Origin of the sequence: Dyella sp. (assembly GCF_051954575.1) — a bacterium.
GTDB lineage: Bacteria > Pseudomonadota > Gammaproteobacteria > Xanthomonadales > Rhodanobacteraceae > Dyella_B.
On the sequence record NZ_JBQCHP010000028.1, the window covers coordinates 115,344 to 171,713 of the forward strand.

At 63.4% G+C, this 56,370-nt stretch carries 54 protein-coding genes (1 of these 54 cut by a window edge); 30 read left to right on the forward strand and 24 right to left on the reverse strand.

What is annotated here, in order from left to right; genetic code table 11:
- The first annotated feature begins 65 nt into the window (after positions 1-65).
- From dnaN to ACTHNE_RS03875, 8 genes are all read left to right on the forward strand, one after another.
- On the forward strand, positions 66-1,166 hold the full coding sequence (dnaN, locus tag ACTHNE_RS03840; RefSeq protein ID WP_324940157.1) for a DNA polymerase III subunit beta: 1,101 nt from the start codon (positions 66-68) through the stop codon (positions 1,164-1,166).
- Positions 1,167-1,255: 89 nt separating this feature from the next.
- Positions 1,256-2,335 (forward strand): DNA replication/repair protein RecF, encoded by a 1,080-nt coding sequence (gene recF / locus ACTHNE_RS03845; RefSeq protein ID WP_324940235.1) that lies wholly within the window; start codon positions 1,256-1,258, stop codon positions 2,333-2,335.
- A gap of 76 nt (positions 2,336-2,411) precedes the next feature.
- Positions 2,412-4,826: a DNA topoisomerase (ATP-hydrolyzing) subunit B gene (gene gyrB / locus ACTHNE_RS03850; RefSeq protein WP_324940155.1), complete on the forward strand. Its 2,415-nt coding sequence runs from the start codon at positions 2,412-2,414 to the stop codon at positions 4,824-4,826.
- A gap of 310 nt (positions 4,827-5,136) precedes the next feature.
- Complete coding sequence (locus tag ACTHNE_RS03855) at positions 5,137-6,435, forward strand: tetratricopeptide repeat protein (protein ID WP_440268598.1); 1,299 nt, start codon at positions 5,137-5,139, stop codon at positions 6,433-6,435.
- A 225-nt stretch (positions 6,436-6,660) separates the two neighbouring features.
- The gene (locus ACTHNE_RS03860; RefSeq protein ID WP_414649714.1) at positions 6,661-7,320 is read left to right on the forward strand and encodes an energy transducer TonB; all 660 of its coding nucleotides are present in this window, start codon (positions 6,661-6,663) and stop codon (positions 7,318-7,320) included.
- Positions 7,321-7,370: 50 nt separating this feature from the next.
- Entirely contained in the window at positions 7,371-8,147 is a 777-nt protein-coding gene (locus tag ACTHNE_RS03865) for a MotA/TolQ/ExbB proton channel family protein (protein ID WP_324940147.1), read from the forward strand.
- Between the two features lie 10 nt (positions 8,148-8,157).
- Entirely contained in the window at positions 8,158-8,580 is a 423-nt protein-coding gene (locus ACTHNE_RS03870) for an ExbD/TolR family protein (protein WP_324940144.1), read from the forward strand.
- 6 nt (positions 8,581-8,586) lie between these two features.
- On the forward strand, positions 8,587-9,006 hold the full coding sequence (locus ACTHNE_RS03875; protein ID WP_324940141.1) for an ExbD/TolR family protein: 420 nt from the start codon (positions 8,587-8,589) through the stop codon (positions 9,004-9,006).
- 186 nt (positions 9,007-9,192) lie between these two features.
- Here the strand turns inward: ACTHNE_RS03875 and ACTHNE_RS03880 are convergent, their stop codons facing one another.
- From ACTHNE_RS03880 to ACTHNE_RS03895, 4 genes are all read right to left on the reverse strand, one after another.
- Complete coding sequence (locus ACTHNE_RS03880; RefSeq protein WP_324940138.1) at positions 9,193-9,936, reverse strand: pyridoxine 5'-phosphate synthase; 744 nt, start codon at positions 9,934-9,936, stop codon at positions 9,193-9,195.
- Positions 9,937-9,976: 40 nt separating this feature from the next.
- Positions 9,977-10,621: a 4'-phosphopantetheinyl transferase family protein gene (locus ACTHNE_RS03885; RefSeq protein WP_440268600.1), complete on the reverse strand. Its 645-nt coding sequence runs from the start codon at positions 10,619-10,621 to the stop codon at positions 9,977-9,979.
- Between the two features lie 295 nt (positions 10,622-10,916).
- Positions 10,917-12,857 (reverse strand): acetate--CoA ligase, encoded by a 1,941-nt coding sequence (gene acs / locus ACTHNE_RS03890; RefSeq protein ID WP_324947360.1) that lies wholly within the window; start codon positions 12,855-12,857, stop codon positions 10,917-10,919.
- Positions 12,858-12,987: 130 nt separating this feature from the next.
- The gene (locus ACTHNE_RS03895; RefSeq protein WP_440268602.1) at positions 12,988-13,191 is read right to left on the reverse strand and encodes a hypothetical protein; all 204 of its coding nucleotides are present in this window, start codon (positions 13,189-13,191) and stop codon (positions 12,988-12,990) included.
- A gap of 174 nt (positions 13,192-13,365) precedes the next feature.
- On the opposite strand from ACTHNE_RS03895, the gene ACTHNE_RS03900 reads away from it, so the two are divergent.
- On the forward strand, positions 13,366-15,555 hold the full coding sequence (locus tag ACTHNE_RS03900) for a hypothetical protein (RefSeq protein WP_324947356.1): 2,190 nt from the start codon (positions 13,366-13,368) through the stop codon (positions 15,553-15,555).
- A 41-nt stretch (positions 15,556-15,596) separates the two neighbouring features.
- The gene (locus ACTHNE_RS03905) at positions 15,597-16,679 is read left to right on the forward strand and encodes a PA0069 family radical SAM protein (RefSeq protein ID WP_324947354.1); all 1,083 of its coding nucleotides are present in this window, start codon (positions 15,597-15,599) and stop codon (positions 16,677-16,679) included.
- 63 nt (positions 16,680-16,742) lie between these two features.
- On the opposite strand, the gene ACTHNE_RS03910 is transcribed toward ACTHNE_RS03905, so the two are convergent.
- Positions 16,743-18,794, reverse strand: a complete 2,052-nt coding sequence (locus ACTHNE_RS03910) for a S9 family peptidase (protein ID WP_440268603.1) — start codon at positions 18,792-18,794, stop codon at positions 16,743-16,745.
- Between the two features lie 126 nt (positions 18,795-18,920).
- Here ACTHNE_RS03910 and xth point away from each other — a divergent pair, with 126 nt between their 5' ends.
- From xth to ACTHNE_RS03955, 9 genes are all read left to right on the forward strand, one after another.
- Complete coding sequence (gene xth, locus ACTHNE_RS03915; RefSeq protein ID WP_324947350.1) at positions 18,921-19,703, forward strand: exodeoxyribonuclease III; 783 nt, start codon at positions 18,921-18,923, stop codon at positions 19,701-19,703.
- A 2-nt stretch (positions 19,704-19,705) separates the two neighbouring features.
- Entirely contained in the window at positions 19,706-20,389 is a 684-nt protein-coding gene (locus ACTHNE_RS03920; protein WP_440268604.1) for a YecA/YgfB family protein, read from the forward strand.
- A gap of 142 nt (positions 20,390-20,531) precedes the next feature.
- A complete protein-coding gene (locus ACTHNE_RS03925; RefSeq protein ID WP_324947346.1) occupies positions 20,532-21,365 on the forward strand; it encodes a pirin family protein in 834 nt (277 codons plus the stop codon).
- 302 nt (positions 21,366-21,667) lie between these two features.
- Complete coding sequence (locus ACTHNE_RS03930) at positions 21,668-22,126, forward strand: SPFH domain-containing protein (RefSeq protein WP_324947344.1); 459 nt, start codon at positions 21,668-21,670, stop codon at positions 22,124-22,126.
- Positions 22,127-22,297: 171 nt separating this feature from the next.
- On the forward strand, positions 22,298-22,969 hold the full coding sequence (gene rsmG, locus ACTHNE_RS03935; RefSeq protein ID WP_324947342.1) for a 16S rRNA (guanine(527)-N(7))-methyltransferase RsmG: 672 nt from the start codon (positions 22,298-22,300) through the stop codon (positions 22,967-22,969).
- Between the two features lie 174 nt (positions 22,970-23,143).
- Positions 23,144-23,995, forward strand: a complete 852-nt coding sequence (locus ACTHNE_RS03940) for a ParA family protein (protein ID WP_440268605.1) — start codon at positions 23,144-23,146, stop codon at positions 23,993-23,995.
- Position 23,996: 1 nt separating this feature from the next.
- The gene (locus tag ACTHNE_RS03945; protein ID WP_440268606.1) at positions 23,997-24,866 is read left to right on the forward strand and encodes a ParB/RepB/Spo0J family partition protein; all 870 of its coding nucleotides are present in this window, start codon (positions 23,997-23,999) and stop codon (positions 24,864-24,866) included.
- Between the two features lie 203 nt (positions 24,867-25,069).
- Positions 25,070-25,786 carry a glycosyltransferase family 2 protein gene (locus ACTHNE_RS03950; protein ID WP_324947336.1) on the forward strand — a complete coding sequence of 239 codons (717 nt, stop codon included), beginning with the start codon at positions 25,070-25,072 and terminating at the stop codon, positions 25,784-25,786.
- Between the two features lie 350 nt (positions 25,787-26,136).
- Complete coding sequence (locus tag ACTHNE_RS03955; protein WP_324940740.1) at positions 26,137-26,505, forward strand: DUF488 domain-containing protein; 369 nt, start codon at positions 26,137-26,139, stop codon at positions 26,503-26,505.
- A gap of 125 nt (positions 26,506-26,630) precedes the next feature.
- On the opposite strand, the gene ACTHNE_RS03960 is transcribed toward ACTHNE_RS03955, so the two are convergent.
- Together ACTHNE_RS03960 and ACTHNE_RS03965 are read right to left on the reverse strand one after the other, a co-directional pair.
- Entirely contained in the window at positions 26,631-27,581 is a 951-nt protein-coding gene (locus ACTHNE_RS03960) for a patatin-like phospholipase family protein (protein WP_324940743.1), read from the reverse strand.
- Positions 27,582-27,602: 21 nt separating this feature from the next.
- Complete coding sequence (locus tag ACTHNE_RS03965) at positions 27,603-28,574, reverse strand: helix-turn-helix transcriptional regulator (RefSeq protein WP_324940746.1); 972 nt, start codon at positions 28,572-28,574, stop codon at positions 27,603-27,605.
- Positions 28,575-28,791: 217 nt separating this feature from the next.
- On the opposite strand from ACTHNE_RS03965, the gene ACTHNE_RS03970 reads away from it, so the two are divergent.
- Complete coding sequence (locus tag ACTHNE_RS03970) at positions 28,792-29,604, forward strand: DUF481 domain-containing protein (protein ID WP_324940749.1); 813 nt, start codon at positions 28,792-28,794, stop codon at positions 29,602-29,604.
- 126 nt (positions 29,605-29,730) lie between these two features.
- Here ACTHNE_RS03970 and hemC read toward each other — a convergent pair whose 3' ends face one another.
- The 5 genes from hemC to ACTHNE_RS03995 all read right to left on the reverse strand — a co-directional run bounded on the left by hemC (position 29,731) and on the right by ACTHNE_RS03995 (position 34,066).
- Positions 29,731-30,648 (reverse strand): hydroxymethylbilane synthase, encoded by a 918-nt coding sequence (gene hemC, locus ACTHNE_RS03975; protein WP_324940752.1) that lies wholly within the window; start codon positions 30,646-30,648, stop codon positions 29,731-29,733.
- 191 nt (positions 30,649-30,839) lie between these two features.
- On the reverse strand, positions 30,840-31,541 hold the full coding sequence (locus tag ACTHNE_RS03980) for a LytR/AlgR family response regulator transcription factor (protein ID WP_324940754.1): 702 nt from the start codon (positions 31,539-31,541) through the stop codon (positions 30,840-30,842).
- Complete coding sequence (locus tag ACTHNE_RS03985) at positions 31,529-32,569, reverse strand: sensor histidine kinase (RefSeq protein WP_324940757.1); 1,041 nt, start codon at positions 32,567-32,569, stop codon at positions 31,529-31,531. Before ACTHNE_RS03985 ends, ACTHNE_RS03980 begins: the two co-directional genes overlap by 13 nt.
- Before the next feature lie 31 nt (positions 32,570-32,600).
- Positions 32,601-33,266: an alpha/beta hydrolase gene (locus tag ACTHNE_RS03990; RefSeq protein ID WP_324940760.1), complete on the reverse strand. Its 666-nt coding sequence runs from the start codon at positions 33,264-33,266 to the stop codon at positions 32,601-32,603.
- Positions 33,267-33,418: 152 nt separating this feature from the next.
- Positions 33,419-34,066: a cysteine hydrolase family protein gene (locus tag ACTHNE_RS03995; RefSeq protein ID WP_440268607.1), complete on the reverse strand. Its 648-nt coding sequence runs from the start codon at positions 34,064-34,066 to the stop codon at positions 33,419-33,421.
- Positions 34,067-34,184: 118 nt separating this feature from the next.
- Between ACTHNE_RS03995 and ACTHNE_RS04000 the strand changes: the two genes are divergently transcribed.
- Both ACTHNE_RS04000 and ACTHNE_RS04005 read left to right on the forward strand, forming a co-directional pair.
- Complete coding sequence (locus ACTHNE_RS04000; RefSeq protein WP_324940766.1) at positions 34,185-35,132, forward strand: GlxA family transcriptional regulator; 948 nt, start codon at positions 34,185-34,187, stop codon at positions 35,130-35,132.
- 233 nt (positions 35,133-35,365) lie between these two features.
- Positions 35,366-37,783, forward strand: a complete 2,418-nt coding sequence (locus tag ACTHNE_RS04005; protein ID WP_440268608.1) for a S9 family peptidase — start codon at positions 35,366-35,368, stop codon at positions 37,781-37,783.
- Between the two features lie 79 nt (positions 37,784-37,862).
- Here ACTHNE_RS04005 and ACTHNE_RS04010 read toward each other — a convergent pair whose 3' ends face one another.
- Complete coding sequence (locus tag ACTHNE_RS04010; protein ID WP_324940772.1) at positions 37,863-38,537, reverse strand: PadR family transcriptional regulator; 675 nt, start codon at positions 38,535-38,537, stop codon at positions 37,863-37,865.
- A gap of 156 nt (positions 38,538-38,693) precedes the next feature.
- Between ACTHNE_RS04010 and ACTHNE_RS04015 the strand changes: the two genes are divergently transcribed.
- Positions 38,694-39,404, forward strand: coding sequence for a DUF899 family protein (locus tag ACTHNE_RS04015; RefSeq protein ID WP_324940775.1), 711 nt, complete (start codon positions 38,694-38,696; stop codon positions 39,402-39,404).
- Here the strand turns inward: ACTHNE_RS04015 and ACTHNE_RS04020 are convergent.
- Entirely contained in the window at positions 39,401-40,780 is a 1,380-nt protein-coding gene (locus tag ACTHNE_RS04020; RefSeq protein WP_440268609.1) for an MFS transporter, read from the reverse strand. The two genes, ACTHNE_RS04015 and ACTHNE_RS04020, sit on opposite strands and share 4 nt — an antisense overlap.
- A gap of 377 nt (positions 40,781-41,157) precedes the next feature.
- Positions 41,158-41,841, reverse strand: a complete 684-nt coding sequence (locus tag ACTHNE_RS04025; protein WP_324943293.1) for an aspartyl/asparaginyl beta-hydroxylase domain-containing protein — start codon at positions 41,839-41,841, stop codon at positions 41,158-41,160.
- 229 nt (positions 41,842-42,070) lie between these two features.
- On the opposite strand from ACTHNE_RS04025, the gene ACTHNE_RS04030 reads away from it, so the two are divergent.
- The gene (locus ACTHNE_RS04030; RefSeq protein WP_440268610.1) at positions 42,071-43,465 is read left to right on the forward strand and encodes an FUSC family protein; all 1,395 of its coding nucleotides are present in this window, start codon (positions 42,071-42,073) and stop codon (positions 43,463-43,465) included.
- On the opposite strand, the gene ACTHNE_RS04035 is transcribed toward ACTHNE_RS04030, so the two are convergent.
- Complete coding sequence (locus ACTHNE_RS04035; protein ID WP_324943286.1) at positions 43,462-44,988, reverse strand: MFS transporter; 1,527 nt, start codon at positions 44,986-44,988, stop codon at positions 43,462-43,464. The genes ACTHNE_RS04030 and ACTHNE_RS04035 overlap by 4 nt on opposite strands.
- Before the next feature lie 110 nt (positions 44,989-45,098).
- On the opposite strand from ACTHNE_RS04035, the gene ACTHNE_RS04040 reads away from it, so the two are divergent.
- Positions 45,099-45,998, forward strand: a complete 900-nt coding sequence (locus ACTHNE_RS04040) for a LysR family transcriptional regulator (protein ID WP_324943282.1) — start codon at positions 45,099-45,101, stop codon at positions 45,996-45,998.
- Here the strand turns inward: ACTHNE_RS04040 and ACTHNE_RS04045 are convergent.
- Complete coding sequence (locus ACTHNE_RS04045; RefSeq protein WP_324943279.1) at positions 45,987-47,153, reverse strand: GGDEF domain-containing protein; 1,167 nt, start codon at positions 47,151-47,153, stop codon at positions 45,987-45,989. The two genes, ACTHNE_RS04040 and ACTHNE_RS04045, sit on opposite strands and share 12 nt — an antisense overlap.
- 612 nt (positions 47,154-47,765) lie before the next feature.
- Between ACTHNE_RS04045 and ACTHNE_RS04050 the strand changes: the two genes are divergently transcribed.
- Positions 47,766-48,302, forward strand: a complete 537-nt coding sequence (locus tag ACTHNE_RS04050; RefSeq protein ID WP_324943276.1) for a Dps family protein — start codon at positions 47,766-47,768, stop codon at positions 48,300-48,302.
- Positions 48,303-48,447: 145 nt separating this feature from the next.
- On the opposite strand, the gene ACTHNE_RS04055 is transcribed toward ACTHNE_RS04050, so the two are convergent.
- Positions 48,448-49,272, reverse strand: coding sequence for a hypothetical protein (locus ACTHNE_RS04055; RefSeq protein WP_440268611.1), 825 nt, complete (start codon positions 49,270-49,272; stop codon positions 48,448-48,450).
- A 178-nt stretch (positions 49,273-49,450) separates the two neighbouring features.
- Between ACTHNE_RS04055 and bla the strand changes: the two genes are divergently transcribed.
- Positions 49,451-50,317: a class A beta-lactamase gene (gene bla, locus ACTHNE_RS04060; RefSeq protein WP_324947562.1), complete on the forward strand. Its 867-nt coding sequence runs from the start codon at positions 49,451-49,453 to the stop codon at positions 50,315-50,317.
- Between the two features lie 6 nt (positions 50,318-50,323).
- Here bla and ACTHNE_RS04065 read toward each other — a convergent pair whose 3' ends face one another.
- From ACTHNE_RS04065 to ACTHNE_RS04085, 5 genes are all read right to left on the reverse strand, one after another.
- Positions 50,324-50,686: a hypothetical protein gene (locus ACTHNE_RS04065; protein ID WP_440268612.1), complete on the reverse strand. Its 363-nt coding sequence runs from the start codon at positions 50,684-50,686 to the stop codon at positions 50,324-50,326.
- A gap of 198 nt (positions 50,687-50,884) precedes the next feature.
- Positions 50,885-51,247, reverse strand: a complete 363-nt coding sequence (locus ACTHNE_RS04070) for a hypothetical protein (RefSeq protein ID WP_324947558.1) — start codon at positions 51,245-51,247, stop codon at positions 50,885-50,887.
- A gap of 105 nt (positions 51,248-51,352) precedes the next feature.
- Positions 51,353-51,898 carry a hypothetical protein gene (locus tag ACTHNE_RS04075; protein ID WP_324947556.1) on the reverse strand — a complete coding sequence of 182 codons (546 nt, stop codon included), beginning with the start codon at positions 51,896-51,898 and terminating at the stop codon, positions 51,353-51,355.
- Complete coding sequence (locus ACTHNE_RS04080) at positions 51,888-53,474, reverse strand: FAD-dependent oxidoreductase (protein WP_440268613.1); 1,587 nt, start codon at positions 53,472-53,474, stop codon at positions 51,888-51,890. Before ACTHNE_RS04080 ends, ACTHNE_RS04075 begins: the two co-directional genes overlap by 11 nt.
- A 39-nt stretch (positions 53,475-53,513) precedes the next feature.
- Entirely contained in the window at positions 53,514-53,741 is a 228-nt protein-coding gene (locus ACTHNE_RS04085; protein ID WP_440268614.1) for a winged helix-turn-helix domain-containing protein, read from the reverse strand.
- A 146-nt stretch (positions 53,742-53,887) separates the two neighbouring features.
- On the opposite strand from ACTHNE_RS04085, the gene ACTHNE_RS04090 reads away from it, so the two are divergent.
- The 3 genes from ACTHNE_RS04090 to idi all read left to right on the forward strand — a co-directional run bounded on the left by ACTHNE_RS04090 (position 53,888) and on the right by idi (position 55,661).
- Positions 53,888-54,106 carry a hypothetical protein gene (locus ACTHNE_RS04090; RefSeq protein ID WP_324947553.1) on the forward strand — a complete coding sequence of 73 codons (219 nt, stop codon included), beginning with the start codon at positions 53,888-53,890 and terminating at the stop codon, positions 54,104-54,106.
- 432 nt (positions 54,107-54,538) lie between these two features.
- Positions 54,539-55,102, forward strand: a complete 564-nt coding sequence (locus ACTHNE_RS04095; RefSeq protein WP_440268615.1) for an NUDIX hydrolase — start codon at positions 54,539-54,541, stop codon at positions 55,100-55,102.
- A gap of 34 nt (positions 55,103-55,136) precedes the next feature.
- Positions 55,137-55,661: an isopentenyl-diphosphate Delta-isomerase gene (gene idi / locus ACTHNE_RS04100; RefSeq protein ID WP_324947549.1), complete on the forward strand. Its 525-nt coding sequence runs from the start codon at positions 55,137-55,139 to the stop codon at positions 55,659-55,661.
- 447 nt (positions 55,662-56,108) lie between these two features.
- Here the strand turns inward: idi and ACTHNE_RS04105 are convergent, their stop codons facing one another.
- A protein-coding gene (locus tag ACTHNE_RS04105) for a GH92 family glycosyl hydrolase (protein ID WP_324947547.1) crosses the window boundary here: on the reverse strand, positions 56,109-56,370 show its 3' portion. It continues 2,186 nt past the right edge of the window; 262 of the gene's 2,448 nt are visible here — the last part of the coding sequence; the start codon falls outside the window, past its right edge; the stop codon is at positions 56,109-56,111.

The window sequence follows — 56,370 nt, forward strand, 5'->3', positions numbered from 1 at the left end:
CGCCCCCAGCAGCAACCACCATTCTTCTTTTAAAAACAGAACTGCAGGATAGGGAAAGCACAAACATGCAATTCAGCATCCAACGAGAAGCTCTGCTTAAACCCCTGCAGCAGGTCGTCGGTGTCGTGGAACGTCGTCAGACGCTGCCGGTACTGGCCAACCTCTTGGTGAAAGTGGCAGGCGGCAAACTGTCCTTCACCGGCACCGACCTGGAAGTCGAAATGGTTGCCGCCACCGAAGCGGAAAAGCTGGTGGACGGTGAAACCACCATCCCAGCGCGCAAGTTGTTCGACATCGTTCGCGCACTGCCGGATGGTGCGAAGATCGAGCTGAAACAGAATGGCGATCGTGTCGCGCTCAACGCCGGACGCAGTCGTTTCACGCTCGCCACGCTGCCAGCCACTGAATTTCCGACCGTCGACGAAATAGAACTGGTCGAACGTGTGAGCCTTCCCGAGGAAGTGCTGCGCGATCTGATGGAACGCACCGCATTCGCGATGGCGAATCAGGATGTTCGCTATTACCTCAACGGTATGTTGCTGGATCTGCAGGAACACGCATTGCGTTGCGTGGCGACGGACGGTCATCGCCTGGCACTGAAGGAAACGCGGCTCGACAGCAAGGTTTCCACGCGCCGGCAGATCATCATTCCGCGCAAGGGCGTCAATGAGCTGGTTGGTTTGCTCGAATCGGGCGACGGTTCGGTGGAGCTGGAGTTCGGCCGGAATCATCTGCGCGTGCGCCGCGGCGAAGTCGTGTTCACTTCGAAATTGATCGATGGCCGCTTCCCGGACTACGAAGCGGTGATTCCGCTGGGTGCGGACAAGACCGCCACGCTCGATCGCGAAGTGTTGCGCGGGGCGTTGCAGCGAGCAGCGATTCTTTCGAACGAGAAATACCGCGGCGTAAAGCTGGAGTTTTCGCCCAGCAAGCTGCGCATCGTCGCGCACAACCCGGAACAGGAAGAGGCGGTGGAGGAGGTCGAAGCCGAGACCGGCGTTTCGGATCTCACCGTCGGGTTCAACGTGGGTTATCTGTTGGATGCGTTGGCAGCGCTGCGTGGTGAAAAGGCCCGTTTGAGCCTGCGCGATGCGCAGTCCAGCTGCCTGGTGCAGGAAGGCGAAAGCGAGCAATCTCGCCATGTGATCATGCCGTTGCGGCTCTGAATAGCCTTGATGCTCGATAGCAGACAGTGGTTGCCCACTCGACGCCGGAGCCCAAAGCTCCGGCGTCGTCGTTTGGGAGTGTGCCGTTCATGAGGTTGGAGCGTCTGCAGCTGCAGGGATTGCGTTGCGTGAGTGAAGCGACGCTGGAGCTCGCGCCTGGCTTCAATGTGCTGGTCGGCGCCAACGGAGCAGGCAAGACCTCCGTGTTGGAAGCGGCCTTCCTGCTTTCGCATGGTCGTTCCTTTCGCAGCGGTGCGCGGGAAGCCCTGGTGCAGCGGGGTGCTTCCGGTTTGAACATTTTTTCAAGCGTGCGGCACGAGGACGCTGTCCTACATCGGCTCGGGCTGGGCCGGGAAGGCGCCCGTTGGAACGCTCGCCTGGATAGCGCAGATGTTTCGGTAGGGGAACTCATCCGTGAATGCGCCGTTGTCTGTTTTGAACCTGGTTCACATGCACTGATCGCTGGCGCGGCGGACGAACGGCGCCGATTTCTGGACTGGGGGGTGTTCCACGTGGAACACGAATTCCTGCCCGCATGGCGCAGGTACCAGCGCGCGCTCAAGCAACGAAACAGTTTGCTGCGCAGCTCGTCGGCCCTGGACGATGCCCTTGTGGGCCCGTGGGAGCACGAGCTAGCGCGCATGGGCAGTTTGATCGACCGCTGGCGCAGGAACTACCTGGATGCCTTGCTGCCGTTTCTTCGGGAGCAAGCGGCCCAGCTGCTCCCAGAGCTCGGGGATGTGGAGCTTCGTTACCGGCCCGGCTGGGCGGATGGCGAAAACCTGGTCGATGTGCTCGCTGCGCAGCGCCTTCGTGACCAGGGCAGGGGGCACACCACCTCAGGCGCTCATCGGGCGGACTGGTCGCTTTCTTTCCAGCACGCTCCGCAGAGGGAGCATCTTTCGCGCGGCCAGGAAAAGCTGACCGCACTGATTTGCGTACTGGCCCAGGCGTGGCTGGATGCGAAGCACCGGGGAGAATGGCCGATCGTGTGCCTGGATGACTTGGCGTCGGAGCTCGACCAGGCTCATCAAGTCGCCGTGGTCGCCAGCCTAAGGCAGACGTCTGCCCAGGTGCTGATTACGGGCACAGAACTGCCCACGGTGCTGGAACACACGCCGGTAAGACTGTTCCACGTGGAACAGGGCGCATTGACGCCCCTGCTATAATTGACCGGTTGCATCTCGCCCGGCCCTCATGGCGCCGCACCGGGCGGGATTACTGGCGTCGGAACATGGTTATTGCATGAACGCATCCTACGATTCGAACAGCATCAAGGTACTCAAAGGCCTCGAAGCGGTGCGCAAGCGCCCAGGCATGTACATCGGTGACACCGATGACGGCACTGGCCTCCACCACATGGTGTTCGAAGTCGTCGACAACTCCATCGACGAAGCCCTGGCCGGCTACTGCGACCACGTGATCGTGACCATTCACGACGATGGCTCCGTCAGCGTGCAGGACAACGGCCGCGGCATTCCTGTCGACATGCATCCGGAAGAGGGCCGTTCCACCGCCGAAGTGGTGATGACGGTGCTGCACGCCGGCGGCAAGTTCGACGCGAATTCGTACAAGGTGTCCGGCGGCTTGCACGGCGTAGGCGTGTCGGTGGTGAATGCGCTCAGCGATCACCTCTGGCTCAACATCTACCTCAACGGGCACGAATACCAGCAGGAATACCAGCTGGGCGAACCGATGTATCCGCTGAAGCAGGTTGGCCCGGCCGAGCGCCGCGGCACCACCGTGCGCTTCCTGCCCAGCCCGCAGACCTTCTCCAACATCGAGTTCCACTACGAGATCCTGGCCAAGCGCCTGCGCGAACTGGCGTTCCTCAACTCCGGCGTCACCATCGATCTGCGCGATGAGCGCGGGGAAGGGCGCGCCGATACGTTTGCCTACGAAGGCGGCATCCGGTCCTTCGTACAGCACTTGGCGCAGTTGAAGACCGCGCTGCATCCGAACGTCATCAGCCTGACGGCGCAACAGGACGCCATCACGGTCGAACTGGCCATGCAATGGACCGACTCCTACCAGGAGACGACGTTCTGTTTCACCAACAACATCCCGCAGCGCGACGGCGGTACCCATCTGACGGGTTTTCGCGCCGCGCTGACGCGCGCCATCCAGGCCTATATCGAGAAGGAAGGCCTGGCCAAGAACGCCAAGGTCACACTCTCGGGCGACGACATGCGCGAAGGCTTGATCGCCGTGTTATCGGTGAAGGTGCCCGATCCGAAATTCTCCTCCCAGACCAAGGACAAGCTGGTGTCGTCCGAGGTGAAGACAGTGGTGGAGCAGGTGGTCTACGAAAAGCTCGGCGAATTCCTGCTCGAGCACCCGAACGAGGCCAAGGCCATTGCCGTGAAGGTGGTGGATGCCGCGCGCGCTCGCGAGGCTGCCCGCAAGGCCCGCGAGATGACGCGCCGCAAGGGGGCGCTGGATATTGCCGGCCTGCCGGGCAAGCTGGCCGATTGCCAGGAAAAGGACCCCTCGCTGTGCGAACTGTTCCTGGTGGAGGGTGACTCCGCAGGCGGCTCGGCCAAGCAGGGCCGTAACCGCAAGACGCAGGCCGTGCTGCCGCTGAAGGGCAAGATTCTCAATGTGGAGAAGGCGCGCTTCGACAAGATGCTGTCTTCGGCTGAAGTCGGCACGCTGATCACCGCGCTGGGCACCGGCATCGGCAAAGAGGATTACAACCCCGACAAGCTGCGTTACCACCGCATCATCATCATGACCGACGCGGATGTGGACGGCTCGCATATCCGCACCCTGCTGCTCACCTTCTTCTATCGCCAGATGCCTGACCTGATCGAGCGCGGCCACGTCTACATCGGCCTGCCGCCGCTGTACAAACTCAAGCAGGGTAAGCAGGAGCTGTACCTGAAGGACGATGCGGCGCTCAACGCGTACCTCATTTCCAGCGCGGTCGACAACGCCGAGCTCACCTACGCCCCGGCAGCGCCGCCGATCAGCGGCGAAGCGCTGGAAAAGCTGCTGCGCGATTACCAGACCGCGCTGGACCAGATCGAACGCCTGGGTCATCGCTTCGACGCGAACGTGCTGAGCGCCATGCTCGAACACCCTGCGATCGAAGCGCATCACTGGGAAGATGCTGCTGCAATGCAAGCCTGGCTGGACGGCGTTGCGCGCAATCTCGCTTCCAGCGGGCTGGGCAAGCCGCGCTATCGGCTGTCGTTCCGCTCCGCTCATGGCGAACAGCCGGCGGCGATCGAAGTGGTGCGCGACCAGCACGGTCTCAGCCATACCTGGCTGCTGCCGCAGCCGTTCTTCGCCGGCTCCGAGTTCCGGCCGATTCTCGCCATCAGCCAGCAGCTGGCGGGCCTGATCCAGGCCGATGCGGTGGTCCGACGCGGCAACGCCTCGCGCGGCGTGCTACGTTTCGCCGACGTACGCAGCTGGTTGCTAGATGAAGCCAAGAAGGGCCGCACCATCCAGCGCTTCAAGGGCCTGGGCGAAATGAATCCGGAGCAGCTGTGGGAAACCACCGTGAATCCGGAAACGCGCCGCATGCTGCAGGTGGGCATTGAGGACGCCATCGCCGCCGACCAGATGTTTTCGATGCTGATGGGCGAGGCGGTCGAACCACGCCGCGACTTCATCGAAGCCAATGCGCTGAAGGTTGCCAACCTCGATATTTGATGCGATCGAACCAGCGGCGCCGTGCTGTTCACGGCGCCGCACCGGCCCGCTGATGCATTAGCGCATTAATACGTCGTTACAGACATACACACGCCCGTCACGACCATCTACGGATGCTCCTGCTCATGTTTCGGGCAAATTTCGGCCCGCAATGCGGCGCCGTATGGCGACCACGTTCTAACTCGCTGATTTTTAAGAAAGTTTAATGCGGCAATGCAGCTTGTTATCGATAGCACGGTCGGGTTAATCTCAGTGATCCCCCGCACAGCTCGTGCGCAAAATTCGACTCCTTTCCATTTTGAGGAACGCTATGAATCACGCTTCCCTGAAGATGCTGGCCGGCGCGGCGTTTGCGCTGATGTTGGCGAGCACTCCGGCGCTAGCGAGCGACAACTCGTCGGGCGATCAGAAAGCGGCCCCGCAATATCCCAATGCGACCCGCAAAGAACCCAAGCTGGATCTGACCGACAAGAAGGAACAGGAAGCGCTCAGCAAGGGACTCGATGCCGTACAGGCCAATAACAAAGACCAGGCCACGCAGCTGCTGCAGCCGCTCATCGACAGCAGCAAGAGCAAGTATGTGCAGGCATTGGCATTGCAAGGATTGGCCCGCGTGCATGCGCTGAACAACGATGTGCCCGGCGGCATCGATATGTTGAAGCGCGCACTCGACAACGGCGTCATGCCGAACGACACCTACTTCACACTGGAACTCGAACTGGCCCAGTTCTACCTGATCAATCAGCAATACCAGCAGGCCATCGACACGGTCGAAAAGTGGCGCAACGAAGGCAAGAACGACAAGCCCGAATCGCATGCGCTGGAAGGCGAAGCGTATTACCGCATGCAGAAATATCCCGAGGCGATTGCCGCCATCAAGCAGGCGCAGTCGATGGCGGGCGCCAAGGCCGATCCGCGCTGGAACCAATTGCTGATGCTGGCCTACAACGATTCCGGTCAAAAGGACAAGGCTGCCGAGATCGCCAAGCAGCAGGCCGCCTCCGCACCAACCGATCCCACCAGCTTCCACAACGCGCTGAGTCTGGACATCCAGATGAACAAGTACGACGACGCGTTGAAGTTGATGGAAGACGGCAAATCCAAAGGCCTTGTGAGCTCGGAAAACGACTACGTGACGATGGCCAAGCTTTATATGAATAAAGCCCAGGACCAGGCCACGCAGGATCCGGGTCCCGACTCCGAGAAAGCTGTGCAGACGCTGCAAGATGGCATGGCCAAAGGCGTGGTGAAAGCCAGCGCTGAAAACTATGTGCTGATGGGCGATGCGCACATGATCGGCGGCGACGCCAGTGCGGCAGCCGAGGCGTATGAGAAGGCCGTGCCGCTGGCGAGCGACGGTGAACCGGCCTACAAGGCGGGCGTCGCGCTGGTCACCCAGAACGAAAACAGCAAGGCCAAGCAGCTGCTGCAACAAGCCATCAGCAAGGGTGTGAAGCACAAGGGCAAGGCCTACATGGCGCTGGCCCAGGCGAACATCGGCCTGAAGGACAAGGCAGCTGCAGCCACCGCAGTCATGGAAGCTGAAAAGGATCCGGAAACCGCCGCACAAGCCAAGAAATGGTTGAAGGATGCAAACATCGGCGGTTGATTGAAAAGCACCTGGCGAAAACGTTTTAGTGTGGTCAGATGGACGTCCAAAAGATTGCCATCTTAGACCTACACAAAAGCTATACAAACGCCATGTGCTGTTGTACCGTTGGACTTTTCCCGCGTTGTCCAGTGGCAAATGTCACCCTTTATGGGAGCGGACTTTTGCCGATGGATGCTGCGACCTCGATTCCGATATCCATTAGCTCCTGATTGAAAGCGACAGATGGCCTCAAGTAACCAAGATACCGGCACTAAGCCGTTCAGTTGGGGGCGCACATGGGCGTTGGCGGTAGCCATTGCGCTGCATGCATTTGCGTTCCTCATACTGATCGCGCCTGCAGCTCCGCCCAAAACGGCTGAAGTTCAGAAAGAAAAGATCGTGCAGGTGAACTTCATCGAGCCGCCACCGCCACCGCCTCCCCCGCCGCCGCCGCCGCCGGAACCACCGAAGCAGCCGCCGCCGAAGATCATCAAGCAGGTGGTGCCGCCGCCGACTCCGCCACCGCCGGCTCCGCCGCCGGCCGTGCAGGAAGCGTCGGCCAATCCGACACCGTCGCCGCCGCCGGCTCCGCCGGCGCCGCCCGCGCCGCCTGCGGATATCACGGCAAGCCAGGACATCAGCTACAACAGCCGCATGCAGCCGAAGTACCCGCCACAGGCGATTCGCCAACGGCACGAAGGCACCGTGACGCTGTTGATTCTGGTGGCCGTGGATGGCACGCCTAAGGACATCAAGGTCGAACAGTCCAGTGGTTTCCGCGAGCTGGATCGCGCAGCAATTGAGGCAGCCCAGAAATGGCGTTTCAATGCTGAGATGAAAAACGGTAAAAAGGTTGAAGGCTACGTACGCGTACCCGTCAACTTCAATCTCAATCAGCTGTAATACCTCATTACAGTTAAAGTTAACGCCTGACTTTCCCAAGGGTAGCGCTTATGTTCCAACAAACTCCTGCTCCGACCGATGCCGCTCCGGCTCTGGGTGGCAACGCCAACGCCCAGGCCATGCAACAGATGGGCTTCGGCGACCTTATCCACCACTTCGACCCACTCGGCTGGATCGTGTTCATCGTGCTGGTGGTGATGTCGTTCTCCTCGTGGTACTTCATCGTCGCCAACGCCATTCGTAACTCGATGGTCCGCAGCCGCGCCGATGGCGTCATCAACGGCTTCTGGTCCAACAACTCCACCCAGGACGCGATCCGTGAGCTGGAAGCCCAGCCCAAGGGCGAGCCCTTCTCGAAGATCGCCCTCGATGCCGCTTCGGCCGTGGCCCACCACCAGCAGGCTTCTGCCGGCGGCGGCCGTCTTGCCGAATCGCTGAGCCGTTCGGAATTCATCGATCGCGCCCTGCGTCAGGCCGTCGCTCGCGAAAGCCTGCGTCTGGAAGGCGGCATGACCCTGCTGGCGACGGTCGGTTCGTCCGCTCCGTTCATCGGTCTGCTCGGCACCGTGTGGGGTATCTACCACGCCCTGATCCGTATCGCGGCCTCCGGCAATGCTTCGATGGAAGCGGTGGCTGGCCCGGTGGGTGAAGCGCTGATCATGACCGCCTTCGGTCTGTTCGTGGCTATCCCGGCCGTGCTTGCCTACAACTTCTTCACCCGTTCCAACCGCCTGACCTACGCCCGCTTCGACGAATTCGCGCACGACCTGCACGACTTCTTCGCCACCGGTGCGCGCGTCGAAGGCGTCGCTCCGACTCAGAAGTGAGGGTTGACCCATGGCGATGAGCTCCGGAAACGAATCCGGCTCGCCGATGTCGGAAATCAACGTCACGCCGCTGGTCGACGTGATGCTGGTGCTGCTGATCATCTTCATGATCACAGCACCGCTGATGTCGCACCGGATCACGATTAAGCTGCCGACGGCCAACCCGCACCAGGAAGAGAAGACTCCTCCGCCTGAGGTGGTCGATCTGGCGATCAAGTCAGACGGCAGCATGTATTTCCAAGACAACCAGAACCCGATCACGGATGTCGAGCTGAAGGCTCAGTTTGCGACCTTGGCCAACCATTCGCCGCAGCCTGAACTGCAGATTCGTGCGGCGCATGACACCGAGTTCAAAGCGGTCCGTAAGGCTCTCGGCGAAGCGAAGGATGCCGGTTTGGTCCACGTCGGCTTCATGACGACCGGCAAGGAGTGATGTGCCATGGCATTTAGTACAGGTGGTGGCAAAGGCCCCATGGCCGACATCAACGTCACGCCGCTGGTCGACGTGATGTTGGTGCTCCTGATCATCTTCATGATCACGGCGCCGATCATGACCCATAAGGTCAAGATCGACCTGCCGCAGCCGAACCCTAACGTGATTCCGCCGTCGAATCCGCCGGAACCGATCCATCTGAAGATCGATCAGTCCGGTGCGTTCTACTGGAACGACACGCCGGTGGACGAGGCGCAGCTGAAGACGCAGATCGCGGTGATCTCGACCAAGGCCGAGGCGGACCAACCGGAAGTGCAGATCGATGCGGCCGACCAGGTGCCTTACCAGGTGGTCGCACGCGTGCTGGCCGATGCGAAGAGCTATGGCTTGAACAAGATCGGCTTTACCGAAAGTACCGGGCAGTAACAGCGGCGGTTGAATCGGAACAGTTCAACCTAAGCAAACCAGCGTTACCCACAGAACCCCCGCGCATGCGGGGGTTTCTGTTTTGCGGCTCCAAGTCTTTATACGGGTAGGCTGGGATAGCGTCCCGGCAGGGCCATGCCTGAGCATTTCAAGGCAACACCAAATAGCCGTCTAAACGGCCATCGTTCAGCGAAGAATCTGCAGGTATTTGCGCACCGTAGCGGCGAGGCCTTCGTACAGCGCCTCGCCAATCAGCGCGTGGCCGATGGAGACCTCGGCCAGTCCCGGAATGGCGACGCGCAAGGTGCCGAGGTTGGCTTGGCTGAGATCATGCCCGGCATTGACCGCCAACCCAGCCTGCTGGGCACGACGAGCCGTCTCGACACACAACTCCAATTGCTCCTTGGCGTCGCCTTCCGCAAAGGCATGCGCATAAGGGCCGGTATAGATTTCCACGCGCTGCACGCCGATCGCCACGGCATGCTCGAATCCCGTAGCGCCTGGATCGACGAATAAGCTCACGCGACAACCCAACTCGCGCAGCTCGGCGACCAGCGGGCGTAGCCGTTGCGCATCCTGCGCCAGATCGAAACCGTGATCGGAGGTGATCTGGCCGTCGCTGTCCGGTACCAGGGTCACCTGGGTGGGGCGAACTTCACGCGCCAGTGCTAGCAGTCCGGGGTAGGCGCCGCGAGGCGCGGCAAATGGGTTGCCCTCGATGTTGTACTCCACGCGTCCACGCAGGATCGCAGCCAGCGCGCGCACGTCATCGGGACGCACATGGCGCAGATCCGGGCGAGGATGCACGGTGATGCCGCCGCAGCCGGCCTCGATGCAAGTGACCGCGGCGCGCGCCATGTCCGGTTCGTTGCCGCCGCGCGAATTGCGCAGTACGGCGATCTTGTTGAGATTGACGCTGAGCAGAGTCATGGAGTCGGGAACAAATCGTGGGCCGAACACAGTGCTCCGTTCAGGCGCTGTCGGCAAGTGTCCAATGCGCAATGCTCCGGTCCGGCCCCCGCCAGGCAAGGCTGGCGACATGACCGACCCCGGCGGACAAGGCATGGAGCTGCCATTGCGCCGGATCGTCGCCGTCCAGCCAGATGACCTGCGGCGACGCGGGCGCTACCGCCAGACGCAGGCGGTCCAGGCCAAAGGCAATGCCACGCCCCGTCGCCTTGAGTACCGCTTCCTTGTTCGTCCACAGCTGCAGAAACGCCGCCTCCTGCTTCGATGGAGGCAGCGCCGCCAATGCCGCGACTTCTTCCGGATGAAAAAAGCGCTGCGCCAGTTGCATGGCATGTGCACGAGGCCGCACGCGCTCGAGATCGACTCCGGGCGTGACATCGCGCGCCACGGCGATCAATGCCGTGTTGCCGCTGTGCGACCAGTTGAATTGCAACGCTCGCTGCGAGGGCTCCGCGAGTTCCGGCCGGCCATGTTCACCGTCGATCAGCGTCACCGCATGCGCGGGCATGTCGAGGTACATGCCGAGCAGCGCGCATAACGGCTCACGCCGCTGCGCTTTTTCGTAGCGAAGCTGCCATACGTGGATTTGATCGTTGCCCAGGTCGGCAGCGATGTCGGTGACGTCCTGGCCTTGCACGGTGCGCATACGCGCATGCTGCCGGAACGTTGTGGGCTTTCACAAGCGCAGGCCAATCGGCTCGAATCCGTCGCTTTCTGTCTCTCTCCATGCGTTGAATTTCAGCCGCACGAATAACAGTTCCCTCCCCTGCATGCAGGGGAGGGTCGGGGTGGGGTGTTCGAGCTTGCCGCATCGTTGCAATGTATCGCGAGGTTGCTTCACCCCACCCTGGCCTCCCCTACTACACGTAGGGGAGGGGAACATTCGGCAAGCTGAGGTTCGACGCTAATCGGGGAAAGAAGGACCTGTCACCCCGCACAACTCAGCGAATCAAGCGCTCCTCCACCAGATTCTTCACCACTCCCGGATCGGCCAACGTGGAAATATCCCCAAGCTGATCCGGCTGGTTCTCGCCGATCTTGCGCAAGATGCGGCGCATGATCTTGCCCGAGCGGGTCTTCGGTAGGCCCGGCGCCCACTGGATGTAGTCGGGTGTAGCGATCGGTCCGATTTCCTTGCGCACCCAGCCGACCAGCTCCTTGCGCAGTTCCTCATTGCCCTGCTCGCCGGCGACCAGCGTTACATAGGCGTAGATGCCCTGGCCCTTGATCTCGTGCGGGCAGCCCACCACCGCCGCCTCGGCGACCTTCGGATGCGCCACCAGCGCGCTTTCCACTTCGGCCGTGCCGATGCGATGGCCAGACACGTTGATGACGTCATCCACGCGGCCGGTGATCCAGTAATAGCCGTCCTCATCGCGGCGCACGCCGTCGCCGGTGAAGTAATTGCCGGGATAGGCCTTGAAATACGTCTCGATGAAGCGCTGATGATCGCCATACACCGTGCGCATCTGGCCCGGCCAGGAATCGGTGATCAGCAGGTTGCCTTCCGCGGCGCCCTCGAGCACCGCGCCGCCAGCATCCACCACTGCCGGCTTGATGCCGAAAAACGGCAAGGTGGCCGAACCGGGTTTCGCGTCGATGGCGCCGGCCAGCGGCGTGATCAGGATGCCGCCGGTTTCGGTCTGCCACCAGGTATCGACGATCGGGCAACGCCCGTCGCCGACCACGCGGTGATACCACTCCCACGCTTCGGGATTGATCGGCTCGCCCACCGATCCCAGCAGGCGCAGGCTGGCACGCGAGCATTTCTTCACGGGCGCCTCGCCTTCGCGCATCAGCGCGCGAATCGCAGTCGGTGCGGTGTAGAACAGCGTCACCTTGTGCTTGTCCACCACCTGCCAGAAACGGCTGTAGTCGGGGAAGTTCGGTACGCCGTCGAACATCACCGTGGTGGCGCCGTTGGCGAGCGGGCCATACACCACATAGCTGTGCCCAGTGACCCAGCCCACGTCGGCGGTGCACCAGTAAACGTCGTCCTCGCGCAGGTCGAACACCAGTTCATGCGTAAAACTGGCGTAGACCAGATAGCCGCCCGAGGTATGCAGCACGCCCTTGGGCTTACCGGTCGAGCCGGAGGTGTAGAGGATGAACAGCGGATGCTCCGCTTCCACCGGCTCGGGCGGGCATTCGGCCGATTGCCCTTCCATCAACACGTGGTAGTAGCGATCGCGCGGCGACTGCATCGGCACCGCGGTGCCGGTGCGGCGCACCACGATCACCGTCTCCACGCTGTTGGTGCCGGGACGCTGGAGAGCGGCATCCACGTTGGCCTTCAGCGGAATCTTCTTGCCGCCGCGCACGCCTTCGTCCGCCGTCACCACCACCTTGGCGGTGGAATCGGCGATGCGTCCGGCCAGCGAATCGGGCGAAAAACCGCCGAACACCACCGAGTGGATGGCGCCGATGCGCGCGCAGGCAAGCATCGCCACCGCGGCCTCAGGAATCATCGGCATATAGATCGCTACGCGATCGCCCTTGTCGACGCCCAGGTGCTTCAGCGTGTTGGCGAACTTGCACACTTCCGCATGCAGCTGGCGATAGCTGATGCGCCGTGATTCGGACGGATCGTCGCCCTCGAAGATGATCGCGGTCTTGTCGCCGCGCGTGGCCAGGTGACGATCCAGGCAGTTGGCCGACACGTTGAGCTGACCATCGTCGTACCAGCGGATATGCAGGTTGTTCGGATCGAAGGAAACATCACGAATATGCGTGGGCTTTTTCGCCCATTCCAGCCGTTCGGCGACGCGGCCCCAGAAATGCTCCGGATCCTTCACCGATTCGGCGTACTGCCGCTCGTAATCCTCTTTGCGAATGCGCGCCTTGGCGGCGAAGGCCGGATCGACCGGATAGACCTTTGACATGTTTTGCCTCCTGCTCGCCGGTTTGCCGGGAGCGCACTCGGTGAATAATCGCGCGCGGCACCTCGGCGCCGTGTCAACCGCCCGAGTGTAGCGTTTGGATGGCTAAACCGACAAAGCTGCAGTGCAGCATTCAGGGCTGCGGAGGATGTTCCTGCGGCGGTTCCGGCGGCGGCCGGCGCACGGGCAGATCGAGCAGCATTTCCGGCTGCGCGTTGGCTTCGATACGCGCCTGCGCAAAACCCAAAACAGTCGCGATTGCGCCCACGATGCCCATCAGCAGCCAGAATCCGAAGGCGCCCGCACTGTGGCGCGTGACGCAAAGAACCCACGACAACCCGGTCGCACAAAGCAATAACCAGCGCATGACAGGCCTCGAACGCGAACTCCCCCGAAACAAAACCATCATACCGCCGCCGCCACCGGCGGAACTGCGATCCCATGCACCTGCCCGATACACGGCATCTCCGTAAGATGGAAGCCGGTTCGGCATGGGCGCACTCAGGGAACGATGGCTGAGCACAAACCTCCCACTCCTGGCTCGCACAACGCGCGGCTCGTATGGCTGAAGGTCGTGGACTGGCTGATCATCGGCCTGGATCACTGCAAGCCGATCCGCGTTTCGCTGCTGGTGCTGGTTTTCGCCGGCGTCGTCATCAGCAACGTGGACCAGGCCGCCGAGCTGTTCCTGATCGCCATGTGGGCCGATCCCAGCAGCACCCGCTACCTGTTCCTGCTGGCGACCAGCGCGCTGGCCGGCCTCGCCGTGTGGTACGCCGCGCACCAGGCCTATCGACTGGTCTATCCGCGCTGGCCGGCCCTGCAGGATCCGCGCGCCGCGCCGTTGCGGCGATGGATACCTAGGACCCTTGGCATCCTGGTGCCGATGCTGGTGTTGTTCGGCTACGTCGTGGCGTTGCGCACCACGCCCCATGCGATGTGCTCCACCCAGGCCGAATGCCTGCGGCGCAACTGGCGCACGGCGGGCCTGTTGATGGTGGCGGCGGCGATGATCGTATTCTTCATCGGCCGGCAGCGCGTGCTGCAGGCCGCCGCCGAGCGCGCGGACAAGGCCATCGAGCCGCGCGCACCGTCCCTCGCCGCGCTGGGCACGGTGCCGTTGAGCGTGTTCCTGGCGGTATTGATCTTGAACGTCTTCATTACCGTGCTGGTGGCGCTCCAGCCGCGCCAGTTCGATGGCATGGGCGCCCTCGCCGTGTCGCTGCTATCGGCCAGCTTCTTCTGCATGAGCGGGGGATTCCTGTGCATGCTCGCCGACCGGCATGGCGTGCCGCTGCTCACCTTGATGACGGTGGTGGCGGCGAGCCTGCACATGCTGCATCTCAACGACAACCATCGCGTGCGCCAATACCCGGCGATGAGCACGCATCAACGTCCCGATGCAGCGCCACCCGATCATCGGCCGGACTTCGACGCCTACGCCAAGGCCTGGCTGCAAAGCCGCTGCACGCCCCAGCGTGCCTGTCCGGTAATCATGGTGTCTGCCGAGGGTGGCGGTTTGCGTAGCGCGGCGTGGACGGCGATGGTCCTGACGCAATGGACCACGCTTGTCGATCAGGCGTTGCCGCCGCACGGCACCGAGCCAATGTTCGAGCGCTACCTGTTCGCCGGCAGTGGCGTCTCCGGCGGCAGCCTGGGTCTGGCCACCTATGTCGCCGCATTGCAGGCGCCACCGCAGACCGGCTTATCTGCGCAAACACGCGGCGAAAACATGCTCGACCATGACTTCCTCGCGCCGGTGATGGCAAACGCCTGGTTCATCGACTTCACGCAACGCTGGTTGCCGGGCGCCTTGTTCAACGATCGCGGCCGCGCACTCACCCGCGCATGGGAACAGGCAGCGCAGGACCAGGGCATCGATGCGCTCGCGCAGCCGTTTTCCGCAATGTATGAAAACGTCACGGGCGACGTGAGCACCAACGCGCCGGCGCTGTTCTTCACCAGCACCACCGTGGGGCAAGGCTGGCGCTTCGTGCAGCATCCCTTCCGCCCGTTTGCGCACAATCCATGGTCCACTGCATACGACGGCTCGCGCTGGCTGGATCCACGCATTCCGCTCAGCGAAGTCGTGCTCAACAGTGCGCGCTTCACCTATCTGAGCCCCGTCGGCACCTTGCAGACCGCAAGCGACAGCTCGCCGTCGCCCGCTTCGTTCCAGCTGGCCGATGGCGGCTATTTCGAAAATTCCGGTGCGACGACCCTGCTGGAACTGATGCAGCATGTGCGCGCCATCGCCGCCGCCGAAGGCCAGCCGCTGCATGTCATCGTGATCCACATCAGCAACGATCCCAGTCTGCACGACTTCGTCGATGCGCACGATCCGAAGCAGTTCTTGCCGATGTATTCCGCCGCTTGCCCACGCGCGCCGAGCAGCACCGAGCAACACAGCTACGGCGAAGCCACCGCGCCGCTCGTCGCGCTGATGGAAACACGCGATGCGCGCGGCGAATACGCGCGATCGGAATTGCTGGCGTCGCTGCAGGTCGATGCCACGGAGCCCGATCGTGGCGACATCCTGTGGCATATGCGGCTTTGTCCGGGCAACTACCCACTACCGCTGGGCTGGACCATGTCGCCGCCGGTGTTCGCGGAAATGCGCCGGCAGCTCGCGCTCAACTATCCCATGCATGCGATGGCCGACTGGCTGGCGCAGCAGCTCAAGCAGGCCAAGGGGCCCTGAGTGTCGCGCCGCTTGAGATGGAGCCGGTGCATCATGCCGCGATGGCCGATCTTCCCCACGCATTCAAAGGTCGCGGCGCCGCATCGAACCCCGAAGGGCGCTTCGAAAGCGTTCGGCATCACGCCGAAGACGATGGCTGGCAGCATGCCGTGCTGGATGAAGAGCGCCCGCGTCCGCGCACGCAGGTCACCGAGGAGCGCGCGCGCAGTGTCATCACGCACAACGATTCGCCGGATATCGCCTTTACGGCGGCGATGAATCCGTATCGCGGCTGCGAACATGGCTGCATTTATTGCTATGCGCGGCCGAGCCACAGTTATTTGAACCTATCACCCGGCCTCGACTTCGAAACCAAGCTGCGCGCGAAGAGCAACCTGGCCGAGGTGTTGCGCCTGGAACTGTCCAAGCCCGGCTATGTGGTGAGCCCCATCAATATCGGCAGCAATACCGATCCGTACCAGCCGATCGAAAAACGCTGGCGGCTTACGCGCGCCGCGTTGGAAGTGCTGGCCCAATGCCATCATCCGTGCACGCTGGTTACCAAGAACGCCTTGGTGGAACGCGATCTGGACCTGCTTGCACCGATGGCGCGCGAGGGCCTGGTGCAAGTGTTCGTCTCGGTGAATTCGCTGGACAATCACTTGGCCGCGAAACTGGAACCGCGTGCCAGTGCGCCGCACCGCCGGCTGAAAGCGATTGGTGCACTAGCGCAAGCCGGCGTGCCGGTCGGCGTGCTGGTGGCGCCGATCATTCCCGCCTTGAACGATCGCGATATGGAAGCCGTGCTCGAGCAGGCGGCCGATGCAGGCGCGTGCTGCGCCGGCTATACCGTGGTTCGCTTGCCGTATGAACTCAAGACGCTGTTCCGCGAATGGCTCAGCCTGCACGCGCCGGAGCGCGCGGAACACGTGATGAGCCTGGTGCAGCAGGTCAATGGCGGCAAGGACTACGACAGCAACTTCGCCACGCGCATGCGCGGGCAAGGTGTGTTTGCCGAACTGCTGCGGCGGCGTTTTGAAGTGGCATGCCGCCGCCATGGCTTTGGTCGTGCGCGTGAATTGCAGTTGGATGCGTCACGCTTCGTGCCGCCGCGGAAGTTGTCGCCGCAGGGCGAGTTGTTCTGAGGTAGGTTTGGGGTGTGAACCCCAACATTACTGTGTGAACGATGTTGGGGTTTGCACCCCAACCTACTGCGGGGGTAGATATTTCTCGAACCAGTTCAGCGCCCGCTGCAGCAAATCGCGCTGATGCTCGGGGTTGACGAAGTGATGCCCCTCGTTCGGATACACCACCAGCGTGGTCGGCACGCCCAGCGTGCGCAAGGCATGCCAGTATTCGAACGATTGCGGCGCCGGGCATTCCGCGTCGCGTTCGCCCACCACGATCAGGGTGGGCGTCTTTACGTTCTTGATGAAGTTGATCGCCGAGCTCTTCGCATACACCGCCGGATCGTCGTACACGGAGGCGCCGAAGAACGGAATCATCCACTGGTCGATCAGGTTCTGCCCGTAATAGCTCTGCCAGTTGGCGATGCCTGCGCCGGCCACCACGGCGCGGAAGCGCTGCGTTTGCGTGGGCGCGAACATGCTCATGAAACCGCCGTAGCTCCAGCCGGCAAGGCCGAGGCGATGATCGTCCACCGGTACTTTCTTCTCGACCGCATCGACGCCGGCGAGCGTATCGCGCAGGTCGCCATAGCCGAAATCCTTGCGATTGGCCTGCACGAACGCCTCGCCCTGCCCATAGCTGCCGCGCGGATTGGGCATGAACACGAAATAGCCCAGCCCTGCGAACGGCCCGAAGCTGGCGCCCATCACCGGCCAGCGCGGCAGCACCACGGCGGAAGGACCGCCGTGCACGTTGACGATCATCGGATAGTGCTTGCTGGGATCGTAGTGAAGCGGATAGATCAACCAACCCTGCACGTGGAAGCCTTCGTTATCCCACTCGACGGATTCGGACTTGCCCCAACTCGGCTTCAGCGTCGCGTTGATCGCGGTCACGGCAGACGGCGCGCCATTATCCACGACGCCGGCGTAAACCTCGGGCGCCACATCGAACGACGATTGCTCGAACGCCACCTGTCGATGATCGGCGGAGAACGACAGCGCCATCATCGCGCTGCCGTCGCCTACATTGCCTTGCGCGGTGAACAGCACGCGCTGCTGTTGCGCGCGATTCGCATCCACGCTGTATTCGGCCAGCTGCGCGTGACCGTTGCTGAACTGGTTGATCAGCAGCGACTGCGGCGTTTTCCAGGTGAACCACGACGGCGTGACGTGGATGCCGGGTGTGAGCAAGGTCGGTGCGCCACCGGCGGCAGGCACGCTGTAGAGATCGCCGCCCGTGGCGCCCTGGTCGCTCATCAGGCCGCCGATGAAGGCGATGCGCGAACCATCCGGCGACCAGCGCGGCAGCGCGACCTGCAGGCCGTGCAACGGACCGCTGACGGTCTTTGGATCGACCACGGTCGTGCGTGTGGCGCCCGCCTGGGCCGGCTGCACATAAAGCCGCGCGATCCACCAGTTGTTGTCGCCGGGCGCCGGCGCCGCGACGTACGCCACGCGCGCGCTATCGGGCGCCCACGCGAATTCATAGACGTAACTGTCGGCCGGCGTGAGCTGCTGCACCGCGCCGCCCTGCGCCGGCACGCTGGCGACGCGCTGCACTTCGATGCCTTCCACGCCGATCTCGCCAAGCGAGGGTCTCGCCGCCGCCAATGCGCTGGCGCGGCGCGTGGCGCCCTCCACATAGAGAAAGCCCAGCGTCTTGCCGTCCGGCGACCAACTCAGCGCATGCGCGAAACCGTTGAGGCTGGCCAAATGGTCCGGTTTGCCCGCCGACTGTGTGTCGAACACATAGATGTCCGGCTGCTTGCCGCCGCCCATGCCGCTGCGGCTGCTGGCGCAATTGGAGAGGAATGCCAGGTGCTGCGAATCTGGCGCCCAGGCGAGGCCTTCTTCGCTGCAGGTACCGGGCTTGGCCGCCAGGCCGATGCTGCGCGCATGCTTGCCGTCGGCATCGGCCAGCATGATGCCCGGCTTGCCTTGCGTCTCCACCACCCAGGCCAGGTGATGCCCGTCCGGCGACAGCGCCACTTCATTGATGTCGCGTACCTTGCCCAGCTGGGTAAGCAAGGCCTCGATGCGCGGATCGGTAGCGCCGTGCGTATCGGCCATCGCGGTCGGCGCGAGCAAGGCGGCCAGGAGCGGCAACAGGAGACGGGAAGGTTTGAGCATGGCGGTGCGTTCCGCGGACACAGGAAAGCCGCACGCTAGCAGCTCTGTGGCTGGCGCCCATGTGCATGAAGGCACGCCGCGGCGAGGGGGCCGTGCGCGTCATCGTCATCCCGTACAATCGCGCGCATGAAAATCGCCTCATGGAACGTGAACTCGCTGAAGGTGCGCATTCCGCACCTCACCCAGTGGCTGGCCGATGCGCATCCGGACGTGGTGGCGCTGCAGGAAACCAAGCTGGAGGACGCCAAGTTCCCGGTCGATGAACTGGCCGCCGCCGGCTACCAGGCGATCTACTCCGGCCAGAAAACCTACAACGGCGTGGCGATCCTGGCCCGCAACGACATCGGCCTGTCCTTCGACGACGTGCTCTGCGACATTCCCGGCCTGGACGATCCGCAGCGGCGCATCCTTGCCGCCACCATCGGCGGCGTGCGCGTGGTCGATCTCTATGTCGTCAACGGCAAGGCCGTGGGCGATGAGAAATACACCTACAAGCTGCAGTGGCTGGAAAAGGTGCGCGCCTTCCTGGCCGACGAAATCCGGCGCCATCCCAAACTGGTGGTGCTGGGCGATTTCAACATCGCCCCGGACGATCGCGACGTCTACGATCCGGTCGCGTGGGGCGAAGAAGTGCTGTGCTCCCCGCCCGAACGCGAAGCGCTCAAAGCCATCATGGAACTGGGCCTGCACGACAGTTTCCGCCTGTTCGAACAGGCCGCCGGCCATCACAGCTGGTGGGACTACCGGCAAGGCGCCTTCCGGCGCAACATGGGCCTGCGCATCGACCTGATCTTGCTGGGCGATGCGCTGAAATCGGCGGCCAAGGCTGCCACCATTGACCGCGAGCCGCGGCGATGGGAGCGTCCTTCCGACCACACTCCGGTCACGGTAGACCTGGACACTGAATGACAATGAGCGATACCACCACCCAATGGCCCAGTTCGCTGGACGATAGCGAGCTCGACGAACTGGACGTCTACCTGCGGACGCACGCCCAGGAAGGCGAAGGTCATTTGCTGCTCGACGGCGTGCACGGCCTGCTCAGCGCGCTGGCCGTCGGCCCGGTCCAGGTGCTGCCGGACGAATGGCTGCCCGAAGTGCTGCACGAGCCGTTCGCCGATGAAAACGAAGGCAACCGCGTGCTGGCCCTGCTGGCCAAGCTCAACGATTCGATCAGCGCCGAGCTGGACGTGGACGCCTACGAGCCGATCCTGGGCGAAGTGGACACCGAGGCCGGCCCGGTGCTGTCCGCCGCCGGCTGGTGCGAAGGCTTCAGCCGCGGCATCGACCTGCGCGCCGCGCTGTGGGAAAAACGCCTTGCCGACGATCCCTCGCTAATGGAAGTGCTGGGCCCGGTAATGGCGCTGGCGGTGGACGAAGGCATCCTCAGCGCGGAGGCCGAGTTCGAGAAACTCTCCGACGAGGAATACGACGAATGCCTGGCGCAGTTGCCGGCCGTGCTGGCCGCCGTCAACCAGTACTGGCACGAGCATCCGGCCACCGAAGCCGAACTCGATGCGCAGCACCGCGCCAATGAAACCCGAACCGAACCGCATCCGCCGCCGCGCCAGCGCAGCGGGCATTGGGTGCATTGAACAAGGCGCAGGGCGAGAACAAAAAACGGTCGCATCGCGGCGTTACGTTCCTCGTTCGAAACAATCCGTTCGCGCTATCCCACTTGGGCGCTTGCTCCGGCACAACCATCATGGGCGCCAGATAAATCCATCGGAGCAAGCCATGACCGAACGCCGCATTCTTCGCCGCATCCGCGGCACCGACACCTCCGACGGCGCAGGTGTAAAGCTCAAGCGCATCATCGGCCAGCCGGGACTGGACATGCTCGATCCGTTCCTGCTGCTGGACGAATTCCGTTCCGACCAGGCCGGCGACTACATTGCCGGCTTTCCGGAGCATCCGCACCGCGGCTTCGAAACCGTCACCTACATGCTGGCCGGTCGCATGCAGCATGGCGACAACCACGGCAATCGCGGTGACCTGAAGCCCGGCAGCGTGCAGTGGATGACCGCCGGCCGCGGCATCCTGCACTCGGAAATGCCACAGCAGGAAAACGGCCTGATGTGGGGCTTCCAACTGTGGGTGAACCTGCCGGCCAAGGACAAGATGACCGAGCCGCGCTACCAGGATATCGATCCGGCGCTGATTCCGGTGGTGCAACCGGCCGCCGGGGTGACGGTGAAGGTCATTGCCGGACAATTAGGTGACGCTACGGGTCCAGTGTCGGGAATCGTCACTGCGCCGGTGTACCTGGACATTGCCCTGGAGCCCGGCGCCAAGATCGAAGTTCCGCTGTCGGAAGGCCATCATGCGTTTGCCTACGTCTTCGACGGCAGCGATGCCCAGGTGGCTGGCGAGACCCTCTCGCGCAGCGAACTGGCAGTGCTGTCCGAAGGCGCCAGCGTGCGCATTTCCGGCCGTGAAGCCCCGTCCCGCGTGCTTTTGGTGGCCGGGCAGCCGCTGCAGGAGCCCGTCGCCCGCTATGGCCCGTTCGTGATGAACACGCCAGAGCAAATCCACCAGGCCATTGCTGATTTCCGCGCCGGCAAGTTCTAAGCCTCAATAAAGCATTTCAGCCGACCATGGGCCCTGCCGATAGAGATATTGGCGGGGCCTTGTGCGTTGGATCACGACACTGACGATCAGGCGCATGGGCCGGCAGTGTGACTGGGCTCGCGGCACGAACGATGCATTTTTCTCACTGCCGGCAACCGTTAAGGATTTGCCGAGAAAAAGGGTTGCGTAGCTGAAATTCCGGGCGTTAAATTAGAATTAATCCTGGTGGCGACATACGCCTGTAGAATGATGCTCCGTAAAGTTTTTAGAAATCGTAGTTAACTCCTTGTTTCACTAAGACTATGACCGTCCTGACCCTCACTCTTATCACGGTTTTCTCCCTGGCTGCGGTCGCGGTGAAGCGTGTGCCGGCGGGTCAGGTCTACAGTCTTTACCGCAACGGCAAGCAGGTGCGTTTGCTGCAGCCGGGCACCCACGTAGTGATGCCGTTGCTGGATCGCGTGGGCCATCGCATCGATCTGGGCGGCCGCATGCTGCGCTTCGACGCTTCTCTCGCCGAAACCAAGCCGGTGCATGGCACCGTGTACTGGCAGGTGTTGGAGCCCGAGCGCGCCGACGCCGTGATCGAGCAGGCCGACCAGCTCATCCGCTACAGCGTGCTCGATGCGTTGCAAGCCGAGGCGGAAGCCGGCCAGCAGGAGCGCCGCCAGGTGGCCGCCCATCTCAAATCCAGCCTCAACCAGCAGCTGCGCGAGCGTGGCGTGATGGTGACCCGCGTCGAACTGGACGCCGCCGCCTGAGCCACAACGAATCTGGCCAGGTCGCCCAAGAAGCACCGGCTCAGGGGAATCTGAAGCTTGACCCGCCACGGCGGGTCTTCTTTTTTCCGGATGACCCAAAGGCGGACATCGCCATGTTCGCGTACGCTTCGTCACCCCGCTTCACGACCACCGCTGCCCGAAGGAACTCCAATGACCGACCGCGCCGCCCTGCAGGCCCAGCTCGAACAGGGCATTGCCGCACTCGGTCTCTCCCTGCCGGCCGAGGCCGTGCCGCGCCTGCTCGATTACCTCGCCTTGCTGGAGCGCTGGAACGCCACCTACAACCTCACCGCCATCCGCGATCCGGCGGAGATGGTGACTCGCCATCTGCTCGATTCATTGGCGATCCTGCCATACGTGCAAGGCCACACATTGGCCGACCTCGGCACCGGCCCAGGGTTGCCGGGCATCCCGCTAGCCATCGCCGCGCCGGGCCGGCAGATCGTGCTGGTGGATTCCAACGGCAAGAAGGTACGTTTCCTGCGCGAAGCGATCCGCGCGCTGAAGCTGGAAGGCGTGCGCGCCCTGCAATCGCGGGTGGAAGAGGTGGAAGGCACGTTCGACTGCGTCACCGCGCGCGCCTTCGCCAGCCTCGGTGACATGCTGACCTGGGGCGGCCACCTGCTGGCGCCCGGCGGCGTATGGCTGGCCATGAAGGGCAAGACGCCGGAGGAAGAACTCGCCGGCGTGCCGGCAGCGTTCCGCGTGCGCGGCATCCATGGGCTGGCAGTGCCGGGGCTGGGTTCGGCGGAGCGTCACCTGGTCGTGCTCGAGCACGCCGCTTCTGACCCCCTCTCCCCTCCGGGGAGAAGGCTGGGGTGAAGGGGCCGGGCTTGCCAGGATGTTCACCGTGCCCGGTTCACATGCAGCCACGACGCGCAGAAGTCGGCCCCTCTCGCCAGATTGCCCTCTCTTCCCACAGGGAAGAGGGAGAGAAAGCCCCCTTCCTGCTAATCTAGCCGTCCTTTCGCATACACCCACGGTACCGGACGAGACATGGCCCGTATCATCGCTGTCGCCAACCAGAAAGGTGGCGTCGGCAAAACCACTACCGCTGTCAACCTCGCCGCGGCGCTCGCTGCGGCGAAGCGCAAAGTGCTGCTGATCGATCTGGATCCGCAAGGCAACGCGACCATGGCATCGGGCGTGGACAAGCGTGAAGTCTCGCCCAGCGGTTGCGAAGTGCTGCTGGGCGAAGCGCCGATCGAGCAGGCCATCGTCACCACCGAGGCGCATTACGACCTGCTGCCCGGCAACGGCGATCTCACCGCCGCCGAACTGAAGCTGATGGACGCGCTGGCGCGCGAGAACCGGCTCAAGGAGCAATTGGCGAAAGTCGGCGGCAAGTACGACATCATTCTGGTCGACTGCCCGCCCACGCTGCACCTGCTTACCGTCAACGCGCTCACCGCTGCGACCAGCCTGCTGATCCCGGTGCAGTGCGAATACTTCGCGCTGGAAGGTCTTTCCAGCCTGCTCGATACGGTCAAGGCGGTGCGCCAGCACTTGAATCCGCAGCTGGAGATCGAAGGCCTGCTGCGCACCATGTACGACGTGCGCAACAACCTCGGCAACGAAGTGTCCGCGCAGCTCACCCAGCATTTCGGCGACAAGGTGCTGCGCTCGATCATCCCGCGCAACGTGCGCCTGGCCGAAGCGCCCAGCCACGGCCAGCCCATCCACCTGTACGACCGCAGCTCGCGCGGCGCCATCGCCTACATCGGGCTGGCCGGCGAAATCATCCGCCGCGAACGCGGCTCGCAGGCGGCGATCGCGGCGTTGCACTCGATGCACGGCGATTCACCCGAGGAATCCATCGAAGCCTCGGCTCATCTGGACCAGGAATAACATGGTAGCCCCGAAGAAACGTGGACTGGGACGCGGGCTCGATGCCCTGCTTGGCGGCGGCGACACCGGCGCGCCGTCGGTGATCGAACAGGAAGGCGAGCTGCGCACGCTGCCGATCCAGTACATCCAGCCCGGCAAATACCAGCCGCGCCGCCATTGGAACGACGAAGCGCTGGACGAACTGGCCGCCTCGATTCGCGCGCAAGGCCTGATCCAGCCGGTGGTGGTGCGCGCGATCGGCAAGAACAGCTACGAGCTGATCGCCGGCGAACGCCGTTGGCGCGCCGCGCAACGCGCGCAGCTGAGCGAGATCCCCGCGCTGGTGAAGGACGTGCCGGAAGTGGCCGTGCCGGCGATGGCGCTGATCGAGAATATCCAGCGCCAGGATCTCACCCCGCTGGAAGAAGCCGACGCCATCAAGCGGCTGATCGACGATTTCGACCTCACCCACCAGCAGGCCGCCGATGCGGTGGGCCGTTCGCGCGCCGCGGTGTCGAACATGCTGCGCCTGATCGACCTGCCAGCGTCCATCAAGCGCCTGCTCGACGACGGCAAGCTGGAAATGGGTCACGCGCGCTGCCTGCTGACGCTGCCCGAATTCCAGGCCGAAGCGCTGGCGCTGGAAGCGGCGCGCAACAATTGGAGCGTGCGCGAGCTCGAAGACGCCGCGCGCAAGGCGCAGACCGCGCCCAAGGGCAAGGCCAAGAGCGCGCCGGCGCGTGATCCGAACATCGACGCGCTGGAACGCGAGCTGGCCGACCGCTTCGCCACCAAGGTGGAAGTGGCGCACGGCCGCGGCGGGCGCGGCAAGCTGGTGATCCATTACCACAGCAACGATGAGCTGGATGGGATTCTGGGCAAGTTGCGCTGAGCGCTCATGTCTTATCCGGACACAGATACATAACCTTGTGGGCGCCAAAAATGGCTGGCCGTCATTCCCGCGAAAGCGGGAATCCATGTTGACCTTGGCAAAAGCGAAGATGGATTCCCGCTTTCGCGGGAATGACGGCTTAGAACATTGAGCCTCCAAGAGAGCTTTAAAATCCGACGTTCGCATCACAAGGCTACTTCCCTATGCCGCAACTCTCCGTCGTCGTGCCCGTTTTCAACGAACGCGACAACATCCCTCCGCTGCTCGCCGAAATCGCCACCACCCTGCGCGGCAAGCTCGATTTCGAAATCATCTACGTCGATGACGATTCCAGCGACGACAGCCGCGCGGTGCTTGAGGCCCAGAAGGCCAGTTATCCGGAACTGCGCGTGCTGCATCACGTTACGCGCAGCGGCCAGAGCACGGCGGTGTGGAACGGCGTGCGCGCCGCGCGTGCGCCGTGGATCGCCACGCTCGACGGCGACGGCCAGAACAACCCGGCCGACATCCCCAACCTGCTTACGGCGCGCGATGCGGCCGGCGCGGACGTGAAGCTGTTCGCCGGCTGGCGCACCACGCGGCGCGACAGCTTCAACAAGCGCATCTCCTCGAAGATCGCCAACGCGGTGCGATCGCGCATGCTGCGCGACGCCACGCCTGACACGGGCTGCGGCCTCAAACTGTTCGAGCGCGACGTATTCCTGCGCCTGCCTTACTTCGACCATATGCACCGTTATCTACCGGCCCTGGTCAAGCGCGCCGGCTTCCAAAGCCAGAGCGTACCGGTGGGCCACCGTCCGCGCACCGCCGGCACTTCCAAGTACGGCATGCTCGATCGCCTGTGGGTAGGTATCGCTGATCTGCGCGGCGTGGCCTGGCTGATGCGTCGCGCCAAGGTGACCCAGGTCGAGGAAGTTTAAGGCAACACTGATCAAGTATCGCCGTCGTCACCCGCCCTGTCTGTTCGCAGGCCACAGGGACGTCGGCGAAGGCAGACTGGCGCATCGTCGAGCCGGGTACCTGCGGCATGCGGACAGACAGGGCGGGCCCCAACATGTTGAATTCAAGGTGATGGGGTGATGTCTGGAAGGCCCGCAGGGTGTGCCGCGCGGCTTGGCAAGACGGCCAGTCTTCCCGGCGCCACGCAACACACCCTGCGAGCCTTCCAGACATCATGACGACGGCGATACTTGATCAGTGTTGCCTTAATCACGCCACCTGGATAGCGCGGGCGTATGCTTGATGGACATCGCCCTTGAGGAGGCTGTCCGTGAGCATCGCTGTCAAACGCGTCTACGAGCCCGCCGCCAAATCGGATGGCTATCGCGTACTGGTCGACCGGGTGTGGCCGCGCGGTTTGAAGAAAGAAGACGCCAACCTCGATGCCTGGGCCAAGGAGCTCGCGCCGAGCACCACCTTGCGCAAATGGTTCGGACACGAACCCGCACGTTGGGAGGCTTTCCGCCATCGCTATGCGACCGAACTGGATGCCCAGAAAACCTTCTGGCAGCCGCTGGTGACCAAGGCGGAGCGCCACCGCGTGACCTTGCTGTTCGGCGCCAAGGACGAAGAGCACAACCAGGCGGTGGCGCTGAAGATGTATCTGGACAATTGGATGAAGGCGAACGGATTGCGCTGAAATGCGGTCGATTTACCTCTGAGGCTGTATACCTCACCGTCATTCCGGCTTTCGCCGGAATGACGACAAGGCATGGTCTGACCCTGTGGAAAATGGCGTAGATCGCGCGATGGTGAGCAAAAAGCTCAACGCGGCGACGGATGCCACGACTCCAACGCCGCCCGCATCTTTTCCCGCCCCAGCTCGATCAACTCGCGCGCACGATAGAACGCATACGCACTGGACACGTTGCGCGCCAGCTGCACCAGCAGATCCGGCTGATACGCCGCCAGGCGCAGGCGCGAAAGATTGGCCTGCATCAGGTCCATCGATTGCCCGAGCAGCTCCAGCGCGCCGGGCTCATGCGCTTTGCCAGGTTCCAGCGCGCGCAGTTCGCTGGGCAGGAATCGTCCCAGCAAGCGGCCAATGCCGCCCCTGGGTTTCGTATCGCCCGCGGAAATCTCCACCGGCAGATTCGTTTCGGCGGGGCCATCGATGCTGACCGCGATGACATAGTCGGCCGGCTCGCGAATCAGCGGCGTTACCGGCACCGGATTGAGCAAGGCGCCATCCACCAGCAGGCGTCCGTTGATCAGGTGCGGACGGAACAAGGTGGGAATTGCGATCGACGCACGCACTGCATCGAACAGCGAGCCACGCGTCAGCCATACCTCGCGTTCGCGCTCCAGATCGGTGGCGACCGCGGTATAGGCGATCGGCAGATCCTCGATGCGCACGTCGCCGACCAGTTCGAGCATCGCGCCAATGATCTTCTCGCCCTTGATCAGGCCGCCCCCGGCAAAGGAGAACGACCAGTCCACTAGCTTCAGCACGTCGAACTTGTCCAGCGAGCAGACCCAGTCGCGATAGATATCCAGCTTGCCAGCGGCGCGAATGCCGCCGATCAGCGCACCCATCGAACAGCCGGCGATGGCGACGATCTCGAAACCCTGCGCTTCCAGCTCCTCGATCGCACCGATATGCGCCAGGCCTTTCGCACCGCCGGCGCCAAGCGCCAGCGCCACGGTGGGCTTGCGCGTGGGAAGCTTGTCATCGCCAATGCGCGAACCAAGTTCGATGGACGGAGTGGCGGGCATGGACGGTGCGTGTTCGCTGCTCTATTGATAGCCGGTAAGCGCCAACTGCAGCATGATCTTCATTTCTTCGCGCAGCGGCAGCGGTGCGACGATTTCCGCATCCGGACCGTACTTCAGCACGTCCATCAGTAATTCGCGTGAATTCGAATACGGCAGCTGCAGTTCGTAGCGCCCGTCCGGCAGCCACGTACCCTTCTGTTGCGAATGCCAATGCTCGTCGGCCACCCAGCGCGCCGCGTGCGCGGAGAAACGGATGGTGGCCCAGGCCTTCGGCTTGCCGGCGAAGATGCCGTAGCTGGAAGCGAGCAGCTCGTTGAGATCGTTTTCCGCCACGTCGCGCGCTGCTTCGTCCAGTGCGTGCGGATCGGCGATGCGATCCACGGCGAAGCTGCGCAGGGCTTCGCGATCGTGATCCCACGCATCCAGGTACCAGTTGTCGCGGTAATGCGTCAGCCGCTGCGGCGACACCGTGCGCTTGCTTTCATTGTTGGTGGTGCGCGCGCGGTACAGGAAACGCAGCTGCTTGCGATCCAGCACCGCGCCGGCGGTGATGCGGAACACCTGCTGGTCGAGCTTGCGCTCGCCCCAGGGAATCACGCGGATGCGCTCCACCGGCAGGGCTTTGCCGCTGGCGCGGTCGGACAGCAGATGTTCGATGCGCGCCTTGAACGGCGCGAGCGCACCGGCCAGCACCCCGGGGCCGCTGCGTCCGATCAGCTCGTTCAGCGCCAGCAGCGCGGCCAGTTCGTCCGAGGTGAGCCACAGGCCCGGCAGTTCGAACCGCTGACCTTCCGTCGCTTCGTAGCGGAAGGCGGCGTGCTCGCCACCGGCGCTTTCGATCGGCGCACCCAGCGCGTCGCGCAGGAAGGCGATGTCCCGGTAGAGCGTGGCGCGCGAGCATTCGAGCTCGTCCATCAGCCTGGGCAGCGGCACCGGGTAATGCGCCGATTTCAGCAGGCGGTGCAGGGTGAGAATGCGCTCGTAGCGATCCATGTCGAGGTTCAGCAGGGGAGTCTGCGTAGCATGGCCATGCTGCGTGACGCCCGCAAGCGTGCCGCGGGGCCTTTCCGCGGCGATGTGCCTCGACGCGGCGGCGTCCGGCCTGTCACGAGCGGGCCGTAAGATCGGTCCAAATTATTCACAAAGCATTCAAGCCGCTCCGTTAAAGTGGCCTGTTCCAACAGCTTTTTAACATTGGACGATCCCCGCGATGAAAACCCTGCTGATGACCGGCCTCGCGCTCGCCGCCCTGGCCACCTTCACCGCCCAGGCCCAGGACACGTCCTCCGGTACCCAGACCAGCTCCGGCACCTGGACAGGCTCGGGCGAACTGGGCTTCGCCTCCACCACCGGCAACTCGCGCTCGCAGAACGTGAACGCCAAGCTCAACCTGAGCCAGGAAACCGACCAGTGGAAGAACAGCTTCTTTGCCGACTGGTTGCGTTCCAAGGGCCAGGTCACTGTGACCAACGCGCAGGGGCAGGCGGTCAAGCAGTTCGACACCACTGCCGATCGCTACGATTTCGGCGCCTCGGCCGGCTATAAGCTGGACCCGCGCAGCTACATCGTGGCCGCCGGCCGCTATGAACACGACGACTTCGCCGCCTACCGCTGGCAGGGCACGGTCTCGCTCGGCTACGGCTACATGGCGCTGAAGACCGACCGCACCCAGCTCTCCTTCGAACTCGGCCCCGGTTACACCGAATACCAGCCGGCCACCGGCACGCAGACCATCAACGGCGTCACCGTGCCGCTGAAGGAACCGCGCCAGAGCCAGGTGGTGGCGCGCGGCCTGGTCAACTACAAATACCGCATCACCGAAAACACCGCCTTCGACGATACCTTCCTGATGGAAGCGGGCAGCAAGAACGCCTACCTGCAGAACGACGCCGGCCTTGCGGTAAGCATGACCAAGAAACTGTCCATCAAGGTCGGTTTCCAGGTGCGCCACAACACCAACGTGCTGCCGGGCATCCGCCACACCGATACGCTGACGACGACCAATATCGTCTACAACCTCTGATCGTGTAGCGGCGCTCTCGCGCATCCAAAAACCCCTTCGTGTGTGAGCACGGAGGGGTTTTTGTTTGTGTCGTGTTGGCAGACGTTCGAAGCGACCGAAAACAATGCGTACCTTCGGCTTCCCTTCTTACTTTCCAAGCAGCGCCGCTGCGCCTTGCGCCAACAGCGCCTGGGCTACCTCATTGCCAAGCCTGGCCGCATCGCTGCCATCACCCGAGGCTTCCGCCTGCAACAGGCGCCCGCTCGAAACATCGCCCACCATTCCACACAAATGCAGGCCGCGCTCGGTCACCGTGCACCATGCGCCGACCGGCACCGTGCAACTGCCGCCCAAAACCTGGTTCATTGCGCGCTCGGCGGTGATGGCCAGGCGGGTATCGGCGTCGTCGAGCACGGCGAGGGCTTCGAGCACATCGGGCTGATCGGAACGCGCTTCAACCGCGATAGCGGCTTGGCCCGGAGCGGGCAGCCAGTTGGGTGCGCTCATGCGGCTGCGGATGCGCTCGTGCAGTCCCAGGCGTTCAAGGCCGGCGCAGGCGAGGATGATCGCTTCGTAATGCCCGGCGTCGAGCTTCTGCAAGCGAGTGCCGACGTTGCCGCGCAGGTCGAGCAATTCCAGGTCGGGCCGCACGGCGCGCAACAGTGCCTGGCGGCGCAAGGATGACGTGCCAACGCGCGCACCCAGCGGCAGCGCGGCCAGGTCGGCGTAGTCGTTGCTGACGAACGCATCGGCAGCATCGGCGCGCGGCAGGATGGCGGGCAGGGCGAAGCCGGGTTCCAGTTCCGCGGGCACATCCTTGAGCGAATGCACCGCCAGATCCGCGCGACCTTCCTGCATCGCCACCTCCAGTTCCTTGAGGAACAGCCCCTTGCCGCCGACCGTCGCCAGCGACCGGTCGAGGATTTCGTCGCCGCGCGTGGTCAGTGGCACCAGCTCCACGCGCAGGCCCGGATGCGCCGCGCGCAGCAGGCTGGCCACGTGTTCGGCCTGCCACAGGGCGAGCGCGCTCTTGCGGGTGGCGATGCGTAGCAGGGACGGCGACATGCGGGCTCCGGAATCGACAGCTGCCGCCATTGTCGCGCACTTGAGGATGTTCTGATCTATTCCCGCACCCGACATGACGTCCAGAAGGTCCGCGGGCTGCGTTGCGTGGCGCAGGGCAGACCGGTTATCTGTTCAAGCCGCGCGGCGCGCATATCGTGCGGTGACAGTGTGTGGAATAGATCAGAGCATCCTTAACCTTCGCGCAGCAGCTTGCGCAAGGCAGGCAGGTTGCGCCGGCTGACTTCCGGACTGAAATCGGTGCCGGCCAATCGCGCCAGCACGCGGCCATCGGCCAGCGTCTTGAGGCCGACCAGGCGATGCGCCGGCACCAGGCAGTTGCGATGCAGGCGGATCAGGTCCGGATAGGTTTCCTCCAGCTGCCGCAGCGAGTCGTCGAGCAGCAGCTGATCGCCGGCGCGATGCGCCACCACATATTTCTCTTCCGCCAGCAGGCAGATCACCTCGTCCAGCGCGATGCGCACCGGCTCGCCGCGCACGCGCGCATGCAGCCAGCCGGCGGGCTCGCGTGGTTGCGCATCCAGGCGCTGGCGCACGCGCTTGAGCGCATCGCGCAGGCGTTCGACGCGCACGGGTTTCAACAGGTAATCGGCCGCTCCCAGGTCGAACGCATGCACGGCGTGGGCTTCATAGGCGGTGCAGAACACCACCTGCGGACGTGCGCGATTGGCCAGCCGTGCGGCCAGGGCCTTGCCATCCATGCCAGGCATGTTGATGTCCAGCAGCAGCAGGTCGGGCTGCGTCTGCGACAACGCTGCCAGCGCCGCTTCGCCGTCGCCCACGCTGCCGACCACTTCCACCTCCGGACATTCCCGCAACAAGGCGTCGAGGCGCGCCCGTGCCAGCGGTTCGTCGTCAACGATCAGTACGCGCATGGCAGGAGCAACTTCACCACAAAACGATTCCCCTGGGGACCGGCTTCCACACTCGCCCGTGGCCCGAAATGATACGTCACGCGCTGGCGCACATTGTTGAGGCCGTGCCCGCTGCCGCCGGTGGTGGGCTGGTCGGCGAGCGGATTGTCGATCTCGATGCGCAGCATGTTCCCTTCGCGCATGCCGCGCAGGATGATCTCGCCGCCTTCACGCAACGGCTGCACGCCGTGGCGCACGGCGTTCTCCACCAGCGGCTGCAGCAGCAGCACGGGCATCGGCGCGTCCAGCGGCAGATGGTCCAGCTCGCGCCGCACGCGCAGGCGTTCGCCCAGCCGCAATTGCTCGATCGCCAGGTAGCGATCGACCAGTTGCAGTTCCTGGCCGAGCGTGCCGCTATGCGCATCGTCCTGGCCCAGCGCTGCGCGGAACAGCTCGGAAAGATCCTCCACCGTGCGCTCCGCCGCGGCCGGGTCCACCCGCACCAGTGCCGCCACCGTGTTCATGCTGTTGAACAGGAAATGCGGACGAATGCGCGCCTGCAGCGCTTCCACCTTCGCGTGCGCCACCGCCGCCAGCCGCGCCTGCCATTCGGCCAGCACGTAGAAGTAGCGCAGCATCGCCGCGCCCAGCAGCGCGGCAATCGCCGCGTTGTTGCGCACGAAGCTGGGTGAATCGCCCGGAATCAGTTGCATGTCCAGCGCGCTGTCCATCCACCGTGCCAGCACGCTGCCGACCACCACGATCAGCACCATCACCAGCCACACGCCCGCATACGGCAGCAAGCCCGGCAGGCGCAGCAACCACGGACGCAGCTTGCACAGCGCCACGCCGATCACCATCGCCACCCATTCCACGAACAGCATGCCGACACTATAGCCACGCCAGCCGCGCGTGCTTTGCGGCGCGAGCCAGGCCAGGGTCACGCACAGCGCGCCGACGATCAGCAGCGCGGAAATGACCGGCAGGCTGCAGAAGTCCGGCAGCGGACTGCGCGGTTGGGCGGACGGTTTGGTTGCGACCCCTGGCATGCGCGCAGTATGCCCGCTGGGATGGGGTTTTTCAGCGCAGGCGCGCACCGATCCAGCGACGCAGGTCGGCAACTTCCTCCGGACATACCGCATGCGGCATCGGATAGGTATGCCAGTCAACCTGGTATCCCAAGGCTTCCAGCGCGGCGCGCGATTCCACGCCCCGCTGCAAGGCCACCACCGGATCGTAAGTACCGTGTCCCCAGAAAATCGGTACGCCGGCGTTCGACGCACTGCGTTCCGCGGCCAGCGTGTGGGCGATGGGCAGATACGTCGACAGCGCAATGATGCCCGCCAGCTTCTGCTCATGGCGCAGGCCCGCCGCCAGCGCGATCGCGCCGCCTTGCGAAAAACCGGCGAGCAGGATGCGCTCGCTCGGCACGCCGCGCTCCTGCTCGCGGGTGATCAGCGCCTCCACCTGCACGATGGATTCGCGCGTGCCTGTTTCATCCTGCCGCGAGAGCAGATCGAAACCGTAGATGTCATACCAGGCCCGCATCGCCATGCCGTTGTTGATCGTCACCGGACGCACCGGCGCATGCGGGAACACGAAGCGGATGGCCGGCCATTCCGGCATCACCAGCTCCGGCACGATCGGCGCGAAGTCGTGGCCGTCCGCGCCCAGGCCATGCAGCCAGACGATGCTGTAGACGGGGTTGGCGGCGGTTTCGATTTCGAGGGCGGGGAGCAGGGACATGGCGTGCTGGCAAAGTGAAACGAAGCGGCATCGTAGCAGCTACGCGCTTGAACCCCTCTCCCTCCGGAGCGCGTAGGTTGGGGTGCAAACCCCAACATTGCCATGCTCGGGTGCATCCGGATGTTGGGGTTTTGCACCCCAACCTACGGGCATCACGCGGCCGTGTCTTGCGCCAACAACGCCAAGGCCCGCTGATGCGAGGCATGGATCGTATCGCGCTCCGGCACGCTTCCGGTGGCGACACATGCCAGCCACTCGTCGGTGCTCAGCACGGCAGCGAACCGCGACTGCTGCACCACGCCGTACACGCGATGGATTTCCTCGGCGCTGGCGAAGCCCACGCGATTGGCGTAGGGCACACTGCCGGAAGCGTCGTGCAGGAATTCCACCTCAAGGCCGCGATCGAATGCATGCTTGACGGTGGTGTCGTCGCAGTTGTGCGTCATGTAGCCGACCACGCTCAAGATGTCGATCTTATGTTCGGCCAGCCAGTCGGCCAGGTCGGTACCCGCGAAGGCGCTCGGCAGCAGTTTGCGTTGATAGTGATCGTGCGGGCGCTTGGCCACGGTCTCGTGCAATTCCCAGCCGTAGGTGTCGAGGGCGAACAGCGGCGCATCCGCGGGCGAGGTCTGCTGGATCACGATCACCGGAATGCCGGCAGCGCGGGCACCGTCCATGGCACGGCCGATGTTGTGCAGCGAGCTGTTCACGGGCGGGTATTGAATCTTCAGTCCACCGGTGACGTATTCGTTCTGCACATCGATCACGATCAGTGCACGACGCGGAGTGGTGTGGTTCATGGCTACAGTTCCTTGTGAAATAAGGTGAGCACATCTTCCACTTTCGGCGCCACGGCGAGCAGTGGCCCGATTGCCATTTAGCGATAGAATCGGGCCAAGTCGCAGGAGAGCGTTGCACATGCAGCCCATCAAAGTCGCCGTGGTCGCGTTCGACCGGATTCGTCCGTTCCACCTGTCCGTACCTTGCGCCGTGTTCGGCGAAACCGAAGCACAGCCCTTGTTCCAATTGCGCGTCTGCGCAGCCGAACCTGGCCCGTTGCGCACGAGCGCGGGTTTCGACGTGGCCACGCGCCATGGCTTGCGCGAGCTGGCGCGGGCGGACGTGATCGTGGTGCCCTCCTGGCGCGATCCGCATGAGCGCGCACCAGAACCGCTGCTCGCCGCGCTGCGCCGCGCGCACCAACGCAGCGCCACCCTGGTCGGGCTCTGCCTTGGCGCCTATGTGTTGGCCGAAGCCGGTGTGCTCGACGGCAAGCTCGCCACCACGCACTGGCGCTGGACGGAGCTGTTCCGGCAACGCTTTCCCAAGGTGCGGCTCGATCCGGACGTGCTGTATGTCGACCAAGGCAACGTCGTCACTTCCGCCGGCACCGCCGCGGGCATCGATTGCTGCCTGCATGTGGTGCGGCGGCAGTACGGCGCGGACGTCACCAATCGCATCGCGCGCAACCTGGTCGTGCCGCCGCATCGCCAGGGCAGCCAGGCGCAATACATCGAACAGCCGGTGCTGAGCCGCGCTACCGATACGCCGCTCACCAAGACCCTGCATTGGGCCACGCGCCATCTGGACCAGTCGCACACGCTCGATTCACTCGCCGCGCGCGCCTTGATGAGCCGGCGCAGCTTCACGCGTCATTTCCGCCAGCACACCGGCACCACGGTCGGTCAATGGTTGTTGTCGCAACGGCTAAGCCTGGCGCAACGCATGCTGGAAACCACCGACCAGCCGATCGAACGCATTGCAGAATGCGCGGGCTTTGGCACGGCGTTGTCGATGCGGCAACATTTTGGTGCGGCGTTCCATACCACGCCGTCGATGTACCGGCGGGAGTTTCGGGGTGCCTGACGGCTCACCGCGTCGCCAACCCCAACTCATGCGCGCTTGCGTACGCGGCCAGCGTGGCGGCCAGAGCGAAGACGGGCAGGCAACGCAGCAAGGACGACATGCCGTAATCCCTAAGAGAACGCGGGACTAAGCAGACTATATCCCGCGCCTTTCCGGCGAAACGGGACCATTGGCGCTTGTCATGTGTACGCGCTTGGCTATGCTGGCGAATTTTCGACTTCCGGAAACTTCTCATGCGCCGACTGCTGCTCGCCGGCCTTACCGCGTTTGCCGTACTGCCTGCGGCAGCGGGCACCGCACCCAAGCTTGACCTGGAAACCATCATGGCCAATCCGGACTGGATGGGCCACGAAGTGGAAACGCCGTATTGGAGCGTGGACGGCCGCAGCCTGTACTATCGGCTCAAGCGCGATGGCAGTCCGGTGCGGGATCTGTACCGCGTCGATCCTGCGCGTGGCGCAAGCAGCAAGCTGGACGCCGCCGCCACTGCGCATGCGGAAGGCCCCGCCGTCTACGACCGCGCGCATCGCTATGCGGCGTACATCTTTCATGGCGACGTGTTCCTGGTGGAACTGGCTAGCGGCCGGTGTACGCAAGTCACGCGCAGCAGCCTGCCCGAATCCTCGCCGCGCTTTTCCGCCGATAGCCGCACGCTGCAATTTCGCGAGAGCAACAGCTGGTATGTCTACGACATCGCCAGCGGCGTTACCGCGCCGGTCGCGGTGCTGAAGTTCGCCGATGATCCGCAGGCCAAGAAGCCGGATGCGCTCGGCCAGCAACAGTTGGATCTGTTCAAATCACTGCGTGAAGACAAGGCGGACAAGGACGCGCTGCACGCCAACGAACAGGAACTGGCCGCCGCCGATCCCTCGCGGGCGCCGCAGCCGTTCTACCTCGGCGACAAGCAGCAGCTGGCCGATGCGGAACTGTCGCCCGATGGCCATTGGATGCTGGTAGTGACACAGCCTGCGCATCATGACGACGGCAAGGCGCCCAACGTCATCCACTTCGTCACCGATACCGGTTACACCGAAACCGAAGCGGCACGCACCTATGTCGGCCGCAACGATCCGGCGCCGCAATCGGTGTTGTTGCTCGACCTGGTTGCGCACAAATCGTATCCGCTTTCGACCGACAAGCTGCCGGGCATCAAGGACGATCCGCTGCAGGCGATCCGCGCCAAAACCATCGCGCAACTCCAGCAAGCCGGCAAAGGCGATGACGCCAGGGCCTTGAAGGCGCCGGACGTGCGACCGGTCACCTTGTACAGCATGGACAGCGGCAGCGCTGGCATCGTGTGGACCGACGACGGCCGCAACGCCGCGCTGGAATTCCTCGCCATCGACAACAAGGATCGCTGGATCGCCAGCGTCGACTTCACGCACCACACGCTGGTGCCACAGCATCGGTTGCACAACGACGCCTGGATCAACTGGATCTTCAACGAGTTCGGCTGGCTCAAGGACGGCCGCACGCTGTGGTACCTGAGCGAAGAAAGCGGCTATTCGCAACTCTACATAAAGCCGGTCGATGGCGCGACGAAAGCCCTGACCTCCGGCAAGTTCGAAGTGAGCCAGCCGCAGCTGTCCAACGACGGCAAATGGTTCTACCTGCGCACGAACAAGACCGCGCCTTACAGCTACGACATCTACCGCGTGCCTTCCAACGGTGGCGAGCTCAGTCGCATCACGCGCTACGGCGGCATGGACCAGTTCGTGCTGTCGCCGGACGACACGCAACTGGCGGTGCTGCACTCTTCCGCTTATGTATTGCCGCAACTGGCCGTGCAGAACGTCGACGGCAGCGCGCCGCGCGAATTTACCCACACCATGAAGCCCGGGTTCACTGCCTATGCGTGGATCGAACCGAAGATCGTGGAAGTGCCGTCTTCGCATGGCGCCGGCGTGATCTACGCGAAGTATTACGGCCCGGCAGATGACACCGCCGCGCCGGCTTCGCGTCCGGCCGTGCTGTTCGTGCACGGCGCCGGCTATCTGCAAGACGTAAAGCAAGCTGCGACCTATTACCAGCACGAGCAACTGTTCAACAACCTGCTGGTGCAGCAAGGCTACGTGGTGCTGGACATGGACTACCGCGCCTCCGAAGGCTACGGCAGCGCGTGGCGCACGGCGATCTATCGCCAGATGGGTCATCCGGAACTGGAAGACCTGCTCGACGGCAAGGCCTGGCTGGTGAAGAACCATGGCGTCGACCCCAAGCGCGTGGGCATCTACGGCGGCAGCTATGGTGGCTTCATGACCGAAATGGCGCTGCTGCGCGCACCCGGCGAATTCGCCGCCGGCGCGGCGCAGCGTCCGCCGTCGGACTGGGTGACCTACAACGCGCCGTATACGTCCGACATCCTCAATGATCCGCAGCTCGATCCGGAGGCGTACAAGACTAGTTCGCCGATCACGTACGCGGAAAACCTGCGCGATCCGCTGTTGATCAACCATGGCCTGATCGACGACAACGTGCTGGCCAGCGATTCCATTCGCCTGTACCAGCGCTTCGTGGAACTGCACAAGAAGAACTTCTGGATCTCGCTGTATCCGCTGGAGCGGCATGAATTCGAGCATGCCGATGCGTGGTATGACGAGTATCGGCGCATCGATGAGTTGTTCGAAACGTGGGTGAAGCCGGCACGTTGATGCCGTCTCGCGTTGGACGCGTAGGTTGGGTTACCTCCGGATCAAGTCCGGGGTAACCCAACGTGTCACATGTCACGTCTCATTTATCGCTGTCCTTGCCATCCTTACGCCCTGCGGCAATCTCCGTCGCGGCGCGCTCCAGAATCGCCACTACGCGCTGCGCTTCGGCTTTCCAGTCACCGCCGTGCATCAGCACCGCGTGCTTGAGCGAATGCATCGCCTTACGCACCGTCATCGGCACCGACAGCTTGGCGAACATCCGTGCGCTTTCGCGCGTGCGCTCGATGATCGCCTCGACGGTGGGGCGGTTGGCGTCCAGGTACGCGCGGCCTTCGATGGTGATCGCATACAGCTTGCGCCCGCCTTGCTCGTTCTCCACCGAGGCGTGGCCCATTTCTTCCAGCATGGTCAGGGTGGGGTAGATCGCGCCGGGGCTGGGCGAGTACTGGCCGAGGAACATTTCCTCGATCGTGCGGATCAGCTCGTAGCCGTGGCGCGGTTGCTGCTCGATCAGCGCCAGCAACAACAGCTTCAGGTCGCCGTGGCCCAGCAGGCGGCCTCCGCCACGCCGTGCGCCGCCTTGCATATCGCCCCAATCGCCGAAATCGCCGTGCTGCCCGAACCCGCCATGCCGGCCGCGCCGGCCATGGAAATCGTAGGCCTCGTGGTCGAACCCGCCGGCTTCACGCCAGCCTCCGCAGCCGCCGTCATGATGCCGATGCATGAAGCGATGGAACAGGAAGTGCCTGTGCATGATGAACTCCGATATATCGAAATGACGGTTGAAACGATATATCGAAAATGTATCGGAGTGCAAGCGGCAGCCCGATGGAGCGGAAATACCCAGCTTGTCGAATTTCCCGATCTCTATCCGTCGTTCCCATAGGGCCAACCTCCGGAGGAACGCAGCATGACCCAGAACCCCACCCTCGTCCCCGCCGCCGAACTGGTGAAGCGCAACAATGTCACGCAGCCGAACGAAAGCGCCGAGTACCGCCGAGCACGCAACGAACTGCTGCGCGAAGAGATCGAACTGCGCCGCCACATCGAACGCGTCGCCGCCATGCGCCGCAGCTTGCCGCCTGGCGGCGAAGTCATCGGCGACTACCGTTTCGAAGGCGAAAACGGTCCCTGCGATTTCGCCGGCCTGTTCGGCGACAAGCAGACCCTGGTCGTCTACAGCTACATGTTCGGCCCGCAACGCGAACGTCCGTGCCCGATGTGCACTTCGCTGCTCAGTGCGTGGGAAGGCGAAGCGCGCGATATCGAGCAGCGCATCGCCCTGGCCGTGGTCGCACGCTCGCCGATCGACAGATTGCTGGCATTCAAGCGCGAACGCGGCTGGCGCGATCTGAAGCTTTATTCCGATCTCAACGGCAACTACAGCCGCGACTATCACGCGATCGAGCCGGACGGCAGCGACATGCCGGAAATCAACGTGTTCACCCGCCGCGATGGCACCATCCGCCTGTTCTGGGCCGGCGAAATGGGCTTCGATACCGCCGATCCCGGACAAGACCCGCGCGGCGCGCCCGATCCGATGCCGATCTGGACCGTGCTGGACATGACGCCGGAAGGACGCGGCACGGATTGGTATCCGAAGCTGGCGTATCCATCCTAAGGTTTGGCCTGCGTGTGCGCGGCGATGCCACGGAAGGCCAGCGCCGCGGCCAGCAGCAGCAGGCCCAGCGCGATCCATGCGGAGCTGTGCAGGCCGCTGACCACCTGCGCATTGTTGTCGCCGGCCAGCGAACCGAACAGCGCCACCCCGATCGCGCCTGCGGCCTGGCGTGCCGAATTGAGCACGCCTGAGGCCGTACCCGACGCCTGCTTGTCGACGGCCGAAAGCACGGTGGTGGTCATTGCCGGCACGCCCAGGCCCATGCCGCACGGCAGCAACGCGAAGGCCGGCAGCATCAGCAGGTAGGCGCTGTGCGCATCCAGCGACAGAAACAGCAGGAAGCCCACCGCATCGATCAGCGCACCCAGCACCATCGGCCAGCGCGCGCCGATGCGTCCCACCAACCATCCGCTCAATATGTTGATGCCGAAGAACGTCGCGGTCAGCGGCAGATAGGCCAGGCCCGTGCGCAACGCGCTGTAGCCATGCACGCGCTGCAGATAAAGGCTGAGCAGGAACACGATGCCGTAGTAGGTGAGATTGACGATCACGCCGTACACCACCGCCACGCTGAAGCCTGGCGCGCGGAAAAACTTCAGCGGCAACATCGGCGCCGCACTGCGTGACTCCGTCCGCACGAACAATGGCGTGGCCACCAGCGCCACCGCCGCGCAAGCGAGCACCAGCGGATGCGTCCAGCCCAGCGGCTTGGCTTCGACCACCGCCATGGTTACGCCGGTCAGCGCGAGGATCGCCAGCAATTGACCAGGCGCATCGAAGCGGCCGTCGCGCGCCTTGCGCTCGGTTTCCGGCACGCGCCAGGTCAACCATGCGCCCACGGCCGAGATCGGCAGATTGACGAAAAAAATGCTGCGCCAGCTGGTGAAGCTCATCAGCAAGCCGCCGAGGATCGGTCCCGCCGCAATCGAAATGGCGCCCGCGGCGGTCCACCACCCTACGGCGCGCGCGCGCACGGCATGCTCGTGCGCGGTCGCATGGTTGAGCAGCGCCAGCGAACACGGCAGCATCGCCGCCGCGCCGATTCCTTGCAACGCGCGCCCACCGATCAGCATCGCCGCGTTCACCGAACATCCGCATAGCGCAGATGAGAATGCGAACAACGCCATGCCACCCAGGTAAACGCGCCGCGCACCGAGGCGATCGCCGAGATAGCCCATGCTCAGCAACAGCACTGCAAACGCCAGCGCGTACGCATCCACCACCCACTGCAAACCCGCCACGCCCGCATGCAGCTCGCTGGAGATGCGCGGCAACGCCACGTTGACGATGGTGACATCCAGCTGCACCAGCGCAAAGCCGAAGCTGGCCGCCACGGTCACCCGCGCGATGCTGCGTTGGAAGGCGTGCTGATCCATGTCGAGGGACTGCTGAAAAGCAGCACCTTATGCCATGGAGGGGATGGATGTTTCGTGGAAGAGCGAAGCATTCGTACTTGTGCGTGAGATTCGTTGAACCTCAACGCAGGCCAGTACGTTCCCTCCCCTACGTGTAGTAGGAGAGGGTTAGCGTGGGTGAAGTAACCTCACGATGCATTTCAACGATGCGGCAAGCTCGACAACCCCACCCCAGCCCTCCCCTGCACGCAGGGAAGGGCGTCATTTCCCGCGTAACTGCAACTACGGCGCGTTCACAAACGCCTTCCATGCATTGACCAGATTGCCCGCATTCACCGAACTATGCATTGGCGAAACTCCAGCCCAGCCGGAAAACAACTCGCTACATTCGGTTTACATCAATCCACCCCGCGCAGCCGCGCCACCATGCCCACCGAAGCGATCAACGCGCGCGAAAGCAAACGCATGTCCACCGGCATGTAAGGCCGCCGCACATCCAGCAGCAAGGCGATGCGTGGCTCGTCGCTGTGATTCCACACTTCATGCGGATAGGTATCGTCCCACAGCAGGTGCTCGCCATTGCCGATGCGATAGTCGCGATCGTTGAGTGCAAGTACGGCGGCCGGCTGGCCTTGCGCGTCCACCGGCACCGACAGTCCCAACTGATACCGCAAGATGCCGCGAAACGGTCCGCGATGCCGAGGAATATGCTTGCGCGGTGCCAGAAACGACAATGTGGCCGAAAGGACATCCGGCGATGCGGCAATAAGTTGCGCCAGCGTCGGGCAGGCAGCGAGGTTCTTCTCGACATTCGCGCCGTACACCTTCAGCACGAATACGCGCCAGTCGCGGCCGTCGTTGGCGGAAATGGGCATCTGCGCCGGCATGATCTCGTGAAAGCGTGGCACCGCATGCAGGCGCGTGGCGATCGCCTGCGCTTCCTCGCGCAGCGCCGGCCACGCGTGGGCGAACTTGCCGGCGTCGGGAAAATAGCGGGCGGCATCCAGCACCGGCGGCGTGTCGATGCGTGCATCGTAAAGCCGGCGCACTACGTTGGCTGACAGGTCGTACAGCAGGCTCATGCGGGCGATGCCTTGTCGCAATACATTCGGTGGCGTCCATGTCGGTAATGGTCTCGACGCGACGTATGCTCCGGCGTTCGGGGGCGGCGGCGCGTGAAGATCGTTATCACGAGGAACGGTCAATGCCCACGGCTGTTGACCCGAGCGGCCTATAAGCGCGCCGCTGGCCGGTGGTATGGTGGCGCGCTGCTGCGCCAACGTCGTTCGGGGGTCGCCTTTGCGTCGCGCTGTGCTTGCATCGATCACGTCTTCGCGGCTGGGACGCGCAGGGCTGGAAGCCGTCGCGACCATGCTGGCGACGATCGCCACGCTGCTGTGCGTGCTGCCGATCAGCCGCGAACCCGGTCCGGCCATCTTGGCGGTGGTGTTGTGCCTGTCGCTGTCGCGCAGCCAGCTGGATCGCAATCGCCGCGGCCGCATCGAGGCCTTCCTGGTGCTGCCGGCCGTCGGCCTTGCGGCGGCGGGCGTAGGCGTGCTGCTGCATCGCTTTCCGATCGTGGGCGCGCTGGTGTTCATCACGGGCATGTTCGTGGCGATCTGGCTGCGGCGGTTCGGCCCGATGGCGCGGCGCATCGGTTCATTGATTGCTTTGCCGTTCGTCACGCTGCTGATGGTGCCTTACATACCGCCCAGGCACCCCGGCCCGCTGCCGGCGTGGCTGTTGCCGATCGTGATCGGATGGCTGGCATTGTGCTGGGTCCATCTGGTGCACGCGCTGGCACAGGCGCTTCGTTTGTTGCCGCCAGTCAGTCACACAGCCGTTGTTGCTGCGCCAGCACCGGAAAGCGCGCTGCGCCCGATCGCCTCCACGCGCATGGCGATCCAGATGGCGGTGGCCTTGGCGGTGTCCTTCGCCGTGGGCTATATCGCGTTTCCGCAGCACTGGGGGTGGATCGTGTTGACCGCCTTTATCGTCAACAGCGGCAATCGCGGGCGGTTGGACGTGGCGCACAAGAGCGTGCTGCGCGTGCTTGGCGCCGCGGCGGGCACGCTCTGCGCGCTGCTGCTGGGTGTGCATCTGGGCCTGGACGAGCGCATGCAGGTAATCCTGATTCTCGTCGCCGCCTTCTTCGGCATTTGGCTACGGCCGCTGGGCTATGGCTGGTGGGCGTTGTTCGCCACGGTGGCGCTGGCATTGCTGCAGAATCTTGCGGGCGTGCCTGCGGCGCGCGTGTTGTGGCCGCGGCTGGAGGAAATCGTGGTCGGCGCAGTCATCGGCGTGGCGGCGGCATGGTTTGTCTTACCGGTGCGTTCCACGGGCGTACTGCGCCGACGCATCGCCGATGCGCTGGCCGCACTGGCCGCCGCGCTGGATCGGTCATCGTCGACGGGTAAACCGGATGCCTTCTTTGCCGCATTGCATGCCGTAGAGCAGGTGGCGCCGGCGTTTCGCGCCACACGCCACCTTGCACATCGCGTGCGGCCGGAGTGCCCTGCCGACTGGATCGAAACGCTGATCAACTGCCGCGAACCAGTCGTAAAACTGATCGAACAGGGTTCGGCGCCGCCGAATGTGCAACGCGCGCTGGCGCATGCACGTCGCTCCTTGCGCGAGCCGGAACAGATCCTTCCGGCCTTGCAGCAACTGCGCGCGTGCCTGCACGAAGCGGCGCCTGACGCCTAATCCGCGCAGGCCGTTCGCGTCGCCTTCGTCGGTCGCCCGAACGCCATGACGCTGATCGCCGCGCACACCCACACGCCGATGCCGCCGTAGAGCATCACCAGGCCGAAGCCATTGACCAGCGCCTCGCGCGCGGCCACATCGGCGTGCGCGATGTTTCCTGCGGCGATCCGTTCGGCGTAGGCGCGCAATTGCTGTTCGTCTTCTACCGCGCCGAGCGCGCGCTTTAGATGAACGACAATGCCTTCCAGCAAGATGAAACCCATCATCGCGATATTGATCGCCAAGGTAATCAATCGCGCGCTCATGTCGATGCCCGAAGCCATGCCCGCGCGCGCGGCGGGCACGGAGCCAGTGGTGGTGTTGGTGACCGGCGTGTTGGTCAAACCGAGCCCGATGCCGGCGAACAGGCAGCCGGGCAGCATGCTCAACCAGCTGGCGTGTTCCATGCGGCAACCGTATTGCATCAAGAGAAAACCCAGCCCGATCACGAACAGCCCGGCAGGAATCACCACGCGTGGCCGATAGCGCAATGCAAGGCGCTCGGCCAACGGCGGGACCACCAGCGTGGGTAGCGTGTAGGAGAGCAATGCGATGCCGGCGGCGATCACGCCATACCCCAGCGCGCCCTGGAAATAGATCGGCAGATAGATCACGAACGGCCAGAAGCTGAAGTTCATGCCGATCGAACCGCAGATCGCGCCGGAAAAGTTGCGGATGCCGAACACCGAGAAATCGAACATCGGATGGCCATGCCGTTTTTCCACCAGCACGAACAGCGCGAAGCACGCGACAGACGTTGCCAGCATGCCGATCGCCATCGCGCTGCCGAAACCGATCACCGGTCCCTGAATGATGAACCAGGTCAGGCAGAACACCGCCACCGACAGCGTGACGATGCCGAGCACGTCCAGCTTTTCCGCATGGGGATCGCGCGATTCCCGCACGCTGAGCACGGTCAGCGCCAGCGTCAGCACCGTCAGCGGCGCGTGCACCAGAAACACCCAGCGCCAGTTCGCCAGGGATGCGATCGCGCCGCCGATGATGGGGCCGAAACCCAGGCCGATGCCGAACACCACGCCCCACACGCCGAACGCGATGCTGCGCTCGCGCCCTTCGCGGAATTGATGCGAAAGAATGGCGATCAGGCCGATCAGCATGGCACCGCCGCCCAATCCCTGCAGAAAACGGCTGGCGATCAGCACCGCCGTATTCGTCGCCAGTCCGCAGGTCAGCGAGGTGACGCCGAATACGAGCAGGCTGATCACGAACATGCGCCGGCGGCCGTAGCGATCCGCCAGCGTGCCGGCGGCCATCAGCACGGTGGTGCAGGCGAGGGTGTAGCCGTTCTCGATCCATTCCAGATCGCGAAAATGCCCATGCAGGATCTGCTGCAGCGTGGGCAGGATCACCGGCACGCTGGAAATCTCCAGCCCGAACATCAGCGCCGCCAGGCAGACGGCGGCGAGCGCCATCAGGTTGTTGCCGGAAACCGCCGCGCCGGCGCGCGAAACGGACGCATCCATGAGGAAAACCATCGGAGGGGAAGGGGATGGTTATTGTGGATACACCCCTTTCATGATGGAAATGAATTGATTTTGTACTATCCAGCAAAATCCATCATGAGTACGGCGCCATGCACTTCGATCCAGCACTTCTTCGCGCCTTCGTCACCGTCAAGGAAGCGGGCGGCTTCACGCGTGCCGCCGAACGGCTGCATCTCACCCAATCCGCCGTCAGCCATCAGATCCGGCGGCTGGAAGAACAAGTGGGACGGCCGCTGCTTCATCGCACCACGCGCCGTTTCACGCTCACCGAGGACGGCGAGGATTTCCTGCGTTACGCGCAGCAGATCCTGCAGGGCTTCGATGCGCTGTCGCGGCGTTTCCTGCCTTCGCCCGTCGCGGGTGTGGTGCGTTTCGGCGTGCCGGAAACCTTCATGGGCGAACGCCTGCCATCGTTGCTGTGCCGCTTCGCGCGCAGCTATCCGGCGGTGCGGCTCGACGTAAGCGTCACCAGCATCCTCGACCTGCGCGCGATGGTCGACAGCGGCGATCTTGATCTGGCCGTGGTGATCTCCGAGCAGAAACACGACGACGAAGCACTGCTGCGCCGTTCCCGGCTGGTGTGGGCGGCGGCCGATACGTTCCGCATGCCCGGTGCATCGCTGCCGCTGGCCTTCATGCCGCCCACCTGCATCTATCGCGACATGGCGGTGAGGGCGCTCAGCGATACCACTATCGATTGGCACATCATCTTCAGTTCGCCCGGCTGGCTGGGCATTCGCGCGGCCGTGCTGGCAGGGCTCGCCGCCACCGTGCTGACGCGCGATGAACTGGAACCGGGCATGAAAATCATCGGTGGCGACTATGGCTTGCCGTCGTTGCCGAACGTGGGCTTTTCATTGATCTGCGGCGACGGTGGACACACGCCGGCCGCGCGTGAATTCGGCCGGTTGGTGCTCGATATGGCCGAGTTGCCGCCACACGCGTCGGCGAAGACGGTCGCCACGCTGCGGCGCGCGTCACGCCGCTGAAATCCTCACGCAGTTGCGTCCCGCCCGCTTGGCCTCGTACAGCGCGGCGTCCGCGCGGCGTCGTGCGGCCATCATGTCCTGCTCGCTGCTGCTGGCGATGGCGGCGCCGATGGAAACGGTGAGCGCGTACGACTGTCCGTTGATGTGGAACGGCGTGTGCTCCACCGCGGTGCGGATACGTTCGGCCAGCGCCAGCAGGTCGCCTTCTTTCACCGAGGGCGACAGCACCAGGAACTCCTCGCCACCCACGCGTCCGACCAGGTCATTCGCGCGCAGCATGCGGCGGATGCTGGCGACCAGCTCCAGCAACACGCGATCGCCATCATCGTGGCCGAAGCGATCGTTGATGCTCTTGAAATGGTCCGCGTCGATCAGCAGCACGCCGATTGATTCACGCCTGGCACGCGCCTTCGTTAGCAAGACGTCGGACGCTTCCAGCAAACCCAGACGGTTGATCACACCAGTGAGCGGATCGATGCGCGCAAGATCGTACAGATCGCGTTGCAGGATTTCGTTGTAGAGCAACAGAAAACCCACGCTCGCCAGCAGCGGCTGCAAGCCGAACAGCAATACGTAGGCGATATTCACCGGCGTCGGCACGCCGATGCCCTGCGGCGGCGTAGCCAGCATCCACAGCGACAGGTTGCGCCACACCAGCAGCGCGATCGCCAGCACATACGTCCAGAACAGCAGGCATTGCGCGCGCGTGTCCTGTTCGCGGCAACCGCCCCACAGGGCGGACAGGTTGAGCAGCGAATTGCAGGTGAGAATGGCCGAACCCCAGAGCACGCGCATCAGGTAATCCGGATGCACCGCGCCCAGGTAGGTCACGCCCAGCCAGCCGGTCACGCCAAGCGCGATGGCTTCGCGCCAGCGCAGGTTACGCCCAAGCACCATGCGCAACGCCACGATGGTCAGCGCCTGCGCGGCAAGGTTCAGGGTGTTGCCCATCAGCAGCACCGAGGTTTGCGAAAGCTTGAAATCGAAGGCCAGGATGAAATCGCCGCCGGCTTCCAGCAACAACGCGCCCGCGCGCAGGCGCAATCCTTTCACCGCGCGGTTGCTGCCGTCGCGCGTGCCGAACCACAGCATGAGCGCCAGCACCAATGCCTGGCCGCCGTTGAGCAGCGCCAATGTCTCGATGTTCAAATGCATCGGGAGGTCTCCTACGGCCCGCTTCGATCGTTGGCTCTCCTTGCGCACGATGACATCGACTCGCTCGTCGATGCCTCGACACGGACAGTGTTACCGCACATCGACAGGCGATATCGTCAACATGGCTGTGTTCCCCCTTTCCGCGGCGCGGTTATATGCATCGTCGGCGTGGCCGCGAATGCCGTACGAGGACATTTGCGCTTGCCTGTCCGTGAGGCAAGGCAAAGACCATGCCACAGGGCGTGCACGAACGTTTGCGTAAAACAGACACGGCGCGTGCGCCATGTTTAGCTTTGTGAAGGCCGACCGGACGTCCGATTTAGATCGAAATTTGCCGCGGGATATCGCGGGGAAAAGCGCGCCGGCAAGCGGACACGCAGATGCAACGACGTATCACGCAGCGAGCTTGCACGAAGCTGGCGTCGCCATGGATGGTCACTCCGCGCGAACCACGTTCGGCATGCCGACGAAATAGGTCAGTTCGTGCGCGTGATACCGGCCAGGTGCGCATTACCCCATTCGAGCGGTTGCCTGCATGGCCTTGACTGACCTATGGTCAGCGTCCCGCCGATCTCTTGTACAACCCCACCCCTGCCAGGAGAGAAAACCGCCATGCCCAAAGCAAACAAGGCCGATAAGGTCGACAAAGCCAAGCAGTTGCGCAAAAGCCCGCTGAAGACGCCCAGCGCGCTGGGCGAAAACGCGCGTCGCGACATCTCCGCCGAGCTCAACGCACTGCTCGCCGACGTGTTCGCGCTTTACCTGAAGACCAAGAATTTCCACTGGCACATGAGCGGCCCGCACTTCCGCGACTACCACCTGCTGCTGGACGAGCAATCCGACGAGATCTACGCCACCACCGACCCCATCGCCGAACGCGTGCGCAAGCTTGGCGGCGTCACCCTGCGTTCCATCGGCGATATCGCGCGCCATCAGCGCCTGTCCGACAACGACGCGGACTTCGTCACGCCGCAGGACATGCTGGCGGAACTGCGCGAAGACAATGCGCGCGTGGCCGACTTCATGCGCAAGACGCATGAGTTGTGCGATGAATACAACGACGTGGCCACGGCGAGCCTGCTGGAGAACTGGATCGACGAGGCGGAGCGGCGGGTGTGGTTCTTGTTCGAGGCGGGGCGGACGGTGTGAGCGACAGGCCTTTAGCGAGTAAAGCGTAGTTGCCTGAAGTGTGTTCCCTCCCCTGCTTGCAGGGGAGGGTTAGGGTGGGGTGAAGCAACCTCGCGATTCATTGCAACGATGCGGCAAGCTCGGACAACCCCACCCCAGCCCTCCCCTACTTCGCAGGGGAGGGAGCCGTCACTCGCGTAGCTGAGATTCGGCGCCTGAAAGAAAACCACGGCACCTCCGCATACGACGCCGCGACAATCCATCCCGCCGCGGTAAGCACCGTGGAAATCAGCAACCCGGTCCAGGCAAACCGCTGCAATGGCGTAGCCATCACCATCGGAATCCACACCAGCACGGTGAAGCCGCCCATCATCCATGCTTCCAAGGTGGCGGCTAGCCGCGGCAGCATGTTCAGCGCGATGGCCAGGCCTGCCGCGATATGCGCAATGCCGGTGAAATACGCCCAACCCATGCGATAAGGTAGCCAGCCGGGCACCATCGCTGCGGTTTCCTTGGCGTAGACCAGGTGTTCCAAACCGATCAGCGGTACCGCCACGGCGAAGGCGATGCGCGCCACGCACAGGGCAGGCGTGCCGCATAGCGCCGCGATATAGGGTTTGTCATCCGGTGTAGCGGCGCAGGCGTACAGCACGATGTTCGCCGCCACCAGCGTGACGATTTCCGCGCAGCCGCCCCAGGTCACTTCATGCAAGGGCGCCAGGATTACGCGGGGCACGTGCAGCGCCAGCAGCCACAGCAGGGTATATAGCATCATCACGAATGCAGCCGGCACCAGCATGCGCCGCCGCAGCAATCCCACGCCGCCGACAGCCATCACCGCGCCGGATATCAGTGCAAGGAATGGCCGTCCGGGCAAGCCCTCCGGCACCGGCTGCCATACCGAGGCGAAGTCCTGCGAGACCACGCTGAGCAGCCCCAGCGCGACAAACGCCAGGGCGAATACCACACGACCGACATCGGCGACGCGCATGCAAACTTTCCCGCAGCCACGGATGTGTTCATTCAAGCGGAGGGTGGCGCCGAAGCAAGAGCCAATCGCGCGAGCTTGCGCCGAGCCAATGCGCGCCCCGATTTCGCCACACCTTCGACTGCCGGGCGACTCGCAATGCCACTAGCATAAGCGCCCCACACAGACCGGAGGTCAATGCATGGATCGTCGCAACCTGCTCAAAGGCATCGCCGCGGGCGCCGTCGCGCTGGCGCTGCGCCCGTCGCTGTCGCTGGCGGAAACCAAGGATGGCCATGCGCCATGGGCGGCGCTGGAGCGGCAATACGGCGGACGCCTGGGCGTAGCGATGCTGGACACCGGCAGCGGCCAGCACGGAGGCCATCGCGCGGACGAGCGCTTTCAGATGTGCAGCACCTTCAAGATGCTGCTGGCGGCGGCGGTGCTGTGGCGCGTCGATCGCGGCAAGGAGCAGCTGGATCGCCGCCTGGTGTTCGGCAAGGAGGCATTGCTGGACTACGCGCCCATCGCCAGCCAGCACGTTGGCCCGCCTGGCATGACGCTGGCCGAACTGTGCGAAGCGGCGGTATCGCTGAGCGACAACACCGCCGCGAACGTGTTGCTGGCGCATCTGGGCGGGCCTTCGGTGGTGACCGATTTCGCGCGGCAGCTGGGCGATCCCATCACGCGCCTGGATCACATCGAGCCCGCGCTCAATGTTCCCAGCCCCGACCGCGTCAGCGATACCACCACACCCGACGCGATGCTCGCGAACCTGCGCAAACTGATGCTAAGCGACGTGCTTTCCGAACCCTCGCGCAAGCGCCTGACCACCTGGATGCTCGGCACTGTCACCGGCAAGAACCTGCTGCGCGCAGGCTTGCCCGCTGACTGGCGAGTCGGTGACAAGACCGGCCGCTACGACACCCAGACCAACGACGTCGCCATCATCTGGCCGCCCGGCCGCAAACCGTTGCTGGTGGCGGTGTATTACGAAAACCCGGCGAGGGATGCCGATGCGCGCGCCATCGTGTTGGCGGCGGCAGGGCGCATCGTCGGCGCGATGTAACGGTCCTTACGTTACATGGAGCATCGCCTGCTGCCACGCGCGGCCGAGGTACAGGCGATTGCGTTTGCAGACGTTCACCGCGCTGATCAGCAAGGCGCGCCGATGCACGAATTCGACCAACAGGTCGACCATGCAGCCCTGCCCGTTCGGCAGGGCGACCATGGCCTCGCCGATGTAGCCGCCTTCCAGACAGGCGCCGTTGAACGTGCCATCGAGTTGCAGCGGCTTCCAGGTCTCGCTGCCTGGCGCCTCCCCACTCAGCGCAATCACCGAATCCGAACTGTCGTTGACGACATCCACGTAGTGCCGCGTCGATACATGGGAACAGGACGCAAGCAACCCCGCCACGACGCATAGTGCGTAGCGCATGATGATCTCTCCGTTGGGTAAACCCATCCGGCTGTGGGCGAACGTGCAGCCAGTGCGTGTGCAACATCAGAAGAGATGCGGCGATAGGAAAAAAACGGTTGCAGCGTCGTAGGCTGGGATGAAAATCCCAGCATCGGCATGTATGGATGGAAATGCTGGGATTGCATCCCAGCCTACATGCGGCGACGTGGTGCCTGCTCAGCCATTGCGCAGGTGCGCTTGCCGCCACGCCTTTCCGATGTGCAATCGTTCGTTGCAGACGTTCACTGCATTGAGCCGCAGCGGCTTCGTGCGCCGGAATGTGACCAGCACGTCGTACGTGCATCCCTGTTCTGCCGGGAGGGCGACCAAGGTGTTGCCGGGATAGCCGCCGCCAAGATCGGCAGGATTGAAACCGTCACTCAGCTGCACCGGCTTCCAGCTCTCGCTACCCGGTGCCGCCAGGCTCAGCGACACTACCGAACCCTGGCTGTCATTAATGAAATCCACATAGTGCTGCGTGGGTACGTGGGCGGAGCAGGACGCAAGCAAGCCGGCCACGACGCATAGTGCGTAGCGCATGATGATCTCTCCGATGGGTAGACGAAGCCTAGGCCGCGCGCGAAACGTGCGGCCAGTGCAGGTTCAACACAGGAGAGATGCGGCAGTTCGAAAAAGGGTTGCAAGCTACGATTCGGCCTTCGGCTTGCCCATGCGGTAATACAGGCGGCCCATGTAGAACAACGCCAGCATCCGCCAGACCACGTGCACCAGCAGCGTCTTGTTTGCCGCGCCGCCGAACTCCGCCTGCGAAAACTGCAGCAGGTCATATGGCAGCGCGAGCAGCTGATACACGGCAAGGATGCACAGCGCCAGCTTGCCCGGTTTCAACCACAGCCAGCTCAGGCCGATCGTCAACCAGGCAATGTCGATCAGGTTGGGATTGATCATCTCCCGGCTCATCGCGGTCAGTGCGACGAACCACACCAGATGGCCGGCCTGCACGCAGAACGGCGCGACGATGGCTTGTTTCGCTTTGCCGAGCATCTTGTGCACCACCAGCCAGATGATCGCGGTGGCGACCAGCGGCACCAGCAGGTTGAAGCCGGCGTACATGCCGATCGCCCAGCCGGCGATGGCGGCCACGATGCCTGCGACCTTGGTATAAGCGCCCACGGCCTCGCTCTGGGCCGATGCGGACCGCTTGGTGCGCATGGATTCTTCAGGATTCATGGGCTGCCCCTGTACGCGCTCCATTGTCGAAGGATGCCGAAGACATTGCGCGTGACGTAGGGAGCTTAATGCCTTTGGAGGTCAAATAGATGTCTAGGGCCTCCGGCTTTCCCGCGCTGTCCGCCAATGCGACGTAGGTATCCGGACGGATCAGGTAAAGCGCATTGCGCGCAAGGCCTGCCGCTTCATGCTGTGGATGCCAATCGAAAACCTCCAGCGGCATGCTGTGCTGCGTGCACCACTCGCGCAACGCGTCGCTCGCATTGCCGTATACGTGCACCTGCCACGCCATGCTGTTGAGGCTCAAAAAATTATCGCTGCCGTTCACCGCGACCCACGGCAGGCGATCTCCGCCGTGCACGTCGCCGGCCGCGCCTTCGCTCAACGGGCCGCCACGATAGCTCAAGGTGATCTGCGAGACGGTGCGGAACAGGAATTCGCGTGCGCTTTCGAAGTGCAGGATCGCCGGCATCAGCGTCGGCACCAGCCGTGTGCGTACCAGGTCGGCCACGCGGCCTTCGGCGGTGGCCAGGGTGAACACGCGATCGGTGGTGGCGACCAGTCGCTGCGCAAAACCGATGCGTTCGGCTTCGTAGCTGTCGAGCAGGCGGTCGGGTGCGCGTCCATCGAGCACGGTGGCAAGTTTCCACGCCAGGTTGATCGCATCGCCGATGCCGGTGTTCATGCCCTGGCCGCCGGCGGGACTATGGATGTGCGCCGCATCACCCAGCACGAACACCCGTCCGTTGCGGAAATGCCCGGTGACCCGGTGATGCACGCGGTAGGTGGAAAACCAATGCACCTGTTTCACGTCGACTTTCAGATGCGTGATGGCGCGTTCGCTCACGTCCTCGAAACGCAGCGTTTCGGCATGTTCCGCGCGTTCGTCGCGCACGGTGCCGATCAGGCGCGCGCGCCCTTCGCCGGCGAGCGGGAATACGGCGAGGAAATCCGCTTCGTCCAGGTCGATGTGCAGTTGCCCATCCAGCGATGGGCCGGACGCGGCCACGTCGGCCACATAGAACACCTGCTTGTAGGTGCCGCCCGGAAAACCGGTGCCGATGGTTTCGCGCACCAGCGAGCGTGCGCCGTCGCAGCCGGCAAGATACTGCGCTTGCCAATCGTGCTCGACGCCGTCGGCCCCACGCAGGCGTGCCACCACATGATCGCCTTCGTCGGTGAAGCCCAGCAATTGGGTCTGCCGTTGCACCGACACGCCGAGTTTTTCGAGCCGTTCGATCAGCAATCGCTCGTGCTGGTCCTGCGGAAAAATATGCAGGAACGGAAACGGCGTGAGATCCGAACCGATCGATCTGAACTGCACCTGCGCCTTCTTTTCACCCTTCACCCACAGATTCACCGCGGGCACCTTATGGCCGTATGTGACCACCGTGTCGGTCAGATCGAGCTGCCGGTAAAGCTCCAGCGTGCGCGCCTGTACCGCCAATGCGCGGGAGGTGGTGCCGGGTGCGGACGTCTTGTCGACGATATGGACGTTTACGCCTAGCTTGGCCAGCCACAACGCGAGCACCAGGCCGGTAGGACCTGCCCCAATGATCAGAACATCGCTGCGCATGGGAATACCTCGCGGGATCGTCCGTGTCGTCACTCTATTTCAAGCTTGTAGCCTACTCCATAGATCGAGCGAATCGGATCCTGCCTTGTCGCGGCCTGTTCCAGTTTGCGATGCGGGTTCCGGACGTGGCTGTCGAGGTACGGCCGGTGACACACAGTGGTCCAGATCGAGATAATCCAGTAGTTGATCGCGCGAGAACATGTGCCCCGCATTGGCCGCCAGCGCTTTCAGCAGGCGAAATTCCACCGGCGTCAGCTCCAGTTGCACGCCATGGGAACACTGTGCGTAGCTCTGTAGATACGCAGAGCGGCGTGACTGCTTTGTCCGGTGTTACCGCGCGCGCAGAAGGATGGCCTTGACGCGCGCCATCACTTCGCGCGGACTGAAGGGCCTGCAGATGTCACCCTCTGCGCGTGGTCCAGGCCCAGCAGGCGATCGATCTCTTCCACGCGCGCGGTAAGCTGATGATCGGCACGCTACTGAAGCTGTGCAGTTCGCGGCAGATGTCCAGGCCATCGCATCCGGAAGCATCAGGTGGGCTGGCCGGGCTTGACCGCGGGAACCGCTTCGCGGCTGCGGCCCTGGATGCGCCCTTGGCCAACGTCAATGCGTCCACCTTGCGCTACATCTAAGGTCCAATGCTAACGCGAGCGCGTCCGCCCAGGCTGTTCGGGCGATCTACCGTGTGATGGATATTCCACAAAGGCCATGACGCATTGGCTATGCGGATCTGGCGAACCTCACGCGCCTTCCGCCGCTGGACCAGGAAGTCGCCGAGCAGGTACAGGACGCGGTTGTTGTCGACGGTTACTTGCTGCCTTGCGTCGGTCGTCGGTACGTTGTTCGAGGGCACGAAACTGCCGTGACCACGGCAAGCAGCGCGTTGCCATGGCGTGCTTTTTTTGAGCTGTCTCACATATCGAAAGCGGGACAGGTAGCCTGCGTAGATCAAAACTTTGTTTTCATCCGGTTTTTATATCGGCCTACTTAGATTTGCTTTCAACCGCATGGGCGGCAAGCACTTGTGATCTTTGTCGTACAAGGAAGGCAAGCAGGGATCGAAGATGAATATCTTTTCTTGGGAAATGATTAAGTCGGAGTACGTGCTGCGCGAAACAGATATGGTGGTTCGCAAGGATCTGCTCAGGGTCAGCGGCGGCTCTGCGGGACACTCGGCATGCGTGCTGGAATATCCTGACTGGGTAAGTGCGTTTGCGCTCACTGAAAACAGCGATGTCATCTTTGTTCGCCAATACCGACACGGTTTGCACAAGGAAACTCTGGAGATACCAGGGGGTTGGAAGAAGCCGGAGGACAAGGATGTCGAAGCGGCGATAAGTCGCGAGCTGTGCGAGGAAACAGGATATACGTTTGAAAGATTTTCATTACTGGCTTGCATTTCGCCCAACCCGGCAACCCATTCGAATCAGCTGCACTGCTTTCTGGCCACCGGCGGTCGGCGCTCAGCTGCCCCGAAGTTTGACGAAGACGAAAGGATAGAGATTGTGCTGTTATCACTTGGGCAAGTGAAATCCCTGCTCGCTTCTGGAAGTCTTCTGAATAATGGACACCTCACCTGTGTGTTCCATGCGCTGATGAAGCTTGGAATGATTGGCTGGACTCGATAGGGCGGATCGATGATTCGCGACGAACGGAGGCGACATGTCGGAGATCAAAGTCATTTTAGTGGATCAGCAAGACAGACCTACCGGCACCATGGAAAAGCTCAAGGCGCATGAGCAAGGACTGCTGCACCGAGCCATTTCAGTCTACGTGTTCAACTCGCGCAACGAGTTGCTGTTGCAGCGACGAGCCGCGAGCAAGTACCACTGCGGTGGCTTATGGACCAACACTTGCTGCGGTCACCCTTTGCCGGGCGAGCAAGCCCGTGAAGCTGCGCAGCGGCGATTGAACGAGGAAATGGGGCTCAGCTGCCCATTGCGAAAAAGCCTTGAATTCAGCTATCGCGCCGATTTGCCCGGTGGCTTGATAGAGAACGAATATGGCCACATTTTCTTTGGGCGTACAGATGATTTTCCGAGGCTTAATTCGGACGAAGCCGATGGTTACGCTTATCTTTCCCTGGATGTGATCCAGCAGCGCATCGCACAGGCGCCAGCATCTTTTACGCCATGGTTTCAGCTCGTTCTTCCATCCGTGATGGCGCAGCTTGTCATGCATGATTGATCCGACATCTTCTACAAGCATTCACCGGAGCGTCACTTTCAGAACAATGGCCGCTGAGACGGCGGCTTTCTGCATCTGCCAAGCTGCTGCTCCTTCACCGTATGCTTGTTGAACACGTTGGACACCGTAGCGCGCAGGGTCAAGCCTTTCTGCAGTGCGGACGGTAGGCGCCGCTCGGATCCAACTGCCACAACGTCGACGGGGTGTGCGCCGAACTGCGTGTGGCATAGTGTCCACACCGTCGATATGGCAACACAGAGCGTGGAAGCCACTACCGCGCCGCTGTTCAAGGCAGGGCTTGGCGAAGTGGTGGAATAGTCCAAGCCGTAAAGCGCATTGGCATACTTGGCGATCGGGCGGAAATCGCAGTCATCGTCCAGGCTGGTTTCGCAAGTTGGGTTACCCCGGACTTGAGCAGGGAGTAACCCAACGACTACCGTCCTGCCCTTATAACGCAATCACATCGCTCGCCGCCTTGCCGAACGCCGGCGGCCGATCTTCCAGCTTCGCGCCGAACTGCATGTTGGGCGCATCCGCCATATGGAATTCCAGCACGCCACCGGCGACCAGCTCTGCGTGGCTGATCCAGCTTTTCGTCCACGGCGCGCCGTTCCACGTCACCGACTTGATGTACGGTCGCTTCGGACCGTTGTCGAAGGTGCGGATCACCAGCTTGCGATTGCCGGGCAGTGCGATTTCCGCGTGATCC

What these genes read in the sequence shown, in the direction of transcription:
- ACTHNE_RS04095 (WP_440268615.1), top strand. Translation starts at nt 54,539, where the DNA reads ATGAATATCTTTTCTTGGGAAATGATTAAGTCGGAGTACGTGCTGCGC.
- ACTHNE_RS03980 (WP_324940754.1), bottom strand. Translation starts at nt 31,541, where the DNA reads ATGCGCGTACTGATCGTTGACGACGAACCGCTGGCACGGGCGCGCCTC.
- ACTHNE_RS04005 (WP_440268608.1), top strand. Translation starts at nt 35,366, where the DNA reads ATGCGCCGACTGCTGCTCGCCGGCCTTACCGCGTTTGCCGTACTGCCT.
- ACTHNE_RS04040 (WP_324943282.1), top strand. Translation starts at nt 45,099, where the DNA reads ATGCACTTCGATCCAGCACTTCTTCGCGCCTTCGTCACCGTCAAGGAA.
- ACTHNE_RS04025 (WP_324943293.1), bottom strand. Translation starts at nt 41,841, where the DNA reads ATGAGCCTGCTGTACGACCTGTCAGCCAACGTAGTGCGCCGGCTTTAC.
- ACTHNE_RS04055 (WP_440268611.1), bottom strand. Translation starts at nt 49,272, where the DNA reads ATGCGCGTCGCCGATGTCGGTCGTGTGGTATTCGCCCTGGCGTTTGTC.
- ACTHNE_RS03965 (WP_324940746.1), bottom strand. Translation starts at nt 28,574, where the DNA reads ATGGATCGCTACGAGCGCATTCTCACCCTGCACCGCCTGCTGAAATCG.
- ACTHNE_RS03970 (WP_324940749.1), top strand. Translation starts at nt 28,792, where the DNA reads ATGAAAACCCTGCTGATGACCGGCCTCGCGCTCGCCGCCCTGGCCACC.
- hemC (WP_324940752.1), bottom strand. Translation starts at nt 30,648, where the DNA reads ATGTCGCCGTCCCTGCTACGCATCGCCACCCGCAAGAGCGCGCTCGCC.
- ACTHNE_RS04000 (WP_324940766.1), top strand. Translation starts at nt 34,185, where the DNA reads ATGCAGCCCATCAAAGTCGCCGTGGTCGCGTTCGACCGGATTCGTCCG.
- ACTHNE_RS03880 (WP_324940138.1), bottom strand. Translation starts at nt 9,936, where the DNA reads ATGACTCTGCTCAGCGTCAATCTCAACAAGATCGCCGTACTGCGCAAT.
- acs (WP_324947360.1), bottom strand. Translation starts at nt 12,857, where the DNA reads ATGTCAAAGGTCTATCCGGTCGATCCGGCCTTCGCCGCCAAGGCGCGC.
- ACTHNE_RS03920 (WP_440268604.1), top strand. Translation starts at nt 19,706, where the DNA reads ATGAGCGATACCACCACCCAATGGCCCAGTTCGCTGGACGATAGCGAG.
- ACTHNE_RS03940 (WP_440268605.1), top strand. Translation starts at nt 23,144, where the DNA reads ATGGCCCGTATCATCGCTGTCGCCAACCAGAAAGGTGGCGTCGGCAAA.
- idi (WP_324947549.1), top strand. Translation starts at nt 55,137, where the DNA reads ATGTCGGAGATCAAAGTCATTTTAGTGGATCAGCAAGACAGACCTACC.
- ACTHNE_RS04075 (WP_324947556.1), bottom strand. Translation starts at nt 51,898, where the DNA reads ATGAATCCTGAAGAATCCATGCGCACCAAGCGGTCCGCATCGGCCCAG.
- ACTHNE_RS03945 (WP_440268606.1), top strand. Translation starts at nt 23,997, where the DNA reads ATGGTAGCCCCGAAGAAACGTGGACTGGGACGCGGGCTCGATGCCCTG.
- xth (WP_324947350.1), top strand. Translation starts at nt 18,921, where the DNA reads ATGAAAATCGCCTCATGGAACGTGAACTCGCTGAAGGTGCGCATTCCG.
- ACTHNE_RS03870 (WP_324940144.1), top strand. Translation starts at nt 8,158, where the DNA reads ATGGCGATGAGCTCCGGAAACGAATCCGGCTCGCCGATGTCGGAAATC.
- ACTHNE_RS03990 (WP_324940760.1), bottom strand. Translation starts at nt 33,266, where the DNA reads ATGTCCCTGCTCCCCGCCCTCGAAATCGAAACCGCCGCCAACCCCGTC.
- ACTHNE_RS03905 (WP_324947354.1), top strand. Translation starts at nt 15,597, where the DNA reads ATGGCCGATCTTCCCCACGCATTCAAAGGTCGCGGCGCCGCATCGAAC.
- ACTHNE_RS04035 (WP_324943286.1), bottom strand. Translation starts at nt 44,988, where the DNA reads ATGGATGCGTCCGTTTCGCGCGCCGGCGCGGCGGTTTCCGGCAACAAC.
- ACTHNE_RS03885 (WP_440268600.1), bottom strand. Translation starts at nt 10,621, where the DNA reads ATGCGCACCGTGCAAGGCCAGGACGTCACCGACATCGCTGCCGACCTG.
- bla (WP_324947562.1), top strand. Translation starts at nt 49,451, where the DNA reads ATGGATCGTCGCAACCTGCTCAAAGGCATCGCCGCGGGCGCCGTCGCG.
- ACTHNE_RS04050 (WP_324943276.1), top strand. Translation starts at nt 47,766, where the DNA reads ATGCCCAAAGCAAACAAGGCCGATAAGGTCGACAAAGCCAAGCAGTTG.
- ACTHNE_RS03860 (WP_414649714.1), top strand. Translation starts at nt 6,661, where the DNA reads ATGGCCTCAAGTAACCAAGATACCGGCACTAAGCCGTTCAGTTGGGGG.
- ACTHNE_RS03985 (WP_324940757.1), bottom strand. Translation starts at nt 32,569, where the DNA reads ATGCCAGGGGTCGCAACCAAACCGTCCGCCCAACCGCGCAGTCCGCTG.
- ACTHNE_RS04045 (WP_324943279.1), bottom strand. Translation starts at nt 47,153, where the DNA reads ATGCATTTGAACATCGAGACATTGGCGCTGCTCAACGGCGGCCAGGCA.
- ACTHNE_RS03950 (WP_324947336.1), top strand. Translation starts at nt 25,070, where the DNA reads ATGCCGCAACTCTCCGTCGTCGTGCCCGTTTTCAACGAACGCGACAAC.
- recF (WP_324940235.1), top strand. Translation starts at nt 1,256, where the DNA reads ATGAGGTTGGAGCGTCTGCAGCTGCAGGGATTGCGTTGCGTGAGTGAA.
- ACTHNE_RS03865 (WP_324940147.1), top strand. Translation starts at nt 7,371, where the DNA reads ATGTTCCAACAAACTCCTGCTCCGACCGATGCCGCTCCGGCTCTGGGT.
- ACTHNE_RS03960 (WP_324940743.1), bottom strand. Translation starts at nt 27,581, where the DNA reads ATGCCCGCCACTCCGTCCATCGAACTTGGTTCGCGCATTGGCGATGAC.
- ACTHNE_RS03910 (WP_440268603.1), bottom strand. Translation starts at nt 18,794, where the DNA reads ATGCTCAAACCTTCCCGTCTCCTGTTGCCGCTCCTGGCCGCCTTGCTC.
- dnaN (WP_324940157.1), top strand. Translation starts at nt 66, where the DNA reads ATGCAATTCAGCATCCAACGAGAAGCTCTGCTTAAACCCCTGCAGCAG.
- ACTHNE_RS03900 (WP_324947356.1), top strand. Translation starts at nt 13,366, where the DNA reads ATGGCTGAGCACAAACCTCCCACTCCTGGCTCGCACAACGCGCGGCTC.
- ACTHNE_RS04080 (WP_440268613.1), bottom strand. Translation starts at nt 53,474, where the DNA reads ATGCGCAGCGATGTTCTGATCATTGGGGCAGGTCCTACCGGCCTGGTG.
- gyrB (WP_324940155.1), top strand. Translation starts at nt 2,412, where the DNA reads ATGAACGCATCCTACGATTCGAACAGCATCAAGGTACTCAAAGGCCTC.
- ACTHNE_RS04020 (WP_440268609.1), bottom strand. Translation starts at nt 40,780, where the DNA reads ATGGATCAGCACGCCTTCCAACGCAGCATCGCGCGGGTGACCGTGGCG.
- ACTHNE_RS03930 (WP_324947344.1), top strand. Translation starts at nt 21,668, where the DNA reads ATGACCGTCCTGACCCTCACTCTTATCACGGTTTTCTCCCTGGCTGCG.
- ACTHNE_RS03875 (WP_324940141.1), top strand. Translation starts at nt 8,587, where the DNA reads ATGGCATTTAGTACAGGTGGTGGCAAAGGCCCCATGGCCGACATCAAC.
- ACTHNE_RS03925 (WP_324947346.1), top strand. Translation starts at nt 20,532, where the DNA reads ATGACCGAACGCCGCATTCTTCGCCGCATCCGCGGCACCGACACCTCC.
- ACTHNE_RS04070 (WP_324947558.1), bottom strand. Translation starts at nt 51,247, where the DNA reads ATGCGCTACGCACTATGCGTCGTGGCCGGCTTGCTTGCGTCCTGCTCC.
- ACTHNE_RS04010 (WP_324940772.1), bottom strand. Translation starts at nt 38,537, where the DNA reads ATGCACAGGCACTTCCTGTTCCATCGCTTCATGCATCGGCATCATGAC.
- ACTHNE_RS03995 (WP_440268607.1), bottom strand. Translation starts at nt 34,066, where the DNA reads ATGAACCACACCACTCCGCGTCGTGCACTGATCGTGATCGATGTGCAG.
- ACTHNE_RS03855 (WP_440268598.1), top strand. Translation starts at nt 5,137, where the DNA reads ATGAATCACGCTTCCCTGAAGATGCTGGCCGGCGCGGCGTTTGCGCTG.
- ACTHNE_RS04065 (WP_440268612.1), bottom strand. Translation starts at nt 50,686, where the DNA reads ATGCGCTACGCACTATGCGTCGTGGCGGGGTTGCTTGCGTCCTGTTCC.
- ACTHNE_RS04015 (WP_324940775.1), top strand. Translation starts at nt 38,694, where the DNA reads ATGACCCAGAACCCCACCCTCGTCCCCGCCGCCGAACTGGTGAAGCGC.
- rsmG (WP_324947342.1), top strand. Translation starts at nt 22,298, where the DNA reads ATGACCGACCGCGCCGCCCTGCAGGCCCAGCTCGAACAGGGCATTGCC.